The sequence below is a fragment of the Thermaerobacter sp. FW80 genome (assembly GCF_004634385.1).
Classification (GTDB): domain Bacteria; phylum Bacillota; class Sulfobacillia; order Thermaerobacterales; family Thermaerobacteraceae; genus Thermaerobacter; species Thermaerobacter composti.
This window is the reverse complement of the sequence record NZ_CP037895.1, coordinates 2,074,101-2,131,771: the sequence shown is the minus strand read 5'-3', so window position 1 is coordinate 2,131,771 and position 57,671 is coordinate 2,074,101. Positions and strand designations below refer to the sequence as shown.

52 protein-coding genes and 2 pseudogenes (1 of these 54 only partly in view) are annotated in these 57,671 nt (G+C 76.0%); all 54 read right to left on the bottom strand.

From position 1 onward, the window contains the following. Positions 1-456: 456 nt before the first annotated feature. Positions 457-1,107: pseudogene (locus E1B22_RS13405) on the bottom strand (ClpP family protease); the annotation flags it as partial. Between the two features lie 287 nt (positions 1,108-1,394). Continuing rightward, entirely contained in the window at positions 1,395-3,035 is a 1,641-nt protein-coding gene (locus tag E1B22_RS08855; RefSeq protein WP_135226060.1) for a ribonuclease J, read from the bottom strand. Positions 3,036-3,608: 573 nt separating this feature from the next. Beyond that, positions 3,609-4,499 carry a 4-hydroxy-tetrahydrodipicolinate synthase gene (gene dapA, locus E1B22_RS08850; protein WP_135225356.1) on the bottom strand — a complete coding sequence of 297 codons (891 nt, stop codon included), beginning with the start codon at positions 4,497-4,499 and terminating at the stop codon, positions 3,609-3,611. 111 nt (positions 4,500-4,610) lie between these two features. Continuing rightward, positions 4,611-5,954, bottom strand: a complete 1,344-nt coding sequence (dapG, locus tag E1B22_RS08845; RefSeq protein ID WP_135225355.1) for an aspartate kinase — start codon at positions 5,952-5,954, stop codon at positions 4,611-4,613. A 196-nt stretch (positions 5,955-6,150) separates the two neighbouring features. Beyond that, positions 6,151-7,167 carry an aspartate-semialdehyde dehydrogenase gene (locus tag E1B22_RS08840; RefSeq protein ID WP_135225354.1) on the bottom strand — a complete coding sequence of 339 codons (1,017 nt, stop codon included), beginning with the start codon at positions 7,165-7,167 and terminating at the stop codon, positions 6,151-6,153. A gap of 27 nt (positions 7,168-7,194) precedes the next feature. Further along, positions 7,195-7,776: a dipicolinate synthase subunit B gene (locus E1B22_RS08835; RefSeq protein WP_135225353.1), complete on the bottom strand. Its 582-nt coding sequence runs from the start codon at positions 7,774-7,776 to the stop codon at positions 7,195-7,197. Between the two features lie 308 nt (positions 7,777-8,084). After that, a complete protein-coding gene (locus E1B22_RS13935; RefSeq protein ID WP_305791193.1) occupies positions 8,085-9,077 on the bottom strand; it encodes an NAD(P)-dependent oxidoreductase in 993 nt (330 codons plus the stop codon). A gap of 5 nt (positions 9,078-9,082) precedes the next feature. Continuing rightward, positions 9,083-9,874 carry a 4-hydroxy-tetrahydrodipicolinate reductase gene (gene dapB / locus E1B22_RS08825; protein WP_135225352.1) on the bottom strand — a complete coding sequence of 264 codons (792 nt, stop codon included), beginning with the start codon at positions 9,872-9,874 and terminating at the stop codon, positions 9,083-9,085. 239 nt (positions 9,875-10,113) lie between these two features. Next, a complete protein-coding gene (locus E1B22_RS08820) occupies positions 10,114-10,608 on the bottom strand; it encodes a DUF1269 domain-containing protein (RefSeq protein WP_135225351.1) in 495 nt (164 codons plus the stop codon). 66 nt (positions 10,609-10,674) lie between these two features. Next, positions 10,675-10,950 carry a YlmC/YmxH family sporulation protein gene (locus tag E1B22_RS08815; RefSeq protein ID WP_135225350.1) on the bottom strand — a complete coding sequence of 92 codons (276 nt, stop codon included), beginning with the start codon at positions 10,948-10,950 and terminating at the stop codon, positions 10,675-10,677. 242 nt (positions 10,951-11,192) lie between these two features. After that, positions 11,193-11,825, bottom strand: coding sequence for a dUTP diphosphatase (gene dut / locus E1B22_RS08810; RefSeq protein ID WP_371413462.1), 633 nt, complete (start codon positions 11,823-11,825; stop codon positions 11,193-11,195). Then, the gene (locus tag E1B22_RS08805; protein WP_135225349.1) at positions 11,822-13,114 is read right to left on the bottom strand and encodes a pitrilysin family protein; all 1,293 of its coding nucleotides are present in this window, start codon (positions 13,112-13,114) and stop codon (positions 11,822-11,824) included. Before E1B22_RS08805 ends, dut begins: the two co-directional genes overlap by 4 nt. A gap of 151 nt (positions 13,115-13,265) precedes the next feature. Next, positions 13,266-15,515 carry a polyribonucleotide nucleotidyltransferase gene (locus E1B22_RS08800; protein WP_135225348.1) on the bottom strand — a complete coding sequence of 750 codons (2,250 nt, stop codon included), beginning with the start codon at positions 15,513-15,515 and terminating at the stop codon, positions 13,266-13,268. 69 nt (positions 15,516-15,584) lie between these two features. Further along, positions 15,585-15,854 carry a 30S ribosomal protein S15 gene (gene rpsO / locus E1B22_RS08795; protein ID WP_135225347.1) on the bottom strand — a complete coding sequence of 90 codons (270 nt, stop codon included), beginning with the start codon at positions 15,852-15,854 and terminating at the stop codon, positions 15,585-15,587. Positions 15,855-16,200: 346 nt separating this feature from the next. Beyond that, positions 16,201-17,169: a bifunctional riboflavin kinase/FAD synthetase gene (locus E1B22_RS08790; protein WP_135225346.1), complete on the bottom strand. Its 969-nt coding sequence runs from the start codon at positions 17,167-17,169 to the stop codon at positions 16,201-16,203. 10 nt (positions 17,170-17,179) lie between these two features. After that, positions 17,180-18,253, bottom strand: a complete 1,074-nt coding sequence (gene truB, locus E1B22_RS08785) for a tRNA pseudouridine(55) synthase TruB (protein WP_243123282.1) — start codon at positions 18,251-18,253, stop codon at positions 17,180-17,182. Next, on the bottom strand, positions 18,250-19,548 hold the full coding sequence (locus E1B22_RS08780; protein WP_243123281.1) for a bifunctional oligoribonuclease/PAP phosphatase NrnA: 1,299 nt from the start codon (positions 19,546-19,548) through the stop codon (positions 18,250-18,252). The genes truB and E1B22_RS08780 overlap by 4 nt, the downstream gene beginning before the upstream one ends. Continuing rightward, positions 19,538-20,056 (bottom strand): 30S ribosome-binding factor RbfA, encoded by a 519-nt coding sequence (gene rbfA / locus E1B22_RS08775; RefSeq protein ID WP_243123280.1) that lies wholly within the window; start codon positions 20,054-20,056, stop codon positions 19,538-19,540. Before rbfA ends, E1B22_RS08780 begins: the two co-directional genes overlap by 11 nt. 313 nt (positions 20,057-20,369) lie before the next feature. Next, positions 20,370-20,657: a DUF503 domain-containing protein gene (locus E1B22_RS08770; RefSeq protein ID WP_135225345.1), complete on the bottom strand. Its 288-nt coding sequence runs from the start codon at positions 20,655-20,657 to the stop codon at positions 20,370-20,372. 490 nt (positions 20,658-21,147) lie between these two features. After that, on the bottom strand, positions 21,148-23,118 hold the full coding sequence (gene infB, locus E1B22_RS13930) for a translation initiation factor IF-2 (protein WP_305791224.1): 1,971 nt from the start codon (positions 23,116-23,118) through the stop codon (positions 21,148-21,150). Between the two features lie 1,101 nt (positions 23,119-24,219). After that, a pseudogene (locus E1B22_RS13925) lies at positions 24,220-24,264 on the bottom strand (hypothetical protein); the annotation flags it as partial. Between the two features lie 19 nt (positions 24,265-24,283). Then, positions 24,284-24,661, bottom strand: coding sequence for a ribosomal L7Ae/L30e/S12e/Gadd45 family protein (locus tag E1B22_RS08760; RefSeq protein ID WP_243123278.1), 378 nt, complete (start codon positions 24,659-24,661; stop codon positions 24,284-24,286). Continuing rightward, positions 24,645-24,935 (bottom strand): RNase P modulator RnpM, encoded by a 291-nt coding sequence (gene rnpM / locus E1B22_RS08755; protein WP_135225343.1) that lies wholly within the window; start codon positions 24,933-24,935, stop codon positions 24,645-24,647. The genes E1B22_RS08760 and rnpM overlap by 17 nt, the downstream gene beginning before the upstream one ends. 6 nt (positions 24,936-24,941) lie before the next feature. Further along, positions 24,942-26,405, bottom strand: a complete 1,464-nt coding sequence (gene nusA / locus E1B22_RS08750; protein WP_135225342.1) for a transcription termination factor NusA — start codon at positions 26,403-26,405, stop codon at positions 24,942-24,944. Between the two features lie 269 nt (positions 26,406-26,674). Further along, positions 26,675-27,136, bottom strand: coding sequence for a ribosome maturation factor RimP (gene rimP, locus E1B22_RS08745; protein WP_135225341.1), 462 nt, complete (start codon positions 27,134-27,136; stop codon positions 26,675-26,677). Between the two features lie 597 nt (positions 27,137-27,733). Continuing rightward, complete coding sequence (locus E1B22_RS08740) at positions 27,734-29,005, bottom strand: DUF4010 domain-containing protein (RefSeq protein WP_135225340.1); 1,272 nt, start codon at positions 29,003-29,005, stop codon at positions 27,734-27,736. 177 nt (positions 29,006-29,182) lie between these two features. Next, positions 29,183-30,943: a proline--tRNA ligase gene (locus tag E1B22_RS08735; RefSeq protein ID WP_135225339.1), complete on the bottom strand. Its 1,761-nt coding sequence runs from the start codon at positions 30,941-30,943 to the stop codon at positions 29,183-29,185. A gap of 615 nt (positions 30,944-31,558) precedes the next feature. Further along, positions 31,559-32,818: a flavodoxin-dependent (E)-4-hydroxy-3-methylbut-2-enyl-diphosphate synthase gene (ispG, locus tag E1B22_RS08730; protein WP_135225338.1), complete on the bottom strand. Its 1,260-nt coding sequence runs from the start codon at positions 32,816-32,818 to the stop codon at positions 31,559-31,561. Between the two features lie 201 nt (positions 32,819-33,019). Beyond that, on the bottom strand, positions 33,020-34,057 hold the full coding sequence (gene rseP, locus E1B22_RS08725; protein ID WP_135225337.1) for an RIP metalloprotease RseP: 1,038 nt from the start codon (positions 34,055-34,057) through the stop codon (positions 33,020-33,022). A gap of 500 nt (positions 34,058-34,557) precedes the next feature. After that, on the bottom strand, positions 34,558-35,769 hold the full coding sequence (locus E1B22_RS08720) for a 1-deoxy-D-xylulose-5-phosphate reductoisomerase (protein WP_135225336.1): 1,212 nt from the start codon (positions 35,767-35,769) through the stop codon (positions 34,558-34,560). Positions 35,770-36,452: 683 nt separating this feature from the next. Continuing rightward, on the bottom strand, positions 36,453-37,316 hold the full coding sequence (locus E1B22_RS08715) for a phosphatidate cytidylyltransferase (protein ID WP_135225335.1): 864 nt from the start codon (positions 37,314-37,316) through the stop codon (positions 36,453-36,455). Beyond that, on the bottom strand, positions 37,310-38,470 hold the full coding sequence (locus tag E1B22_RS08710) for an isoprenyl transferase (protein ID WP_243123864.1): 1,161 nt from the start codon (positions 38,468-38,470) through the stop codon (positions 37,310-37,312). The genes E1B22_RS08715 and E1B22_RS08710 overlap by 7 nt, the downstream gene beginning before the upstream one ends. Positions 38,471-38,592: 122 nt before the next feature. After that, positions 38,593-39,159, bottom strand: coding sequence for a PASTA domain-containing protein (locus tag E1B22_RS08705; RefSeq protein ID WP_135225333.1), 567 nt, complete (start codon positions 39,157-39,159; stop codon positions 38,593-38,595). Beyond that, positions 39,156-39,710, bottom strand: coding sequence for a ribosome recycling factor (frr, locus tag E1B22_RS08700; RefSeq protein ID WP_135225332.1), 555 nt, complete (start codon positions 39,708-39,710; stop codon positions 39,156-39,158). Before frr ends, E1B22_RS08705 begins: the two co-directional genes overlap by 4 nt. After that, positions 39,707-40,429 (bottom strand): UMP kinase, encoded by a 723-nt coding sequence (gene pyrH, locus E1B22_RS08695; protein WP_135225331.1) that lies wholly within the window; start codon positions 40,427-40,429, stop codon positions 39,707-39,709. Before pyrH ends, frr begins: the two co-directional genes overlap by 4 nt. A gap of 303 nt (positions 40,430-40,732) precedes the next feature. Then, complete coding sequence (tsf, locus tag E1B22_RS08690) at positions 40,733-41,329, bottom strand: translation elongation factor Ts (RefSeq protein WP_135225330.1); 597 nt, start codon at positions 41,327-41,329, stop codon at positions 40,733-40,735. A gap of 116 nt (positions 41,330-41,445) precedes the next feature. After that, entirely contained in the window at positions 41,446-42,147 is a 702-nt protein-coding gene (rpsB, locus tag E1B22_RS08685; protein WP_135225329.1) for a 30S ribosomal protein S2, read from the bottom strand. A 276-nt stretch (positions 42,148-42,423) separates the two neighbouring features. Next, complete coding sequence (locus E1B22_RS08680; RefSeq protein WP_135225328.1) at positions 42,424-43,854, bottom strand: ISLre2 family transposase; 1,431 nt, start codon at positions 43,852-43,854, stop codon at positions 42,424-42,426. 182 nt (positions 43,855-44,036) lie between these two features. Next, positions 44,037-44,702, bottom strand: a complete 666-nt coding sequence (locus tag E1B22_RS08675; protein ID WP_243123277.1) for a hypothetical protein — start codon at positions 44,700-44,702, stop codon at positions 44,037-44,039. Between the two features lie 279 nt (positions 44,703-44,981). After that, complete coding sequence (locus E1B22_RS08670) at positions 44,982-45,479, bottom strand: hypothetical protein (protein WP_135225327.1); 498 nt, start codon at positions 45,477-45,479, stop codon at positions 44,982-44,984. Further along, positions 45,476-46,261 (bottom strand): FliA/WhiG family RNA polymerase sigma factor, encoded by a 786-nt coding sequence (locus E1B22_RS08665; protein ID WP_135225326.1) that lies wholly within the window; start codon positions 46,259-46,261, stop codon positions 45,476-45,478. Before E1B22_RS08665 ends, E1B22_RS08670 begins: the two co-directional genes overlap by 4 nt. Positions 46,262-46,333: 72 nt before the next feature. Further along, positions 46,334-46,996: a flagellar brake protein gene (locus E1B22_RS08660; protein WP_135225325.1), complete on the bottom strand. Its 663-nt coding sequence runs from the start codon at positions 46,994-46,996 to the stop codon at positions 46,334-46,336. A 45-nt stretch (positions 46,997-47,041) separates the two neighbouring features. Continuing rightward, the gene (locus E1B22_RS08655) at positions 47,042-47,896 is read right to left on the bottom strand and encodes a P-loop NTPase (protein WP_135225324.1); all 855 of its coding nucleotides are present in this window, start codon (positions 47,894-47,896) and stop codon (positions 47,042-47,044) included. Next, on the bottom strand, positions 47,868-49,181 hold the full coding sequence (locus E1B22_RS13920) for a hypothetical protein (protein ID WP_135225323.1): 1,314 nt from the start codon (positions 49,179-49,181) through the stop codon (positions 47,868-47,870). The genes E1B22_RS08655 and E1B22_RS13920 overlap by 29 nt, the downstream gene beginning before the upstream one ends. After that, positions 49,178-51,265, bottom strand: a complete 2,088-nt coding sequence (gene flhA / locus E1B22_RS08645; RefSeq protein WP_135225322.1) for a flagellar biosynthesis protein FlhA — start codon at positions 51,263-51,265, stop codon at positions 49,178-49,180. The genes E1B22_RS13920 and flhA overlap by 4 nt, the downstream gene beginning before the upstream one ends. Before the next feature lies 1 nt (position 51,266). Further along, positions 51,267-52,547 carry a flagellar biosynthesis protein FlhB gene (locus E1B22_RS08640; protein WP_243123276.1) on the bottom strand — a complete coding sequence of 427 codons (1,281 nt, stop codon included), beginning with the start codon at positions 52,545-52,547 and terminating at the stop codon, positions 51,267-51,269. A 107-nt stretch (positions 52,548-52,654) separates the two neighbouring features. Further along, complete coding sequence (fliR, locus tag E1B22_RS08635) at positions 52,655-53,452, bottom strand: flagellar biosynthetic protein FliR (RefSeq protein WP_243123275.1); 798 nt, start codon at positions 53,450-53,452, stop codon at positions 52,655-52,657. Between the two features lie 172 nt (positions 53,453-53,624). Then, positions 53,625-53,894: a flagellar biosynthesis protein FliQ gene (gene fliQ, locus E1B22_RS08630; RefSeq protein ID WP_135225321.1), complete on the bottom strand. Its 270-nt coding sequence runs from the start codon at positions 53,892-53,894 to the stop codon at positions 53,625-53,627. A gap of 58 nt (positions 53,895-53,952) precedes the next feature. Then, the gene (gene fliP, locus E1B22_RS08625; RefSeq protein ID WP_135225320.1) at positions 53,953-54,636 is read right to left on the bottom strand and encodes a flagellar type III secretion system pore protein FliP; all 684 of its coding nucleotides are present in this window, start codon (positions 54,634-54,636) and stop codon (positions 53,953-53,955) included. After that, positions 54,633-54,893 (bottom strand): flagellar biosynthetic protein FliO, encoded by a 261-nt coding sequence (locus E1B22_RS12720; RefSeq protein ID WP_167758901.1) that lies wholly within the window; start codon positions 54,891-54,893, stop codon positions 54,633-54,635. The genes fliP and E1B22_RS12720 overlap by 4 nt, the downstream gene beginning before the upstream one ends. Next, on the bottom strand, positions 54,826-55,383 hold the full coding sequence (locus tag E1B22_RS12905; RefSeq protein WP_207669857.1) for a response regulator: 558 nt from the start codon (positions 55,381-55,383) through the stop codon (positions 54,826-54,828). Before E1B22_RS12905 ends, E1B22_RS12720 begins: the two co-directional genes overlap by 68 nt. Positions 55,384-55,432: 49 nt before the next feature. Next, the gene (gene fliN, locus E1B22_RS14110; RefSeq protein ID WP_371413460.1) at positions 55,433-56,326 is read right to left on the bottom strand and encodes a flagellar motor switch protein FliN; all 894 of its coding nucleotides are present in this window, start codon (positions 56,324-56,326) and stop codon (positions 55,433-55,435) included. After that, entirely contained in the window at positions 56,283-57,254 is a 972-nt protein-coding gene (fliM, locus tag E1B22_RS08605) for a flagellar motor switch protein FliM (protein ID WP_135225318.1), read from the bottom strand. The genes fliN and fliM overlap by 44 nt, the downstream gene beginning before the upstream one ends. Positions 57,255-57,274: 20 nt before the next feature. Next, a protein-coding gene (gene fliL / locus E1B22_RS08600; protein ID WP_135225317.1) for a flagellar basal body-associated protein FliL crosses the window boundary here: on the bottom strand, positions 57,275-57,671 show its 3' portion. The gene runs 161 nt beyond the window's last position; the window shows 397 of its 558 coding nt (coding positions 162-558); its start codon lies off the right edge, out of view; it ends in the stop codon at positions 57,275-57,277.

Here is a 57,671-nt window from a genome sequence, read left to right as displayed (position 1 = left end):
GGCGTCGTTGCCGGGGCCCGGGCCCGCGGTCCGGCCCGCTGGGGCCGCCGCGGGCCCACCCCTTGCGGCCGATGCGCGGCGCCGCGCGGTGGAGGACCCCCGGATGCCTGGGTCCCGGCCGCGGTCGCCGCCGCGGCGCCCTCAGCGGACGCCGCGGGGATCGCCGGCCGAGCCCTCCGCCGGGCCGATCGTGGACCCGCGGGGTCCGGCCGCGGGGAGGCGCCCGCCGGTGCCACCGGCGGCAACGCCCGGCGCCCCCGGCACCGGCCCTCCTCGCCCCCAGCCGGCCGGAGGCGCCGCGGGGACCGTCCCCGGCGGCACCGGATCGGGCACCCCCAGACCGGGTGCACCCCCCGCTCCCGGGGCGGGGGCCGCACCGGCCCCGAGGCCCGCCGCGGGCGGCGCGCCCGCGGTCCACGGCGCCCCCGGGCCGTCGGCCGTGGTCATCCGGTGCGCCTGGTGCTCCGCGATCAGCCGGTTCAGGCGCTGAACGGCCTGCGCCAGGCCGCCCACCTCGTCGATCAGCCCCTCGCGCACCGCGTCCTCCCCGACCAGCACGGTGCCGATGTCCCGCGCCAGCTCCCCGGTGCGGAACATCAGCTCGCGAAACCGGTCGCGGCTGATGCGGGAGTTCTCGACGACGAAGCGGATGATGCGCTCCTGCATCTTGTCCAGGTACTCGTAGCTCTGGGGCACGCCGATGACGAGGCCGGTCAGCCGGATCGGGTGGATGGTCATCGTGGCCGTCGGCGCGATGAAGCTGACGTCCGCCGCCACCGCGATGGGGACGCCGATGGAGTGGCCGCCGCCCAGGACGATGGAGACCTTGGGCTTCGACAGCGAGCGGATCAACTCGGCCAGGGCGAGGCCGGCCTCCACGTCGCCGCCCACGGTGTTGAGGATCACCAGCAGCCCCTTGATGGCGGGATTCTGCTCCACCGCCACCAGCTGGGGGATGATGTGCTCGTACTTGGTGGTCTTGTTCTGGGCGGGCAGCTGGAGGTGGCCCTCCACCTGGCCGACGATGGTGAGGACGTGGATGTCGGGGGGCGACTGGGGCACGCGGTCCGTCCCCATCTCCTTGATGTTGGCCGCCGCCTGCGCCATGGCGGGCGGGCTCGGGGCGCGCGCCCCGTCGCCCTCGGGTCGTTCCGGACGAACCGGCGCCGGCGTCGGCGTGTACGGCACGGTGGTGGGCGGCCCCGGCTGGGTCGCCCGGCTCTGCGGGTCCCGTGCGGGCAAGGGTATCCCTCCCTCCTCGCGCCTAGTATGGCCGCCCCGACGGGCGCGCCAACGCCGCGGGCCCGGCGCCGCTGCGCCGCCACCGCCGCGGCGGGCCGTCGGCGCGAGGGGGAGGGACGAGGGCGGCAGGCCTTCCGGCCTGCCGCCCGTCGCTACACCTCCAACACGATGGGCAGGATCACCGGACGTCGGCCCGTGCGCTCGTAGAGGAACTTGCCCAGGGCGTCGCGCACCGCCGCCTTGATGTTCGACCACTCGGTGATGTCCTGCTCGTCGATCCCGTTCAGCGCCTTGACCGCCCGCTCCCGGGCCTCGGCCAGCAGGTCCTCCGACTCGCGCATGTACACGAAGCCGCGGGTGATCAGGTCGGGGCCCGAGATCACCTTGCGCTGCTCGCGGTGCAGCACCATGGCGACGATCAGCACGCCGTCCTGGGCCAGCTGCCGCCGGTCGCGCAGGACCACGTTGCCGACGTCGCCGACCCCCAGGCCGTCGACCATCACCGCGCCGGCCGCCACCCGACCGCGGATGCGCGCGCTCGCGGCCGTGACCTCGAAGACCGTGCCGTTCTCGCCGATGAGGATGTTCCCATCGGGGATCCCCACGGACCGGGCCAGCTCGGCGTTGTGCAGGAGGTGCCGGTACTCGCCGTGGACCGGGATGAAGAACCGCGGCCGCGTCAGGTTGAGCATCAGCCGCAGCTCCTCCCGCGACCCGTGGCCCGAGACGTGCACACCGGCGTGGGGGCCGTAGATCACGTGGCAGCCGCGCCGGAACAGGTTGTCGATGGTGCGCTGCACCAGCTTCTCGTTGCCCGGGATCGGGTTGGCGGCGATGACCACCGTGTCCCCCTGCATCAGCTCCAGGCGGCGCAGCTCGCCCGTCGCCGCCCGGGCCAGGGCCGACAGGGGCTCGCCCTGGCTGCCGGTCATCAGCACCACGACCCGCTCGGGCGCGAGGTCGCCGATCTTGTCCGCCGGGGTCAGGACGCCGCCGCTGTCCCGCAGGTACCCCAGCTTCATCGCCACCTCGACGGCGTTCTCCATGCTGCGCCCGATGACCGCCAGGCGCCGCTTGAACTGGGCCGCCAGGTCGAACACCTGCTGCAGCCGGTGCAGGTGGCTGGCGAAGCTGGCGATCAGGATGCGCCCCCGCGCCTGGCGGAACACGTCGGCCAGCGCCTCGCCCACCTGGCGCTCCGACCCCGTCACCCCGGGCCGCTCGGCGTTGGTGCTGTCCATCATCAGCACGTGGACGCCCTCGGCGCCGTAGGCCGCCAGCCGGTGGTAGTCCGCCGCCCGCCCGTCGATGGGCGTCTGGTCGAACTTGAAGTCGCCGGTGTGGATGAACAGGCCCACCGGCGTGCGGATGGCGAACCCGACGGAGTCCGGGATGCTGTGGTTGACCAGGAACGGCTCCACCGTGAAGGCGCCGGCCTTGACCCGCTCCCCGGGGCGGATGGCCCGCGACCGGGGCGGCAGCGCTCGCTTCTCCTCCTCGAGCTTGCGCTCCACCAGGCCCAGGGTGAGGCGCGTGGCGTAGATGGGCGCCTGGACCTCCTTGAGCAGGTAGGGGATCCCGCCGATGTGGTCCTCGTGCCCGTGGGTCAGGAAGATGCCGCGAAGCTTCTGGCGTCGCTCGACGAGATAGGTGTAGTCCGGGATCACGACGTCCACGCCGGGCATGTCGTCGCCGGGGAAGGCCAGTCCCGCGTCGATGACGATCAGGTCCTGCTCCGTCTCCAAGACCAGCATGTTCTTGCCGATCTCGCCCAGGCCGCCCAGCGGCACGATCGTGACCGCGGATCCCTTACCCTGTGCCGCGATCCCCGTCCACCTCCTTCTCCTTCGGGGGCGGGGGCACGCGCGTCCCAGGACGGCCGGCCGGGGCGATGCAGGCCGCTCCGCCTGGGAGGAGGAACCCGGCGCCCGCCGGCGGGCGCCGGTTCGCGACGCGAGGCCGCCGGCCTCGCGTCCGCCCGCCCCCATGCCCCGCCCCCGCCTGCGCGGCGGCCCGCAGGACGGGCGGCGGGGCGCCTTCGGCACACAAAGAAATGCCCCCGCGCCACGGCGCGGTGGCATCCCGAACCCGAATCCGCTGCCGCTATTATATCCGTTACCTGAAACATCGTCATCTGTTTCAGGCAGCCGATCCTTGCGGATCGGCGGTGCCGGTCTTACCCAGCGATGAGCCGGTGCCGGCTTCCCGCCAGCGCCCCGGGGTGAGGCGCGCCGCGGCCCTTCCGCCACCCCCGCGCCCCCTGCACCCCGGATGGCACCGGCCGCCCTCGGCGCCGCCAGGCCCCGACGCCCGCGAGGCCGGCGGCGCGGATCGGCCGCGCCGGGTCCACCGCCACCAGGCGGGCATCAGGCGGACACCAGCTCCAGCTCGGCCAGCAGGGCCCGCAGCCGCTGGGCCATCTCCTCCGGCATCGCCACCAGGGGCGGCCGGAAGCCGCCGGCGTCGAAGCCCACCCACCGCAGGGCGGTCTTCACGGGGATCGGGTTGGCCGTCCAGAAGAGCGCCTTGAACAGCGGCAGCAGCCGCAGGTGGATCTGCGCCGCCTCCTCGACCCGGCCGGCCCGGAAGGCGTCCACCAGGCGGCGCAGCTCCCCCGCCACCAGGTGGGAGGCGACGCTGACCACGCCATCGCCGCCCACGGCCAGCACCGGGAGCAGCAGGCTGTCATCGCCCGCGTAGACCCGGAAGGGACGGGGCAGCAGCCTGCGCACCTCGCCCACCTGATCCAGGTCGCCGCTGGCCTCCTTGACGGCCACCACGTTGGGCGCCTGCTCCACCAGCCGGGCCAGGGTGGCGGGTTCGAGGTTGCACGCCGTCCGGCCCGGCACGTTGTAGATCATCACCGGCAGGGTGGTCGCCTCCGCCACCGCCCGGAAGTGGGCCAGCAGGCCCGCCTGGGGCGGCTTGTTGTAGTACGGCGTGACCAGCATCACCCCGTGGGCGCCCTGGGCCTCCGCCGCGCGGGTCAGGCGGATCGACGCGGCCGTGTCGTTGGTGCCCGCCCCCATCCAGACGAACACCCGGTCCCCCACCGCATCCAGCACCGCCGCCAGCAGGGCCGCCCGCTCGTCGTCGGTCAAGGTCGGCGACTCCCCGGTGGTGCCCGCCACGACGATGCCGTCCGAGCCCGCCTCCACCAGCCGTCGCGCCAGCTCCCCCGCCCGCGCGGCATCCAGGCGACCGTCGTCGTCGAAGGGCGTCACCATGGCGGTGATCACCGAGCCGTAGTCGGGCATCGCGGATCCCCCCTCCTCCGTCCGCCCCGTCCGTCGCACAGCTGCCCCCGGCCACGCCCACGGCGCGGCCGACCGCCCGCCATCCCCGTCCCGCTTCCCACCGCCGGCGCCTCACGGGGCGCCGGGCCGGTTCGTCCCCGCCAGGCGGGCCGAGCCCTCGGTCGCGCCCGCCGGTGCGCCGACCCCGGCATCCCGGGGCGCCCGCTCGGGCCCGTCGAGCACCGGCGCCAGCTGGCCGAGGCCGAAGTGCTGGTGCAGGGCCCGCACGGCGCGGCCCAGGTCGTCCCCGTCCACCAGGCAGGAGATGGTCATGTGGGAGTCCACCGTCAGCAGGATCGACACCCCCGCCGCCTTGAGGGCCTCCACCACCCGCGCCATGACGCCCGGGACGCCGTGCATGCCGGCCCCCACCACCGTCACCTTGGCGCAACCGCGGCGCAGCTCCGGCTTCAAGCCCAGGGCCTCCAGCGCCTCCCGCGCCTCGTCGGCGCGGTCGTCCCGGACCACGAACGCCTTCCGCCGGGGGGAGACGTTGATCATGTCGACGCTGATGCCGCGGTCCGCCAGGGCGCGGAACAGCCGCACGTTGAGGGACTGGTCGTCGTCCGCCGCCGTATCGAGGGTGATCTGGGTCAGGCCGGGGATGTGGGTGATGCCGGTGACGGCTCGCGGCTGGCGCAGGTCGGGCCAGACCTGGTCCACCTCCCAGTGCCGCGTGACCAGCGTGCCCGGGTCGTCGGTGAAGGTGTTGCGGATCCGCAAGGGCACGTTGCCCCGCATCGCCAGCTCCACGGCCCGCGGGTGGACGACCCGGGCGCCCTCGTGGGCCATCTGGACGATCTCGTCGTAGGTGGCGGTGCTCAGGGTGCGCGCCTCGGGCACCAGGCGGGGGTCGGCGGTCTTGACGCCGTCCACGTCGGTGTAGATCTCCACCACCTCGGCCCGCAGGGCGACGCCCAGCGCCGCGGCGGTGGTGTCGCTGCCGCCGCGGCCCAGGGTGGTGATGTCGCGGCCGTCTTCCGTCACCCCCTGGAACCCCGCCACCACCGGCACCTGGCCGCGCTCCAGCTGCCGCCGCAGGGGCGCGGGATCGACCCGCAGGATGCGGGCATCGCCGAACTGGGCATCGGTGACGATCCCGGCCTGGCCCCCGGTCAGCGCGACCGCCTGGACCCCCCGGGCGCGCAGCTCCTGGGCGAAGACCACCGCCGCGATGATCTCCCCGCAGGCCATCAACAGGTCCTGCTCGCGGGCCGGGATCCGCGGGTGCACGGCCCGCGCCAGGTCCACCAGGGTGTCCGTGGCGTACGGGTCCCCCCGCCGCCCCATGGCCGAGACCACCACCACCGGGTGCATCCCGTCCTGGACGGCGGCGATCACGTGGCGCGCGGCCGCCGCTCGCTCCCGGCTCCCGCGCAGCGAGGTGCCGCCGAACTTCTGCACGACGATGCGCACGGTCTCCTCGTCCTCCGAATCGTCCCCCGAAGGCGTCCCGCGGGGTCGATCCACCCCGCGGCCGGCCCGTCGCCCGGCCGGCCGCCCGCCACGCCGCCCCTCGGCGACGGCACGGGAGCGGCCCGCGCCGCGGCCCGGCGACCGGTGCCGGCCCGGCCACGGCCGGTTCGACCGACCGGATCCTGCGGCGCCCGCCTCAGCGGGCGCGGGCCTTCGCGCCCACCAGCGCCTCGGCGATCTGCACCGCGTTGGTGGCCGCGCCCTTGCGCAGGTTGTCGGCCACGATCCACAACCAGAAGGCCCGGGGCGTGGTGGGGTCGCGGCGGATGCGACCGACGAACACCTCGTCCCGACCCGCCACCGCCAAGGGCGTCGGGTACGCCCCCGCCTGCGGATCGTCCTCCACCACCACGCCCGGGGCCGCGGCCAGGACGCGACGCAGCTCCTCCACCGTCGCCTCGTCCCGGGTCTGGATCCACACCGCCTCGCTGTGGCCGACCCGTACGGGGACCCGGACGGCGGTGGCCGTCACCGGCAGGTCGTCCCGCTCCAGGATCTTGCGGGTCTCCCGCATCAGCTTCCATTCCTCCAGCGTGAAGCCCTCCGCCTCGAACCGGTCGCAGTGGGGCAGGACGTTGAAGGCGATGGGCTTGGGGTAGACCTGCGGCGGGTGGGTGCGGCCCTCGACGCCGGCCCGCACCTCGGCCTCCAGCTCGTCCAGCGCCGCCGCTCCCGTCCCCGAGACGGCCTGGTAGGTGGCGACCACGACCCGCTCCAGGCCGAAGCGGTCCAAGATGGGCTTCAGCGCGACCACCAGCTGGATGGTCGAGCAGTTGGGGCTCGCGATCAGGTTGCGGTGGTGCGCCAGGGCGTGCCCGTTGACCTCCGGCACCACCAGCGGCACCGCCGGGTCCATGCGGAAGGCGTTGGACTTGTCGATCACCACGGTGCCCGCCCGCGCCGCCTCGGGTGCCAGCTGGCGGCTGACCTCGCCGCTGGCGGCGAAGAAGGCGATGTCCACCCCCGCAAGGGCCGCCACCGAGGCCTCGCCCACCGCCCAGGACGAACCGGCGAAGCGCACGCGCCGGCCCGCCGACCGGGAGGTGGCCAGCGGCCGCAACTCGTCCACCGGGAAGCGGCGTTCTTCCAGGACCTGCAGCAACCGTTGCCCCACCAGCCCCGTGGCCCCCACCACGGCAACGCGGTAACCCATCGCCCGTCCCGACCTCCTGTCCGTGCCTCAAGGTGTGACAAGCAGCGGTTGCAGCTGCCGCCCCTCCAGGGCGGCCGCCACCGCCTGGGGCAGCAGATCGAAGCGCGCCGTCAGAGAGTTCGGCTTCTCGTCCGGATTATCCTGGCCGAAGGGGACGAAGTAGACGTGCTTCGCGTTCAGCAGCGTGGCCAGGTTCCGGGCGTTGAGCCCGAGGCCGTCGTTGGTCGAGATGGCGAGCACCACCGGCCGCTGGTTGCGCAGCTGCGCCTTGGCCGCCATGAGGACCGCCGAGTCGCTGAACCCGTTGGCCAGCTTGGCCAGCGTGGTCCCCGTGCAGGGCGCGACGACCAGCACGTCCAGCAGCCGCTTGGGACCGATGGGTTCGACCTCGGGGATCGTCCGCCACGGCGCGCGGCCGGTGATGGCCTCCAGCCGCCGGATCCACCCCTCCGGCGTCCCGTGGCGCGTGGCCACGGTGGCCACGGAGTGGGAGACGATGGGGTAGACGTCGGCCCCTGCGGCCACGAAGCGCTCCACCCACCCGAGGACGGTGTCCAGGTTGTGGTGGGACGCGCACAGCGCGAAACCCACGCGCCGCCCCCTCAGCACCGCCGATCCCTCCCGCCGCCTGGCCGCGGGGCCCTTGCCGGGCGGGCGTCCGGCCCGCCCGCAGGGCGCCCGGCCGCTCATCGGCACAATATGGCGCCGGCCCCCGGCGGGTCACCGGGAGGGGGCGGATTCGGGCGCGTCCGCGTCAGGTTTCCTGACGGCGCGGATCCGCGCCCACGGCTCGGACCGCGACCGGCGCCGGCGGGCGCGCGGGCGTCGGCCGGAGGGGTGCGCGGACGTGGATCGGCGTCCAGATGCGCGGGCATGGACCGGCATCGGGGGCCCGGCGGCGGGCCGAGGCCACGGGCTCACGCGGGGCGCGGGCTCCCGCCGGCGGTCCCGCCGGGGATGCCCTGCGCGAGCCGCTCCACGCAGTCGGCCAGGATGCGACCCGCCGTTACGGGGAAGAACCGGGCCGGCAGGCCGAGCTCCAGGTGGGCCCGGACCCCCCGGCGGCGCGCCGCGGCCCAGTCCACGCCGCCGGGATGGGAGGCGATGTCGACGACCAGCGCCCCCGGCCGCAGGGCGGCCAGCTCCGCGTCGCCCAAGAGGAGGGCCGGCACGGTGTTGAAGACCAGCTCGACCGCCGCCAGCACCTCCACCAGGCGCGCGGGCGGCACCGCCACCGCGCCGGTCGCCGCCGCCTCCCGGCGCGCCTCCTCGCGGCGGGCGACCACCGTCACCGGGCAGCCGAAGCCCTGGAGCAGCCGCACCAGGGCGCGACCGCAGCGGCCGTAGCCCAGGACCGCCGCCGGCCGCCCGCCCACCACCTGGCGGTCCAGCTGCTGGGCCCGCAGGACGGCGCCCTCCGCCGTCGGCCAGGCGTTGGCCTCGGCGAAGGCGGCGTCGGCCAGGATGTCGTAGCACCGGCCGCCGGCCGCGGCCACCGCCGCCTGGATCGCCGGTCCCGGCCGGCCGCCGACGTAGAGCACGCCCCGCGCCAGCGGCCAGGCGCCGGGCTCGAGCCAGCGGGCGCCCGCCGTCGCCAGCTGGCCGGCGGTGGGCGGGCCCGTCACCGGCCCCACCACCACCGCCGCGCCGTCCAGGGCGGCGGGGTCGGCCCCACCCGGCAGCCCGTCTACCGGCTGTCCCCAGACCCGCACGGGCCAGCCGCGTTGGGCCAGGTGGCGGGCACAGGCCACCTGCCGCTCGTCGGTGGTGACCACCGCGACGACCCTGCGCTCCGCCGCGTCGGCCGCCCTGCCGGGGTGGGCGGCCGGCGCCGGGCCGCCCACCCCGGCCCCGCGGGTCGCCGGGCCGCCGGCGAGCCCGCCCGGGCTCGCCGGCGGCCCACCGGCCACCGGCCTCACCCCCGCCGGCGGCGAGCCGGGGCCGTCCGCCCCGGCTCGCCGCCGCCCTCCGCGGACAACGCCACCAGCTCCTCCAGGTCGTAGACCACGCGCCCGGCCAGCTCGCGCACGTGCCGGACGGCCAGGAGCACGCCCGGCACGAAGGACTCCCGGCTCAAGCTGTCGTGGGCCAGGGTGAGCACCTCGCCACGCCCGCCGAAGACCACCCGATGGTGGGCCACCAGCCCGGGCAGCCGCACGCTGTGGATGGGCACCTCCCGACCGGTCACCGCCGCGAGCCGCTGGCGGAGGCGCAGGGCGGTGCCCGACGGCCGGTCGCGCTTGCGATCGTGGTGCAGTTCGACGATCTCGGCGTCGGGCAGGAGCTCCGCCGCCAGGGCGGCGAACTGGGCGAGGAGCATCGCGCCGATGGAGAAGTTGGCGATCACGGCGGCCCCCAGCCGCCGTTGGCGGCAGGCGTCCTCCAGGGCGACCAGCGCCTCCTGGGAGAGCCCGGTGGTGCCCACCACGGGGGCGATGCCGTGTTCGACCGCGATGCGCAGGTGGCGCTCCGCCACGGGAGCGACCGTGAAGTCGACCAGCACGTCGGCGGCCGTCCGCTCCAGCACGGCCGCCAGGTCGGTGTCCAGCGGCACCCCCGTCGGGCCGGACCCCACCTCCACGCCCACGTCGGGCGCCGCGTGGGCGGCCACCGCGCCCACCACCTGGATGTCGGCCTCGGCCAGGAGCCCCCGGGTGATGGCGCTGCCCGTCTTGCCGGTGGCGCCGCACACGATGACGCGGACCATGCCCCATCCCTCCGCGGCCGCCGACCCGTCCGGCCGGCGGCGGGAGGCACGCCGCGCCTCCCCGCCAGGGGCGCCGCGACGCCGGGCCGGTGCGGCGGCTCGGGTCCCAATCTCTTCGATTATAACGCCTGCGACGCCCCGCAAAGGCCCCGCGGCGCTCCGGGCGGGACCCGGAGCGCCGCGGGCGAGCCGGCGGCCCCCGCCGCTGCGGCGACGGGGCGGAGGGGGCGATGGTCGGTTCAGCGCGTCGCGGGATGGGTCTTGACGTCGGCCGCCCCGTGCTGGCGCAGCACCTGGGCGACCTCGTTGACCTGGGCGTCCTGGCAGCGCACGGCGCACAGGGTCCGGCCCTGGCGGACCTTGTTCTCGAACTCGCGCGCGTCCGCCTCCGGGATGCCCCAGTCCATCAGGCCGCCGGCCAGGCCGCCCGCCGCAGCGCCCGACAGGGTCGCCGCCAGCGGGCCGGCCGCCACCAGGGGACCGATCCCGGGGATGGCCAGGGCACCGGCCGACGCCAACAGGCCCGCCCCGGCGCCGATGCCCGCACCCCAGGCGGTGCCCTCGCTCAGCGACTGGTTGGTGAAGGACGCCTCGCCCTGGCGGGCGCCCTCACCGCCCTCGCGCCGGGAGACCAGGGAGACCTCCTGCTCCTCGACCCCCCGCGCCTTGAGGGCCTCCACCGCCGCCTCGGCCTGCTGCCGGGTGGCGAAGGACCCGATGACCGTCTTGGCCAAGCGTGCTACCCCCTTCCGGTGCCCGCTGCCGGGCACCCGGTGGTAGCCTGCACCCGGCCTGCGGCCCTAATGCGCCCCCGCGCCGCCCGCCCCGCCGGAGGGCGGGGCGGGCGGCAGTTCGACCAGGACCAGGTCGTCCCCGATGCGGCGGATGGCCGACCAGGGCACCGCCAGGATCCGCCGGCCGCCGCGCCAGAAGGGGCGGGGCGGCCCGGCCAGCCGCAGTTCCAGCACCTGGCCCGTCGCCGGGTCGAAGACCAGGTCGGCATCGGCCACGCGACCCAGCCGGCGGGCGTGGGTGATGTCGATGATCTCCTTGCCGGCCAGCTGGCTCCAGCGCATGCCGATCCCGTCCCCGTCGCCCGCCCGGCCCGGCGCGGCCCGCCGCCTACCGCCGCCGGCACCCCGCCGACGACGGCCGCGCCGCCCCGGAGCGGACGCCCGCGGAGCCGCGCGCGACCGCCGCCGGCTCGACGGCCGGCCGCACGGGCCCGCGGGGTGCGGACGCGCGTCCCGCCGGCCGCCGCGCCGCCCTGCGGCGCCCGCGCCACCGGGCGCCGGCGCCGACGCGGCCGCGGCGGCGACTACCGGCCGGTGCTGCCGAAGCCGCCCTCACCGCGGGCGGTCGGCGGCAGCGCCGAGACCTCGACGAACCGGGCCCGGGCCACCGGCGCCACCACCAGCTGGGCGATGCGGTCGCCGGGCTCCACCCGCACCGTCTCCCTGCCCAGGTTGACCAGCAGCACCTGGATCTCCCCGCGGTAGTCGGCGTCGATGGTGCCCGGCGCGTTGAGCACCGTCAGCCCGTGGCGCGCCGCCAGCCCGCTGCGCGGCCGCACCTGGGCCTCGAAGCCCGGCGGCAGGGCGATGGCGATCCCGGTGGGGATCCGGCAGGTCCCTCCTGGGGGGACCTCCACCGGCGCATCCAGCGCGGCCGCGAGATCGCACCCGGCGGCCAGCTCGGTGGCGTAGACCGGCAGTCGCGCCCGCGGGTGGAGCCGCCGCACGGCCACCGTCACGGCAGCACCACCTGTCGGGGCGTCCGCGGCGCCGGCCGCGGACGCCACGCCGGCCGCCTCCCGGCCCGCCGGCGGTACCCCGCCGGCCGTCATGGGAGCCGGCGCGGCCCCCGGGGGCGGGCCCGCCGCCCGGGGGCCGCCCTCCCCGTCGACGCCGCCCGGCGCCGCGCCTCGGGGCCGCCCCTCGCGTCGGCTCATGCCAGCCCCTCCCTCAGGGCCATGGATGGGGCCGGCCCGGTCCCCGCCACAGCCCATCGCTCGGGGTCCAGCAGGCGCTCCGCCGCCGCCACCACCTGGTCGGCGGTCACCGCCTCGATGCGCGCCACCACTTCCTCCACCGTCACCACGCGGCCCAACATCAACAGGGTGCGGCCGAGCCGGTTCATCCGCTGGCCCGTGCTCTCCAGCCCCATGAGCAGGTTCGCCTTGATCTGATCCCGCGTCCGGGCCAGTTCGTCCGCCGTCACCCCTTCCCGCCGCACCTTGCGGCACTCCTGCCCGATCAGCTCCAGGACGCGCGCGGCCGTCTCCGGGCTGGTGGCGGCGTAGATGCCGAAGAGCCCCGTGTCGGAGTAGCCGCCGTGGAAGGTGTAGACCGAATAGGCCAGGCCGTGGTCCTCCCGGATCACCTGGAAGAGCCGCGAGCTGGACGTCCCGCCCAGGATGTTGGTCAACACCAGTTCGGGGTAGAGGTCGTCGCTGCCGTAGGCGGCGGCGGGCGCCGCGACGCACAGGTGGACCTGTTCGATGGGCTTCTGGCGCCACGCCTCGGCGCGCTGCGGCGCCGGGGGCCGCAGGCGGGTGGGCGCACCGGTCCGCCGCCAGCCCGCGAACCAGCGCTCCACCTCCTCCAGCACCCGCCCGTGCTCGACGTGGCCGGCCACGGCGATCACCGTGCGACCCGGCTCGTAGTGCTGACGCCAGAAGTCCACCAGCGCCGCGCGGTCGACGGCGCCCACGGTCGACTCCCAGCCGATCACCGGCCGACCCAGGGGGTGGCCCGGCCACAGGGTCTGGACCACCAGGTCCTGGACCACGTCCTCGGGATCGTCCTCGTACATCTTGATCTCTTCCAGGATCACCCGCTTCTCCCGCTCCAGGTCCGCGGGGTCGAACCGGGAGCGGAGGAGCATGTCGGCCAGCACCTCCATGGCCAGGCCGAAGTGCTCGTCGAGCACGCGGATGTAGAAGGAGGTGTCCTCCTTGGAGGTATATGCGTTGATCTGACCGCCCACCCGGTCGACCACCTCGGCCAGCTCCCGGGCGGTGCGGGTCTCGGTGCCCTTGAAGGTCATGTGTTCCAGCAGGTGGGCGATGCCCGCCCGCTCGTCCGGTTCGTCCCGGGAACCGGTGCGGAACCACACGCCCACGGTGACGGAGCGGACGCCCGGCACCGTCTCGCTCACCACCCGCAGCCCGCTGGGCAGCGTGGTGACGCGGTACTGCGTGGACGCCGTGCCCGCCGTCATCCCTCGCGCCCCCTCCATGCCAAGCCCTCCTCGCCGCGTGGCCGTGTCCGGCAACGAAAAAGCTTCCCGTCAAGGGAAGCTTCACCCATCGCCCCGAGAGGCCTCCCGCCGCCGGGCCACCGCGCCCGCCGCGTCCCGCCGGCGGCGCCGGGCCCGGCCCATCCCGTGCCTAGCGGCGCCGTCGCCCGCGGGGACCCGGCCCGCCGGGTCGCCCGTTGTGGCCCGCGGCACCGCGGCGGCCACCGCCCACCGGCACGGGCTGGTCGAAGTCGTGGGCCCGGGGTCCGCTCAACTGCTCCATGTGCCGCTTCTCCGGCTGCTCCGCCAGCGCGTCCTTGCGGGAGAGGTTGACCCGCCCGAGGTCGTCGATCTCGACGACCTTGACCAGGACGGTGTCCCCGGGGCGCACCATGTCCTCCACCCTGGGCACCCGCTGCGGCGCCAGCCGGGACACGTGCACGAGCCCTTCCTTCCCCGGCAGGATCTCGACGAAGGCGCCGAAGCTCATGAGCCGCGTCACCTTGCCCAGGTAGACGCTGCCCACCTCCACGTCGGCGACGATCTGCTCGATCCACTCCTTGGCCTTCTGGCCGCCCTGCTGGGTCTGGGCGGAGATGTAGACCTTGCCGTCGTCCTCGATGTCGATCTTGACGCCGCACTCGTCGGCGATGCGGTTGACGATGCGGCCGCCGGGCCCGATGACCTCGCGGATCTTCTCCACCGGGATCTGCATGATGATGATCCGCGGCGCGTAGGGCGACAGCTCGGGCCGCGGCTTGTCGATGACCGCCAGCATCTTCTCCAGGATGTGGAGCCGCCCGACCCGCGCCTGCTCCAGGGCCTTCTCCAGCACCGCGCGGTCGACGCCGGCGATCTTGATGTCCATCTGGATCGCCGTGACGCCCTCGCGGGTGCCGGCGACCTTGAAGTCCATGTCGCCCAGCTGGTCCTCGATGCCCTGGATGTCCGTCAGCACGACGAAGCGGTCGCCTTCCTTGATCAGGCCCATGGCCACGCCGGCCACCGGCGCCTTGATCGGCACGCCGGCGTCCATCAGCGCCAGGGTGCTGCCGCAGGTGCTGGCCATGGAGGTGGAGCCGTTGGAGCTGAGCACCTCGGAGACCAGCCGGATGGTGTAGGGGAACTCCAACTCGTCGGGAAGAACCGGCACCAGTGCCCGCTCCGCCAACGCGCCGTGGCCGATCTCCCGCCGGCTCGGGGCCCGCAGCGGCGCCACCTCGCCGGTGCTGTAGGGCGGGAAGTTGTAGTGGTGCATGTATCGCTTGAACTCCTCGATCTGGCCCAGGGTGTCCAGCATCTGCCGGTCCCCGGGGGCGCCCAGGGAGGCGACGGTCAGCACCTGGGTCTGCCCGCGCTGGAAGAGGCCCGAGCCGTGGGCCCGCGGCAACAGGCCGACCTCCACGTGGATGGGTCGGATCTCATCAGGCCGGCGGCCGTCGGGGCGGATCCCCTCCTCCAGGATCTGCCGCCGCACGATCTCCTTGAGCACATCGTCCAGCACGTGCTTGATGTCCATCTCGCCCTCGGGAAACTCGGCCAGCAGCTCCTCCAGGGCGGCCTTCTTGACCTCCTCCACCGCCTGCTCGCGGGCCTGCTTGTCCGGGTGGTTGATGGCCGCCCGCAGGCGCTCGGCGTACCGCGTGCGCACCGCCACGGCGATGGCCGGATCGGGCTCGTAGAGCGGCGGCTGCGCCTTGGGCTTGCCGCACTGGGCGATGATGGCCTCCTGGAACGCCACCAGGCGCTGGATCTCCTCGTGGCCGCGGAAGATGGCGTCGAGGATGGTGGCCTCCGGCACCTGGTGGGCGCCGGCCTCCACCATGTTGATGGCGTCCCGGGTCCCGGCCACCGTCAGGTCCAGCCGGCTGTGCTCCCGCTGGGCGGCGGTGGGATTGATCACCAGCTCCCCGTCCAGCAGCCCGACCTCCACGGCCCCCACGGGGCCGTTCCAGGGGATGTCGGAGATGCCCAGCGCCACCGACGCGCCGATGATGCCGGCGATCTCCGGCGAGCAGTCGTCGTCGTAGGACAGGGTGGTGACGATGATCTGCACCTCGTTGCGGTACCCCTTGGGGAACAGGGGCCGCAGCGGCCGGTCCGTCAGCCGCCCCGAGAGGATGGCGCGCTCGCTGGGCTTGCCCTCGCGGCGGAAGAAGGAGCCCGGGATGCGTCCGGCCGCGTACAGCCGCTCCTCCCAGTCCACCCGCGGCGGGAAGAAGTCGATGCCCTGGCGCGGCTCCTTGGAGGCCGTCGCCGTGGCCAGGATCACCGTATCGCCGTAGCGCACCAGGGCGCTGCCGTTGGCCTGCTGGGCCAGCTGCCCGATCTCCACCACCAGCGGGCGGCCGGCCAGCTCGGTGCGGAAGACCTTCTTGACCTCCGTTGCGTGGCTCTCCATCGCCTGCCTTCTGGCCCTCCCTCCCGACAAAGGCGAGAGCGGGCGGCGCGCCCGCTCTCGCCGACGAACTCAGCGCCGCAGGCCCAGGCGTGTGATCAGGGCCTGGTACCGCTCGGCGTCGCGACGCTTCAGGTACTGCAGCAGGCGACGCCGCTTCCCCACCATCTTGAGCAGGCCGCGGCGCGAGTGGTGGTCCTTCTTGTGGCGGCGCAGGTGCTCGGTCAGCTCGTTGATCCGCTCGGTCAGGATCGCCACCTGGACCTCCGGCGAGCCGGTGTCCTGCTCGTGCTGCGCGAACTCCCTGATCAGCTGCTGCTTGCGCTCCTGGCTCAGCGCCATCGCGGCTCCTCCTTCAAAGGGCCCCGGCATCCCCGCCCGGCCACGCCGCCGCCGGAGGAACGGCCGGCCTCGCCGGGGGATCGCCGCCGCAGGCCCGATCCGGGTCGGACCGCCCCGCCCAGGGCCGCAGGACGGTCGCACCCGCCTCCAGGTCGAAACGATTGTAACAGCGGTCCGGCGCCGTTGGCAAACGGGGCCGGCACCCACGGGCGCGCCCGCCCATCCGCCGCCCGCTGACCGGGATCGCGGGGCCGCGCCGGTCCCGCCACGGACCGGGGTCGCGGGGGCGCGCCGGCCCGCCCGCCGCCCACCGGGACCGCGGGACGCGCCGCCCGGCGCGGGCCCGCTAGTCGCCCGGCGTCGCCGCGCCCAGCAGCGGGTCCGCCGTCGGCGGCTCCTGCAGGATCTGGCGGGCGGCGGCCACGTCGCGACGGATCTGCTCCGCCAGCTGTGCAGGCCCCGCGAAGCGCCGCTCCTCCCGCAGCCGGCGCACGAAGCCCACCCGGATCCGCTGCCCGTAGAGCGGGACGGCCACGTCCAGCAGGTGGACCTCCAGGCGCAGCTCGCCGCCGCCGAAGGTCGGCCGGCGCCCCAAGTTGGCCACCCCGCGATGCAGCGCCCCGCCCACCCGCACCCACACGGCGTAGACCCCCGGGGCCGGCAGGGCCAGCCCCGCCGGCACCTCCAGGTTCGCCGTGGGGAATCCCAGGCTGGCGCCGCGCCCCGCGCCCCGGATCACCCGGCCCGTCACCGAGTAGAGGCGGTCCAGCCCCTGGGCGGCGGCCTCCACCTCGCCCATCTCCAGGGCGCCGCGGATCCAGCTGCTGGAGACGGCCTGACGGCCGATGCGCACCGGCGGCACCACATGGGTCCAGAAGCCCCACCGCCGGCCCCACCGCTCCAGGTCGGCGGGGGTGCCGGCGCCGTCGCGGCCGAAGCGGAAGTTGTACCCGACGAACACCGCCCGCGCCTGGAGGCGGCCCGCCAGCACGTCGCGGGTGAACGCCTCGGCGGTGGTGCGCGCCAGGTTCCGGTCGAACCGCGCCACCAGGGCGCGATCCACGCCCAGGGCCGCGAACAGGGCCAGCCGGTCCTCCAGCGTGCCGAGGAGCGGCGGCAGGCGCTGGGGGGCCAGGACGGCCAGCGGGTGCGGGTCGAAGGTCAGCGCCACCGCCACGGCGTGCTGAGCGCGGGCGGCGGCGACGGCACCGCGCAGCAGGGCCTGGTGACCCCGGTGCACGCCGTCGAAGGTGCCGATGGCGACGCACGTCGGCCCCGACGGCGACCAGTTCTCGATGCCGTGGACGATCTCCATGCCCTCTCCCCTAGTCTCGTCGCGCGGACGAACCGGCCCCGCCGCCCAGCACCCGCTCGGGGATCGCCCGCCAGCCGGCGTCCTCGCGCTCCAGCCGGGCCACGGCCAGCAAGCGGCCGCCCTCGTCCAGCAAGCGCACCCGCCCGCCCGGCGCCCCTGCCCTGGCGGCCGGGGCCCCGGCGTCGCCCGCCGCCACGGCCTCCAGGACGGACCGGTCGGCCGGTTCGTCCCAGGGGTGGGGGCGGGGCCGCGGCCGGCCGCCGTGGGCCACCCGCCGGGCGTCGGCGTCGTCCAGCACCCAGGCGGGCAGGAAGGCCAGGGCTCGCGCGGGCGGCACCACGAGGCGGCGTCCCTCGCCCGCCGCCAGGGCCCGGCCCAGGTCCTCCAGGGTGACGGCGTCCGCCAGCGCGAAGGGCCCCTGGGCGGTCCGGATCAGAGCCGCCAGCGTGGCCGGCCGGCCCAGGTCGGCACCCAGGTCCCGGGCCAGGGCGCGCACGTAGGTGCCCTTGCTGCAGACCACATCCACCAGCAGGCGCGGGAAGGGGCCCGGCCACCAGGCCCGGAGCTCCAGGCGGTGGATGGTCACCGGTCGGGGCGGGAGCGCCACCGACCGGCCCTGGCGATGGCGCCGGTAGGCCCGCTCCCCCTGCTGGTGGACCGCCGACACCGCCGGCGGCACCTGCAGCTGCGGTCCCCGGCGGCGGTCCAGCGCCGCCCGCAGGCGGCCCTCGTCGAGGCCCGGGTCCGCAGCCGGCGCCGGCCGCCGGTCCGTCAGCCGTCCCTCGCTGTCGTGGCTGTCCGTGCCCACGCCGAGCCAGATCTCGGCGCGGTACGCCTTGACGGCGTCGCTCAGGTACTCGGCGAGCCGCGTGGCCGTCCCCAGGCACACCACCAGCACGCCGGCGGCGGCGGGGTCCAGGGTCCCCGCGTGGCCGACGCGGCGGATCCCGAAGAGCCGCCGGCACGCGTCCACCACGTCGTGGGAGGTCATGCCCGGCGGCTTGAGCACCGGGACGATCCCCTCGATCGGCGTCGCGGCACGGGGGCGCCGGACGCCGCCCGCCGCTCCGCGCCCGGCGGTCACGGCCGCTCCTCCCGCCCGGCGACCCCGCCGCGGCCGGCGTCGGGCGCCGGACCGCCGGATGCGGCCCGTTCCTCCAGATGGCGCACCACGTCCCGCAGCACCTGCACCCGCACCTTGTCCAGGGGACCCGGCAGGGTGCACCCCGCCGCCCGGGCGTGCCCCCCGCCGCCGAAGCGGGCGGCCAGCTGGCTGACGTCCACCTCGTGGTTCGAGCGCCAGCTGACGCGCACCCGCCCGTCGGGCTCCTCGACGAAGAGCAGGGCGACCTCCACGCCGGCCAGGGAACGCGGGTAGTTGACGAAGCCCTCGGTGTCGCCGCGCTGGGCGCCGACCCTGTCCATCATGGCGCGGGAGACGGTCATCCAGGCCAGGCGACCCCCGGCCCCCACCTCCAGCGTCCCCAGCGCCTCCCGCAGCAGCCGCAGCACCCGCAGCGGCCGCTGCTCGAAGACCGACTGGGCCACCCGCTGGGGCTCGACGCCCAGCTCCAGCAGCCGCGCCGCCAGCCGCAGCGTCTCGGGCCGGGTGTTCTCGTACTGGAACGAGCCGGTGTCCGTCAGGATCGCCGTGTAGATCCCGTACGCCATGGCGGCGTCCAGGGGCACCCCCAGCGCGTCGATCAGGCGCGCGGTGATCTCCCCCACCGCGGCCGCCGAGGGTTCGATGTAGTTGACGTCGCCGTACCGGCGGTTGGAGGGGTGGTGGTCCACGTTGATGATCCGGCCGATGCGCTCGATGGCCGACCGCGCCGGGCCGACGCGGTCCAGGTCGGCACAGTCGAGGAGGATGGCCGCGTCGTACTGCGACCAGTCCTCCTCCACCTCGTTCCACAGGCGGAAGCGGTCGCCGCCGGGCAGGAATCGGTAGGCCTCCCCGGGCAGGTCCGCCCCCACCCAGATCGTCCGCTTGCCCAGCCGCTCCAGGGCGAGTCCCAGGGCGAGGGTGGAACCGATGCTGTCGCCGTCGGGCGAGAGGTGGAGGAAGAGGGCGAACCGGCGCCCGGCCCGGAGGGCCGCCACCACCTGGGCGAACCCGCCGTCCCCCGGCGGGACGTCGGCACCGCCCCCGCCCTCGCCAGCCGCGGCCGCGGCGCCCGCCCCGGCCGCCGTCACCGGCCGCTCCCCTGGAGGGGGCACGGCAGCCGGCGACGGGGTGTGGGGATCAGGGCGGCCGCCGACCGGGTGGCGCCCGACGACCGCCTCCGGGCCGCCCTCGCCGGCCGGGCCGGCCGACCCGCCCGCCGCCGTCCCGCGAGCCCCCTCCGGTCCCATGGCGCCTCCCCGGTCACCGACCATCCGCCTGCCCCCTCGGTCCCTCGCCACCGCCGTCCGCCCCACCGGCCCCGGCGCCGGACCCCGCCGACGTCGCCTCGCGGTCCCCTTCCGCCCCGCCCGCACCGCCCGCGGGACCCGCCGGGGCCGTTCCGGCCTCCTGGGCCCGAATCTGGCGCAGGAGCTGGGCGATGCGCACGCTGTAGGCGGCCGACTCGTCGAGGCGGAAGTCCAGCTCGGGCACGTGGCGCAGCCGGACGGCGCGGCCCAACTCCGAGCGGATGAACCCGCGCGCCCGCTCGAGGCCCTCCATGGCCCGCTGGCGGGCCGCATCGTCGCCGATGACGCTGATGCGGACCTTGGCGTGACGGAGGTCGGGGGAGAGCTCGACGCCGGTCACGCCCACCATGCCCACCCGCGGATCCTTGACGCGACGCAGGATCTCCGCCAGCGCCTCCTGGATGGCATCGGCGATCCGTTCGCGGCGCTTCACCGACACGCCCATCACCTGCCCCCGCATGGTCCGCCGCACCCCACCGCCGCCCTCCCCGGGGCCGCGTCCCAGGATGCGGCCGGGACGCGGCAGCCCGGATGACCGTGCGGGCATCGCGGCCACGGACCCCTCCCGCCCCGGGCGACAAGGCCGCGCCCGCCGGCCGCGGGAGGGGACGGCTCGCCCGCGCCGGGGGGCGCTGCGCCGGCCCCGGAGCCCCCCGCGGCCAGAGCCTCCCCGGCCGCGCCGCGTGCCCGGCGCCTCCCGCGGCCGGTCCCCCGCGCCCCAGCCCTCCCCCGCGGCCGGCGCGGGATCGACATCCCGCGGGGCGAGAGGGTCCCGCGGCACCCCGTCAGAGGATCTCCCTGTCGACCTCCAGCAGCTCGATGTCCGATCGGGTCTCCAGCCAGCGGAGGCACTCCTCCAGGATGGCCTCACAGCGGCGGGCCTCGCTGCTGACGCAGGCGAAGGCGACCTCCGCCCGTTGCCACGCCTCCTGGGCGCCGACCTCCGCCACCGCCAGGGCGTACCGCTGGCGCAGCCTGTCCAGGATGCTGCGGAGCACCCGCCGCTTGTCCTTCAGGGAGGTGCTGCCGGGAACCGCCAGCGTCACCCGGCAGAGTCCAACGAAGGCTGGCATGCCGCCACCTCCCGGCCCGCCGTCTCGGCGGGGTCACGCGCCGGTCGACCGGGGCCATGGCGGGCGCCGCGCGCCGGCCATCGGGGGGGCCCCGCGTGCCGCGGCCGCGGCACGCGGGGTGCCGCGACCCGTGGGCCGGGCGCGCGCCCGAGGGCGTCGGGCCCCCCTGGGCTGGGCTCCCGGGCGTCCCCCCATCGGCTGGGCTCCGGGGCGTCGCGCGGCCACGCCCCCCTGACCCCGGTCACTCCAGGGCACCCCGCCCCGGCGGCCCAGGGGCGCCCGCGCACCCTGCGGCCCGGGCCCGGGCGCTCGCGGGGCGCCACCAGTACGCCTTGGTCGTCTCGGCGCCGGGGCGGCGCCCCGCGCCGGCGCCGCCCCGGCCGGCCCCGGGGCACCGGGCCGCCGGGGCGGGCGGCCCGTCCCGGCGCCGCGCCTTCCGGTGGCATCCCGGGAAGCAGACCCGTGTTCTCGCCGCCCGCCCGGGCGCGCCTCAGAGGGCGCGGGCCACCTCCTGCTCCTGGAAGACCTCCAGCACGTCGCCCTCCTTGATGTCGTTGAACCGCTCGATGCCGACGCCGCACTCGTACCCCTGGGCGACCTCGCGCACGTCGTCCTTGAACCGCTTCAGGGAGGCGATGCGCCCCTCGTAGATCACGGTGCCGTCGCGGATGACCCGCACCCGCGCGTTGCGGGCGATCTTGCCGTCGGTGACGTAGCACCCCGCCACCGTGCCCACGCCCGGCACCTTGAAGGTGGCCCGCACCTCCGCCTGGCCGACGACGACCTCGCGCACCTCGGGCTTGAGCAGGCCCTGCAACGCCTTCTTCACGTCGTCCAGGAGCTCGTAGATCACCCGGTACGTCCGGATCTCCACGTTCTCCCGGTCCGCCGCCCGCCGCGCGTTGGCGTCGGGGCGCACGTTGAACCCGATGACGATCGCCCGCGAGGCCGCCGCCAGCATCACGTCGGACTCGCTGATGGCGCCGAGGCCCGTGTGCAGCACCCGCACGTAGGCCTCGTCGGTGGAGAGGCGCTCCAGGGCGGGCACCAGGGCGTCCAGCGACCCCTGCACGTCGGCCTTGACCACCAACCGCAGCTCCCGCTCGCCCGCCTCCCCGGCCGCCTGCTGGGCGAACTGCTCCAGGGTCAGGCCGCGGGCCACCCGCAACTCCTCCTGCCGCCGCTCCTCCTGGCGCCGTTCGGCGATCTCCCGGGCCTCGCGCTCGTCGGCCACCACCTCCAGGCGGTCGCCGGCCTCGGGCACCTCGGAGGCGCCCAGCACCTCGACGGGCGTGGAGGGGCCGGCCTCCTGGAGCGGGCGGCCGCGGTCGTCGAACAGGGCGCGCACCCGGCCGTAGGTCGTCCCGCAGACGAAGGCGTCCCCCACCCGCAGGGTCCCGTTCTGCACCAGGACCGTGGCCACCGGCCCCCGGCCGCGCTCCAGCTTGGCCTCGATCACCGTGCCGCGCGCGGGTCGGTTGGGGTTGGCCTTCAGCTCCTGCAGCTCCGCCACCAGCAGGATCATCTCCAGCAGCTCCTGGATCCCCTGGCCGGTGTGGGCGGAGACCTCGACCATGACGGTGTCGCCGCCCCACTCCTCCGGCACCAGGTTGAACTCCGTCAGCTGCTGGCGCACGCGCTCGGGGTTGGCCTCCGGCTTGTCGACCTTGGTGATGGCCACCACGATGGGCACGCCCGCCGCCCGGGCGTGGTTGATGGCCTCCACCGTCTGGGGCATGACGCCGTCGTCCGCCGCCACCACCAGCACCGCGATGTCCGTCACCTGGGCGCCCCGGGCGCGCAGGGCGGTGAACGCCTCGTGGCCCGGCGTGTCGAGGAAGACGATCTTCTTGTCGCCGACCTCCACCACCGAGGCGCCGATGTGCTGGGTGATGCCGCCCGCCTCCTGGTCGGTGACCCGCGTCTGGCGGATCCGGTCGAGCAACGAGGTCTTGCCGTGGTCGACGTGGCCCAGCACCGTGACCACCGGCCAGCGCGGCTGGAGCTGGGACGCGTCGTCCTCCTCCGCCGCCGGCTCGGGCTTCTTGACCAGCTCGGGCTCGGGCTCCTGGATCTTGACGGTGAAGCCGAACTTCTCCGCCACCTTGGCCGCCACCGAGGCGTCGATCTCCTGGTTGATCGCGGCCATGACCCCCATGCCGATCAGGGTCTGGATCACCTGGGCCGGGGTGACGCCCAGGAGTTCGGCGAAGGCCCCCACGGTGACGGCGCCGGTCAGCGTGACCTCACCGCCCACCCGCGAGCCGTGCCGGATCTCGTGGGTGGCCTGCTCCTGGGCGCGACGGCGCCGACGCTCCTCCTTGCGGCCGCCGAAGAGCTTGCCCTCGTCGTCCTCGTCCAGGAAGTCCCGCTCGTCGCGGACGTACTCCTTCTCCTTGCGCTTGCCGCCCCGCCGGGCCGGACCCCCGCCGGGACGGCCGGCCCCGGGCCGCCCTGCCATGCCGGGACGCCCCGCAGGCCGCGGCGGGGCGAAGCCCCCACCGGGCCGCCCGCCCCCCGGCCGCGGCCCGCCGGGGCGTCCAGCCCCCGGCCGCGGGCCCGCCCCGGCGCGGCCGGCGCCGGGGCGGGCCCCCGCGCCGCCGGCCGGGCGGGGCCCCCCGGCCCCGCCCGGCCGGCCCTGGCCCTGTCCCGCGGGCCGGCCCTGCCCCTGGGGCTGGCCGGCGCCCCGGCTGTCCGGCCGGCCGCCGCCGGCCGGACGGCCGTCCCCGGGGCGACCGGGCCGCGGGGCGGCCCGGTCGCCCCGGCGCTCCTCACGCCGCGGCGTGCCGGACGCCCCCGCACCGCCACCACCGGCCGCAGCCGGCCCGCCACGGCCCGCCGGCGCCGGGGCACCCTGGCCGCCCCGGGCGCCGGCCCCGGCCGGGGCGCTCCGCCCGGGCGCGCCGGGCGCCGGCGCGCCCGGGCGCGCGCCACCCGCCGCCCCCGGGGCCTGGGGTCCCTGGGGGGCGGGGGCGCCTCCCGGCCGCGCCCCCGCCGCCCCCGGCGCCGGGCGCGGGGCGGCGCCGGCCTCGCCGGTGCGGCCGGCCTGCTTCCCCGTACCCGCACCGTTGGCCGCCGTCGCGGGGCCCCCGGCGGGACCGCGGCGGGCACCATCGCCCGCGCCCATCGCGGGGCGGGCCGCCGATCCGCCCGGGCGGTCCGCCGCCGCGGACCGCCCGGGGGCCCCGTTGGTTGGCGCCGCCGCTCGTGGGCTCTCGGCGCCGGCGGCCCCGGCCTTCGGTCCTTGGCCGGCGCGGGCGCCGGCCGCCGCCGACCCGCCGGCCGCGGGCCGGCCGGTCGCCGCCGCTCCCGGGCCGCCAGACGCCCCGGCGCGCCCCGGCTCCCGTCCACCGCCCGACGGCGCGGTCCGGGCGCCCGCGACGTCGGCGCCCCCGCGGGCGCCGTCCCGTCCCCCCGCGCCACCGGCCGACCGCGAGGCGGCGCCGCCGGTCGGACCCGATCCACCCGACTGCCCCGCGGGCCCGGAGTCGCCGCGCAGAATCTGGGTGATCCGGCGCGCCACCTGGTCGTTGATCGTGCTCATGTGGTTCTGGATGTCGATGTTCAGCTCGTCGTGCAGGATGCGCAGGATCTCCTTGCTCTGCACACCCAGCTTGCGAGCCAGCTCATAGATGCGGATGCTTCGCGACAAACGGCTCACCCCCCGATTCTGCGCCCGTTCCTCCGGTCCCCGCGGGCAGCCGCTCCCGCAGGGCGGCGGCCAGCCCCTTGTCCGTCACCGCCAGCACGGCGCACTGGGAGCGCCCCAGCGCCGCACCGAGCTCGGCCTTGCGGCCCCAGACGACCATCGGCACCGCCTCCCGGCTGGTGAGGTGGGCGAACCGCCGTCGGCAGGCGGCGCCGGCGTCCTCCGCCACCAGCACCAGGGCCGCCCGGCCGCGCTGCAGGGCGAAGCGCACGGCGTGGTCGCCGGCGGCCAGCTGCCCCGCCCGCCGGGCGAGGCCCAGCAGCCCCATGGGGTCGCCCTTAACCGCCACCGGCATCCGCCTCCGCCACCAGCGCCGCGAGCTGGCGCCGCAACGCCTCCACCGTGGCCGGGTCCACCTCGGTCTTGAGGGCGCGGCCCAGCTCCCGCGCCTTCAGGGCGCGTTCGAGGCACCGAGGATCGGGACACAGGTAGGCGCCGCGGCCCGCCTTGCGCCCGGTTGGGTCGAAGAGCACCTCCCCCTCGGGGGTGCGCACCACCCGCAGGAGCTCGCGCTTGGGCCGGATCGTCCGGCAGCCGATGCAGGTCCGCTGCGGCACGTGTCGGGGCACGGCGCCTCACCTCGCTCCTCGCTGGTCGGCCTCGGCGTCCCCGTCCGCGTCCTCGCCGGGTTCGTCGGCGCCGCCCTCGCCGGCGGCGTCCCCCTCCCCCGACTCATCCTCCGCGGCCGGCGCCCGGCCTGCGGCGTCGCCGCCGCGGGCCGCCTCCTCCTCGGTCGCCGTCGCCTCGGCGTCCTCCCCGGCGCCGTCCTCGTCCTCGGCGGTCCCATCCCGAGCCGCGTCCTCAGCCGCGCCGGCCGGTTTGTCCGCCCACGGATCCCAGGCGTCGGCCGCGGCCTCGGCCTCCTCCCGCGCGCGGTCCAGGGCGCCGGGAGCGAACAGGTCGTCCAGGTCGTCGCCGGCGTCCCCGGCGGCATCGCCGCCCTCATCCCGCCCGACGCCGGCCAACACCGCGTCGATGTCCCACTCGTCGGCCCGGGCCAGCAGCTCCTGCGCCTGGGACTCGGCATGGATGTCGATCTTCCAGCCCGTCAGCCGGGCCGCGAGGCGCGCGTTCTGCCCCTCCTTGCCGATGGCCAGGGACAGCTGGTGGTCGGGCACGATGACCCGCGCCACCCGGGTCTCCGGCTCCAGGATCACCCGCGTCACCTTGGCCGGCGAGAGGGCGTTGGCCACGAACTGCTCCGGCTCCTCCGCCCAGCGGATCACGTCGATGCGCTCGCCCCGAAGCTCCGCCACCACCGCCTGGACGCGGATGCCGCGCGGGCCGACGCAGGCGCCCACCGGGTCCACCCGCTCGTCGCGGGTGTCGACGGCCACCTTGGCCCGCACGCCGGGCTCCCGCACCGCCTCCTTGATCTCGACGATGCCGTCGTGGATCTCCGGCACCTCCAGCTCGAACAGCCGCTTGAGCAGGTTGGGGTGGGTGCGGGAGATCAGGATCTGCGGGCCCTTGGGCGTCTTCCGCACCTCGACGATGTAGACCTTGATGCGGTCGCCGGGGCGATACCGCTCGCCGGGGATCTGCTCCGACGGGAACAGGACCGTCTCCGTGCGCCCCAGGTCGACCAGCACGTTGCGCCCCTGCACCCGCTGGACCACGCCGGTGACGATGTCACCCTCGCGGGCGATGAACTCCTCGTAGATCAGGTCGCGCTCGGCCTCCCGGATGCGCTGGAGGACCACCTGCTTGGCGGTCTGGGCGGCGATGCGCCCGAACGCCCGCGGCGTCACCTCCTGCTCCACCACGTCGCCCACCTGGTACCGCGGGTCGATCTCCCGGGCTTCGGCCAGGCTGATCTGGGTCGCGGGGTCCTCCACCTGCTCCACCACCTCGCGGCGCGCCACCACCCGGATCTCGCCCGTCTCCCGGTCGATGCGCACCGCCACGTTCTGGGCGGTGCCGAAGTGGCGACGAAAGGCGGCCACCAGCGCCGCTTCGATGGCCTCGAGCAGCGTGTCCTTGTCGATGCCCCGCTGTCGCTCCAGATCCTCCAGCGCCTCGATGAACTCCACATTCATGGGCGGCCAGGCGCCTCCTTTCCCCTGACACCGGACCCCCTGCCCTGGCGAGGGACCCCCGCCGAGACCCCACCCGGTGGGACGAACCGGCCGCGCTCGGGCCCAGGCCCCCGGGGCGCCGCTGGTCAACCCGCCGAGAGCCCACGCGGCGGGACGAACCGGCCACGCCGTGCGGGTCACCGCCCCGCGGCCGAGCCCTGCCGCGCCACCGCGGCCACAGCCCGTGGGCGGCCGCCGCGGGTTCGTCCGCCGCCACCGTCCGGTGCCCGTCAGATCCGGACGTGCAGGCGGGCCTTGGCGACCGCGTCCCGGGGGATGCGGTGGGAGCCCTCCGCGTCGGTGACCACGACGGCGCCGTCCTCCAACCCCTCCAGCCGGCCCAGGAAGTGGCGCCGGCCCTCCACCGGCCGGTAGGTGGTCACCTCCACCTCCCGGCCGCGGAACCAGGCGAACTCCCGGTCGTTGCGCAGCGTGCGGTCGAGGCCGGGGGACATGACCTCCACGACCACGTCCTCGTCGAGCCCTGCCACACCCTCCAGCACCGGGTCGAGGGCCTCGCTGAAGGCGGCGCACTCGTCCATGGTCACGCCACCCGGACGATCCACCACACACCGCAGGAACCAGCGGCGCCCCTCGCGCTGGTACTCCACGTCCAGGAGCACCAGCCCCCGGGCCTCCGCCAGGGGCGCGGCCACGGCCTCCACGGCCGCCTCGACCTTGCGATTGCTCACCGTGTCGCCTCCCCGGGGGCATCGTCCCTGGCGCGCCGACGCGACATCGCCCCCAAACGATCGAAAAGAGTGGGCGCGGGACCCACTCTTCCGGGACCATCGCTGGTTGGCGGCATCGCCCGGCGGGGCGCCCCGCCGGGTCCCCAACGGCCGCCCGGCCACCGCGGCCGGGCACACCTGCCCAGAAGCAAGACCAGCGCCCCGGGGGCGCTACCTTGTCCTGAGTATAGCACAGCGCCCAGGACCCGGCAAGGAACCGTCGGTCGCCGCGCGATGGGCGGGGACGGGCCCCCCGCGGGCTGGGCCCCGTCGCCATCCGCTCCGCCCCGCGTCGCTCGGCATCCGCCCCCCGCGCCGCCCGGCGTCCGCTCCGGCGCCGACGACCGCCATCGCTCTCCCACGCCCGTTCGCCCCATGGGCTGTGGCCGCGGCGTCCACTGGCCCCGGCGCGGTCAGCCATCGGACTGCGGGACCGCGCGGGTCGCCGCCGACCGAACCGCCGCCCCGGCCCCCGCCGACGGCGCAGGACGCGAGCCCCCCTCCCGCGGCACCGGGCGCGGGGTCGGATCCCCCGCTGCGCCCACCGCCGGCGGACGCCTAGCGGCCGAGGCCGCTGCTTTGGAGGAACAGCGGGTTGAGGGCCAGGCCCACCCCGCCCGCCACCGCCATCCAGGCGATGGTGTAGAGGATCCGTCGGCCGAGCGCCGTTCCCCGCGCCCCCCGGTGGACGATGGGCACGAGGATCACGGCGCTGGCCAGGGAGGCCAGCACCGTGCCGTAGGCGGCCTGGACCGGGTCGATCCGCCCCTGCGCGGCCAGGTTGGCGGCGGTGGCCGCGCTGGAGGCGCTGGAGACCAGCCCGCCGAGGAAGCTCACCACGTAGAAGCCCGCACTGCCCAGGTGGCGCTGGCCCAGGGTGGCGACGACGTTGAGGACCAGGAACACCATGCCGAACTCCAGCGCCGCCCGCAGCGAAAAGGGGGACGAGAGGCGCACCGCCGGGACCCCTTCGCCGGCCGCGACCCGGGCGCGCCACGCCAGGGCGAGGGCCACCAGCAGCATCAGCCCCACCGGCAACAGGCCGTAGGGCAGCGCCATCGGCGCGAAGAGCCCGAGGATCAGGCCGTTGCGGACGAACATCGCCGCCTTGGCCAGCATCACCCCCCGGAAGGCGAAGGGCTCCAGGGCGGGGCTCTCCCCCACCTTGATCGCCATCTCGGCCACCGTGGCGGTGCTGTTGACCAGGCCGCCGAGGAAGCCCGTGTAGCTGACCCCCCGGGCCCCGTAGACGCGGAGCAGCACGTAGTTGGCGAAGCCGATGGCGGAGATCAGCACCACCATCAGCCACACCCGGCGCAGGTCGAACAGACCCCATGGGTCCACGGGCTCCCGCGGCAACACGGGCAGGATGACGAAGGTGATCACGCCCAGGTAGATGGCGGCGTGGAGCTCGTCCCGGGAGATCAGCTCGGTCCAGCCCACCAGCTCCTCCTTCCACGCCAGCAGCAACAGCATCAGGATGGTGGCCGCCACCGGGGTGAAGATCTGCCCCCGCCCGACCAGGATGCCGTTGAGGGCGGTGAGCAGCAGGGCCACCGAGGTGGTGATCTCCACGCTCTCCTGCGCCCGCAGGTTCTGCCAGCTGTTGATCAGCACCAGCAGGGCGGTGAACCCCAGCACCGCCAGCATGAAGGGCAGCCGGTACGGTGGATCCGCCGAGGCGGCCAGCGTCCCCGCCAGCGCGGTGAAGGCAAAGGTGCGCATGCCCAGCTCCTTGCCCGCCCGGTGCCGCTCGAGGCCCACCAGCAGGCCCAGGGCCAGGGACAGCGCCAGGTTCTGCAGATCCAGCAGCGTCGCCTCCGGCCGCATCGGCCGCCCCTCCTCCCCGGGGAACCCGGTGCGCCCCGCTGGCCGTCGGCCCCGGTGCCGGGCGCCACGGATCGACCGCCCGCCCCCGGGGCGTGCCGGGCGCGGCCCCTCGGGCACCCCGGACCGGTGGACGGGCGAGGGCCGGCTGGCCGGCGCGGGATCCCGCGGTGGCGAGGCTCAGCGCTTGCCCAGGGAGCCGTCGCGCCGGTTCAACTCGTCCAGGGCCGCCCGGACGCGCCGCGCCACCTCAGCGGCCGCCTGCTCCACCGGCACCGGGTCGGCCTGGCCGGTGGCCCGGTCGACGATCTCCACCTTGCCCTCGGCCAGGCTGCGCGGCCCCACCGTCACCCGCAGGGGGAACCCAACCAGGTCGGCATCGTTGAACTTCACGCCGGGCCGCTCGTCCCGGTCGTCCAGCACGGCCTCCACGCCGGCCTCCTGCAGCGCGCTGTAGATGCGCTCGGCCGCCTCGCGCTGGTCGGCTTCGGCATAGTTGACCGGCACCACCACCGCGTGGAAGGGGGCGACGGACATGGGCCAGATGATCCCCCTCTCGTCGTGGTGCTGCTCGATCACCGCCGCCACCGTACGGGTGACGCCGATGCCGTAGCAGCCCATCACCATCGGCCGCTCCCGGCCCTCGGCGTCCTTGAAGGTGCAGTGTAGCGCCTCGCTGTACTTCGTCCACAGCTTGAAGATCTGGCCCACCTCGATGCCCCGGGCGGAGGCCATCGGCGCGCCGCACTCGGGGCAGGCGTCGCCCGGCCCGACCAGCCGCAGGTCCGTCACGCGGTCCGGGGTGAAATCCCGCCCCGGGTTGACGTTGAAGTAGTGGTAGCCCTCTTCGTTGGCGCCGCAGACGGTGTTGCGCAGCGCCATGACCTCCTCGTCGGCCAGGACGGGCACCCCCTCGAGCCCCACGGGACCCGCCGAGCCCGTGGGCACGCCCGCCACCTCCAAGACCTCGGCGCGGTCGGCCATCCGCACCGCCAGCGCCCCCATGGCGTTCTTCAGCTTGACCTCGTTGAGCTCGCGGTCGCCGCGCACCAGCGCCGCCACCAGCTGGGGCTCGCGTCCCTCGTAGATCGCCCAGTAGAAGAGGATCTTGATCTGCCGCGCGGGCGGGATGCCCTCCGCCTCGGCCAGCTGGGCGATGGTGCGCACCCCAGGCGTCGGCCGCTTCTCCAGGGGCCGCGGCGGCTCCTCGGCCGGCGGGGCCAGCCGGTTCGTCGCCTTCTCCACGTTGGCGGCGTAGCCGCACGCATCGCAGTATACGATCAGCGCCTCGCCGTAGTCCGCCAGGGCCATGAACTCGTGGGTGCCCGAGCCGCCGATGGCGCCCGGGTCGGCCGCCACCACCCGGAAGACCAGGCCGCAGCGACTGAAGATGCGCCGGTAGGCGTCGTCCATGGCCCGATAGCTGCGTTCCAACCCCTCGGCGTCGACGTCAAAGGAGTAGGCATCCTTCATCACGAACTCCCGGGCCCGCATGACGCCGAAGCGCGGCCGGATCTCGTCCCGGTACTTGTTCTGGATCTGGTAGAGCAGCAGGGGCAGCTGCCGGTAGGAGCTCACCGTGGCCCGCACGAGGTCGGTGATGATCTCCTCGTGGGTCGGGCCGAGGCAGTACTCCCGGCCGTGGCGGTCCTTGAGCCGCCACATCTCCTCGCCGTACTCCGCCCACCGCCCCGTCTCGCGCCACAGCTCGGCCGGCTGGACGATGGGCAGCCCCACCTCGAGCCCACCCTTGCGGTCCATCTCCTCCCGCACGATGGCCTCCACCTTGGCCACCGCCCGTCGCCCGAGGGGCAGCCACTCGTAGATGCCCGCCGTCACCCTGCGGATCAGCCCCGCCCGCAGCATCAGGCGGTGGCTGGCGATCTCCGCCTCCGCCGGGTCGTCCCGCAGGGTCGGGATCAGCAGCCGGCTCCACCGCATGGCTTCCGCCTCCCGTCGCACCCGTGGGCTGATGGAAAGCGTGAAAAAAGCCTTTCGCCCGCTGCGGACGAAAGGCTGGCCCGCGCCGCCCCCCGGGCGGGCGCCCGCCGCCGGTACCGGGCGACGGTGCGCGGCCCCGCGCCAGGGGGCGTGTCCTGCCACCTTTCTCCTCTTATTCCTACCATGTCCCGGGGGGCGGAACAAGATGCGCCGCCCCTGGGCCATGCCGCCCTGGGCCATGCCGCCCCGTCCCCCGCGGCCCCCGTCGCGGGGCCGACAGCCCGGTGGACGCCCCCGGCGCCCGCGCCGGCGCTCCGCCGTCCCTCGCTCCGACCTCCCTCGGCCCGGGCGGCCTGGGCCACCCGCAGCGTAGCGTCCGCGCCCGGTCGCATGACGGGAGGCCTCCCGGGCCGGCTCGCATGGCGGTTGGCCGTGGGCCCTGGCTCGTTCGGCGGGCGCCCTCTCGAGCTGGCTCGCATGGCGGCCCGCCCCGGTCCTGGGCCCCGGCTCGCCCGGCGAGCGCCCTCCCGGACCCGCGCGCCCGCCCCCCGGTTGGCCCTGCACACCGGCTTCCCCGGCGGGCGACCGCCCGCACCCGCCGACCCTTGGGGCGCCCTACGCGCCGGTGCGGCGTCCTGCCCCGGCCCCGCCCCGCCCGCCGAAGCGGCGGGCCACGTAGTCCTCGAGGATCTCCAGGAAGCGGGGCACCACGTCGTCGCCGCGCAGGGTGGTGTACTTCTCGCCGTCGACGTAGACCGGGGCGGTGGGCTCCTCGAAGGTGCCGGGCAGGGAGATGCCGATGTCGGCGTGCCGGCTCTCGCCCGGTCCGTTGACGACGCAGCCCATCACGGCCACCTTGAGCTCCTCCACGCCGGGGTACCGCTGGCGCCACTCGGGCATGCGCCGCTGGATGTAGGCCTGCACCTCCCGCGCCATCGCCTGGAAGAAGGTGCTGGCGGTGCGGCCGCACCCGGGACAGGAGCTGACCTGGGGCATGAAGGAGCGGAGCCCCAGGGACTGGAGGATCTGCTGGGCGACCCGCACCTCCTCCGCCCGATCGCCGCCGGGCGTGGGCGTCAGCGACACCCGGATCGTGTCGCCGATCCCCTCCTGCAGGAGCACCGCGAGCCCGGCCGTGCTGGCGACGATGCCCTTCATCCCCATGCCGGCCTCGGTCAGGCCGAGGTGCAGCGGGTAGTCGCACCGCGCCGCCAGCTCGCGGTACACGGCGATCAGGTCCTGGACCTCGGAGACCTTGGCGCTGAGGACGATGCGGTCGTGGGGCATGCCCAGCTCCTCCGCCAGCCGCGCCGACCGCAGGGCGCTCTCCACCATGGCCTCGAGGACCACCTCCCGGGCGCTGCGCGGCTGGGGCCGGCGGGCGTTGGCGTCCATCAGCTCGGTGAGCAGCTGCTGGTCCAATGAACCCCAGTTCACACCGATGCGAACCGGCTTGTCGTACTTCAGCGCCACCTCGATGATCTGGGCGAAGTTGCGGTCCCGCTGGCGGGTGCCCACGTTGCCCGGGTTGATGCGGTACTTGTCCAGGGCCCGGGCGCACTCGGGGAAGCGGGTCAGGAGCACGTGGCCATTGTAGTGGAAGTCGCCCACCAGCGGGGTCGAGAACCCGGCGGCCCGCACCCGCTCGACGATGCGGGGCACCGCCGCCGCGGCCTCCTCGTGGTTGACGGTGATCCGCACGATCTCGCTGCCCGCCCGCGCCAGCTCGATCACCTGGTTCGCCGTGGCCTCCACGTCGGCGGTGTCCGTGTTGGTCATCGACTGGACCACCACGGGATGGTCGCCACCGATGGGCACGGGCCCCACCCACACGGTGGGCGTCTTGCGGCGTGGCTTGGGGCCGATCTGCATCATGGGCTCCTTCCTCCGCCCCGGCGGCGCCGCACCGGAATCCACCCCGTCCCCCTGCCGGCTTCCCCCGCAACCTCTTCGCTGCCGGCGGATGCCGGGCCCGGGCGGCGCCGGGCCCACCCCGCGGCCCGATGCGCCCGGTCGGGAGTCGCCGCACCCCCCGACGCGCACGCGCCGGCGCGTCGCCGGCCGTCCCCGCCCCGGTCACGACGCCCCCAGGCGCACCAGGTCGCGGTACGTGATCACGATGGCCAGGAGCATCAGGAGCGCGAAGCCCAGGAAGTGGATCAGGTTCTCCTGTTCCGGGTCCACCGGCCGCCCCCGCACCGCCTCGACGGCCAGGAACAGCAGGCGACCGCCGTCCAGGGCGGGGACGGGCAGGAGGTTGACCAGGGCCAGGTTGGCGGACAGCACCGCGGCCAGCAGCACCACCTGGCTCAGCCCCACCTGGGCGGCTTCGCCGATCTGCTGCCCGATGCCCACGGGCCCGATGACGTCGAACCCGCCCCGGCCGGTGGCCATGTGCACCAGGGCGAGGACGAACCCGGCCGCCACGCGGTACGTCGCCTCGGCCCCCTGGACCAGGGCCTGCAGGACCCCCGTCCGCATGGTCTCCAGTTGGGGCCGGATCCCCACGACGCCGACCCCCGGGCGCTGGGGATCGGGTCGGGGGGTGACGCGCACGGTGAGCACGCGGTCGCCCCGCTGGACGGTGAGCTCCACGGCGCGGCCCCCCGCCGCCTGGATGGCCGCCACCACCTGTTCCCAGGACGCGATGCGGCGACCGTCGATGGTGAGGATCCGGTCCCCCGGCTGCAGCCCGGCCTCGGCGGCGGGGTATCCGGCCACCACCTCGCCGACCACGGGTCGGGCGACGGGCACGCCGATGACCGCGAAGACCAGGGTGAAGAGCACCACCGCCAGGACCACGTTCATGACCGGTCCCGCGGCGATGATCCGAAACCGATCGCCCAGGGGGCGCCCGAGGAACCGGCGTTCCGGAGGGACCCGCTCGAGCCCCTCCTCCTCGGGCTGCATCCCCGCCATGCGGACGAACCCGCCCAGCGGCAGCAGCCGCAGGCTGTACTCCGTCTCGCCGCGCCGGACGAAGGCCAGCCGGGGACCGAAGCCCAGGGAGAACTCGTGCACCAGCACGCCGCTGCGCTTGGCCGCCCAGAAGTGGCCGAGCTCGTGGATCACGATGAGCAGCGCGAAGACGGCCACCGTCCAAAGGAGCGCCACCGACCCACCACCTGCCTGGTCTGCCGGCCCCGCCACGGCGGCCGCCTCAGGCACCGCCTGCGGCGTCCGGTCCCGCGCGGCCTCGCGGCCCGGCCCGAAGCCGTCCCCACCGGCCCGGGCGCGGGGCGCCACACCTTGCCGCGGGATCCGCCCGGATGCCCGCGGATCGCCCGCTGCGGCCGGACGGACCCCGGACCGTGTTCCCCGGCGGATGCCCGCTGCGGCCGGCCGGGCCCCGGACCCTGTTCCCGGCGGATCGCCCGGGGCGGCGGGCGGGCGCCGTCCGGCTCCCACCGGCTCGCCCCGCGGGGCGGACCGGCCACCGCCCCGGTTCCCGCGCGGTCGCCCGCTGGACGGCCGCCCCCGGCCCACGGCCCCTGCGCGGCGGGCGGGCCGCCGCGCCGCCGCCCGCTGGCGCACCTCGAACCGCCCCGCGGCTCCGCCGGCTCGCACCGACGCCGTCGGGTCCGCGGGCGTCCCGCACCCCCGACGCCGCGCCGTCACGCCGGCGGCGATGCCGCGCCCCCGGGTCCCACGGCCGTTCGCGGCGGCCCCGCCATCTGGGCTCGAGCTTCCTCCCGCGCCCAGGCGTCGGCCTCCAGCACGTCGTCGAGACCCGTCACCGGTCGCGCCCGGTGCCGGTCCAGCACCGCCGCGACGGTCTCCGCGATCCCCGGGAAGGGCAGCCGGCCGGCCAGGAAGGCCGCGACGGCCTCCTCGTTGGCGGCGTTGAGCACGGCCGGCGCCGTCCCCCCGGTCTCCAGGGCGCGGTACGCCAGCGCGAGGCACGGGAAGGTGCGGGTGTCGGGTTCCTCAAAGGTCAGCTTGCCCACGGCGGCCAGATCCAAGCGATCCACCAGCCGGGGCCCACGTTCAGGATAGCACAGGGCGTACTGGATCGGCTGGCGCATGTCCGGCCGCGCCAGCACCGCCACCATGGCGCCGTCCCGCAGCTCCACCAGCCCGTGGACCACGCTCTGGGGATGGACCACCACCCCGATGCGGGACGCGGGCAGGCCGAAGAGCCAGTGCGCCTCGATGACCTCCAGCCCCTTGTTCATCAGGGTGGCGCAGTCGACGCTGATCTTGGCGCCCATGGACCAGTTGGGGTGGCGCACGGCCTGCTCGGGGGTCACGTCCCGCAGGGCCTCGGGGCGCCAGCCGCGGAAGGGACCGCCCGAGGCCGTCAGGATCAGGCGCTCCACCTCCGCGGGTGACCGCCCCGCGAGGCACTGGAACAGGGCGGAGTGCTCGCTGTCCACCGGCAACAGGCGAACACCGGCGGCCGCCGCCTGGGCCGTCACCAGGGCACCCGCGGCCACCAGGGACTCCTTGTTGGCCAGGGCGACGTCCCGCCCGGCCCGCAGGGCGGCCAGGGTGGGGCGCAGGCCCGCGGCCCCGGTGATGGCCACCAGCACCCGCTCGGCACCGGGCCACGTGGCCAGTTCCTCCGCGGAGCCCGGGCCCACCAGGACCCGGACGCCCTCCCGCTCCAGGGCCGGCCGCCAGGCCCGGCCGGCGTCGGGATCCTCCAGGGCCACGGCCTCCGGCCGCAGCCGTCGCACCTGCTCCAGCAGCCGCCGGCCGTCCCGGGCGGCACCCAGGGCCACCGCCCGCAGCCGCTCCGGCATGTGGGCGATGACCTCCACGGCCTGCTGTCCGATGGACCCCGTACTGCCCAGGATGACGACCCCCATCGGTCCCTCGCCCATCGCCGTCCTCCGCCTCCTTCGGGGCGCCCGCGGAGGCGCCCGCCCCGACCCCCCGCGCGGCACCGCCCGGGGCCCGGATGTCGCCGGCCGGTCGCGCCGGCGGCGCGATGACGGCCCATCCGCACGGCATCGCCCGGTGCCGCGATGCCGTGCCGGGGCCTGGACGCACCGGCGGAACGCCAGTGCCTCGTCCGTACGGCCGCGGCCACGGCCTCCGGCCGCAGCCGGCGCACTGGCACGGCCTGCCGCCGTCCTAGGCGTCCGCTCCAGGGCGGGTCCCGAGGCCCGCTCGGCGTCGGGATCCTCGTCCCAACGGACACCCCGGACGCCCCGACGGTACCCCGAGCGGCCGCCGGGCCGCCGGGGTCCCCTGGACCGTAGGAAGGCCACGGCGTGGCTCGCACCCCACCCCGAGCGCCCCGTGTACCGCCCCAGCCATCCCGGCCGCTACGGCCGCCACGCCCCACCGTCGCGTCCACGGTATCCCGCGCACCCTTTGCCGCCCCGGCCATCCCGGCACGCCATCACGTCCACGGCGCCCCCGGCGCCCCATGTGCCGCCCCGCCCGCCACGACGCGGCGCCGCCCCCTGGATCAGGGCCCCAGGATCGGCAATCCGGACCGCCCGGCCCCGCCCATCCCCCCGCCGCCGGCCTCCGCCCGCGTCCGCCGCCCCCGCCGGCCCTAGCGCCACGGCCGCATCCAGGCGGCGAACAGCACCAGCGCCGGCAGCAGGCTGTCGATCCGATCCAGCATGCCGCCGTGCCCGGGCAAGAGGGAGCCGGAGTCCTTGCGGCCTGCGCGCCGCTTCCACCACGACTCCCAGAGGTCGCCCAGCTGTCCCGCCACCGCCGTCCCGGCCGCCGCCGGCAGCAGCTCCAAGGCGGAGCGGTCGAGCAGGCCTGCCAGAAGGGCCGCCGCCACCAGGGCGCCGGCCAGGCCGCCCGCTGCGCCCTCCCAGGTCTTCCCCGGGGAGATCCGCGGCGCCAGCGGCCGCCGTCCCCATGCCCGTCCGACGAAGAAGGCCGCGGTGTCCTGGACCCACAGGATGACCAGCGGCACCAGCAGCCACGCCGGCCCGGCCTGCCGGAGCCAGAGGGCGCACGCCAGGGGGATCCCGACCCACGCGGCCACCCCCGCCGCCACCACCCCGCCTCGCAGCGGGCCCGCCGCCCCGCCTCCCAGCGGGCCCGCCGACGAGCCCGCCCCGGCGGCGGTGGTGGGGGCGGCGGCCGCCGCCCCCACCACCGCCGCGGCCAGCGGCGCTGCTGCCATGGCCGCCGCGGGCGGCCATGGCAGCAGCGCCAGGGCGCCCATCGGCAGGATCCCCGCCACAGCGCCCACCGCCCGCAGCCGGCGCCACCCGGCCCGGCTGGCCTTCGCCCCGCCCGCCCAAGCCATGGCCTCCGCCAGCAGCCCGGCGGCCTCCCAGCCGGCCAGCAGGCCCACCGCCGCGAGGACCGACGCCAGGGCGCCACCGCCCCACCAGACGGCGGCGAGGACCGGCGGGAGCAGGACGGCGGCGGTAGCCAGACGCGCCGTCAGCATCGTCCCTCGGCTCCGGCCTCGCCGCCGGGGCGGCGACCCCCGCCCGGCGCGGCCGGGGGCTGGCCGCCGCCCGTCGTCACCGGGGCACGGGTTGCGCCGCGTCCCGCCGGGGTTCCCGCCCCGTCACCCGGGGCACCGTCGGCCCACGGCCAGCCGCCGGTGTCGCCCCCCGGCGACACCGCCTGGGGCGGGGCGGCGCCGACCCCGGCGCCGCCCCGCCCCAGGAGCCGCCCCGGGGCGTCCGCGGGCCCGCATCCTGCAGGGTCCTCGCGTCCGCCGTCGGTCCCTCCCGCGCCCTGCCCGGCGTCGGCGGGCGGCCGGAGCCGGGGTGGGCCTGGAGGCGAGGATCCCGGCACCTCCCCCGGCGCCATGGCACCCCCCGGGCGGCCGGCACCCGGCCCCAGCCCCCCGAAGCGGCGCTCCCGGTGGGCATAGGCCTCGATGGCCTCCACCAGGTGGACGGGGCGGAAGTCGGGCCAGGCAATGGGGGTGAACCAGAGCTCGCTGTAGGCGATCTGCCAGAGCAGGAAGTTGGAGATCCGCCACTCACCGCTGGGGCGGATCACCAGGTCGGGGTCCGGCAGGTCGGCGGTCTGCAGGTGGGCGGCCAGCATCGCCTCGTCGATGGCCTGGGGGTCGATCTCCCCGCGCGCCGCCTTGGCGGCCAGCAGCCGCGCCGCTCGCGCCAGCTCCCAGCGCGCCCCGTAGTTCAGGGCCAGGACCAGGATCATGCGGCCATTGGACCGGGTGGTCTCGACGGCGCGGAGCACCTCCCGCCGCGGCGTCGGCGGCAGCCCCTCGGGGTCGCCGATGACCCGGATCTGCACGCCGTTGCGGTCGAGCTCGTCGAGGTCCCGGCGGATGTGCTCCACCAGCAGGCCCATCAGGGCCCGGACCTCCGCGGGCGGCCGCCGCCAGTTCTCGGTGGAGAAGGCGTAGAGGGTCAGCACCTCGAGCCCGATGTCGCCGGCGAAGCGCACGATCGCCCGCACGCTCTCGACCCCGGCCCGGTGCCCGGCCACCCGCGGCCAGCCCCGGCGCTGGGCCCACCGCCCGTTGCCGTCCATGATGATGGCCACATGCCGGGGCATCCGCCCCATGGCCCGGACCCGCTCGACGCGGCGCAGCAGCTCCGCCTCTTCCGGTGGCGGCACGGACGGGCCTCGCTGCGTGACGGGATCGGTCACCGGCTTCCTCCCCTTCACCCGACGGTCGACCCGGCGGCCCCCGACCCCCGGACCCGCCGCCCGGTCGCCTCCCGGCCCGCCGGGACGCCTCACGGCCCCTCGGACCCGCCGCCCTCTCCGGCGGTGGGCGGCCCCCAGCTGGCCCGCGCCGCCTCCCCCAGGGCCCCCTCCAGGTCGGCCCGCGGCAGCGGCGGCAGGGGGAAGGCGGCCACCACGAGCCGCACCGTCCGCGGTCCCTCGGCGTTCCCGCCGTCCGTCCCCTCCGCGGGCGCCCCGTCGTCCGCCTCCCCGCCGCAGGGCACCGCTCCGCCGCCCCCGACCGCCGCGGCGCCGGCCCCCTCGCCCCCCATGGTGGCCGGGCGCCCCGCGCCGACGGCGCCGGCGATCCTGGAGGGAGCACCACCGTGCCGCCGGCCGGATCCGGCCCGACCGTCCGCACCGGGCGATCCCGCGTCGGGATCGCCGGCCCCAGCCCGCGCCCACTCCGCCCGCACCACCCGCCAGAGGGTGGCGCGCGGCCCGACCTGGCGGGCTCGGCGCCGGGCCGGTTCGTCCGGGGCGGCGGTGACCGTCACCTGGACGACGAGGCCTGCCCCCTCCAGGCGCCGGCGCGCCTCCGCCAGGGGCAGGCCGACCAGCTCGCCGAGCTCCCTCACACCTCGCGGATCTCCTTCTCCTTGCCGGCCAGGAGCTCGTCGATGCGGGCGATGGTCCGGTCCGTCAGCTCCTGGACCCGCTCCTGGGCCCGCCGGATCTCGTCCTCGGAGAACCCCTCGTCCTCCAGCTCCTCCAGGTCCTCGTTGGCCTGACGGCGGATGTTGCGGACGGCCACGCGCTCCTCCTCGGCCATCTTGCGCACCCGCTTGACCAGCTCGTTGCGGGTCTCCTCCGTCAGGGGCGGCAGCACGATGCGGATCACCTGGCCGTCGCTGGAGGGGTTGACGCCGAGGTCCGACTTGGCGATGGCCTTCTCGATCTCCCCCATCACGCTCTTGTCCCAGGGCTGCACCACCAGCATCCGCGGCTCCGGCGCGGTGATGGTCGCCAGCTGTTGCAGGGGCGTCGGCGTGCCGTAGTAGTCCACGCGGATCTTCTCCAGCAGCGCAGGCGTGGCGCGACCCGCACGGACCGTGGCCAGCTCCCGCCGGAAGTTCTCCACCCGGGCCTCCATGCGTTCCCGGGCCTCGCGGAGGATGTCCTCGATCACCGGGGATCCCCCCTGACGTAGGTGCCGATGTTCTCGCCCAGCACGGCCCGCCGGATGTTCCCGGGGACGCTGAGGTCGAACACCCGGATGGGGATGTTGTTCTCCATGCAGAGCGACGTGGCCGTGGAGTCCATGACCCGCAGACCGCGGTTGAGCATCTCCAGGTAGTCGATCTCGTCGATCTTCCGGGCGTTGGGGTCGAGGCGCGGATCGGCGTCGTAGACGCCGTCCTCCTTGGTCGCCTTGAAGAAGATCTCCGCCTCGATCTCCGCCGCCCGCAGCGCCGCCGTGGTGTCGGTGGAGAAGTACGGATTGCCGGTGCCGGCGGCGAAGATCACCACCCGCCCCTTCTCCAGGTGGCGGATCGCCCGTCGCCGGATGTACGGCTCGGCCACCTCCTTCATCTCGATGGCCGTCTGCACCCGGGTGTCGACGCCGTGCTTCTCCAGCGCGTCCTGCAGCGCCAGGGCGTTGATCACCGTCGCCAACATGCCCATGTAGTCCGACGTCGCCCGGTCGATGCCCTTGGCGCTGCCCTGCACGCCGCGCCAGATGTTGCCGCCGCCGACGACGATGGCCACCTGGACGCCCAGGTCGACCACCTCCCGCACCTGGCGGGCGATGGAGTCGACCACCTCGGGGTCGATGCCGTACCCGCCGCCGGCCAGCATCTCCCCCGAGAGCTTCAGCATGATCCGCCGGTAGCGGGGCCGCGGCATCCCGTTGTCGCCCCGGCCGGCGGCCTCGGCCGGGGCCGGACCGGCCCCCACCGCCCCGCGAGCGGGCGTCCCCACCGCGGCCGGGCGCCCGGCGCCGCAGCCGCCGGCTACCCCCCCGACCGGTGCACCCGCGGGGGCCGGCACCTCGCCCGACGGAGGCGCGCCGCGGCCTCCTCCGCGACCCGCCGTCCGGGCTTCCGCCGCCGGCCCGGGACCGCCTCGGCTGCGGGCTCGACCTCCCTCGGTCCCGCCATGCTCCACGCTCCCCGCCCCCCGTGCCACGGCCCAGCCTGGGGCGGCCCCTCAGGCGCCGCCCAGCTCGAAGCGCGCGAAGCGCCGCACGCGGATGTTCTCGCCCAGCTTGGCGATGGCCTGCTTGATCAGGTCGCCCACGGTGATCGAGTCGTCGCGGATGTAGGGCTGCTCCTCCAGGCAGACCTGGCTGAAGAACTTGTCCAGGCGCCCCTCGACGATGCGATCGACGATGTGGGCGGGCTTGCCCTCGGCCTCCGCCTGGCGCCGCAACAGCTCACGCTCCCGCTCCACCACCTCGGCGGGCACGTCCTCCCGCCGGACGTACTGCGGCGCCGTGGCCGCCACCTGCATGGCCAGCTCGTGGACCAGCTGCCGGAAGTCGTCGGTGGCGGCGACGAAGTCCGTCTCGCAGTTCACCTCGATGAGGACGCCGATGCGGCCCTGGCCGTGGATGTAGGCGTGGACCAGACCCTCCGCCGTGGCGCGACCGGCCTTCTTGGCGGCGGCCGCCATGCCCCACTCGCGCAGCAACAGTGCGGCCTTCTCCATGTCGCCGCCGGCCTCTTCGAGGGCCCGCTTGCAGTCCATCATGCCGGCGCCGGTGCGCGCCCGCAGCTCCGCGACCTGTTTCGCGCTGACCGCCATGGATGGCCTCCTTCCTCGCTCCCTTCCCGTCGCCCCCTCGGGCCGGGGTCGCGGCGCCCGCCCTGGGCGGCCGCGGCCGCTCCACCGCGCCGTGCCCCAGCCGGCGCCGGTGCGGCTCAGGCCTCCACCACCTGCACGCCCTGCTTGCCCTCCAGCACGGCGTCGGCGATCTTGCTGGTGATCAGCCGCACGGCGCGGATGGCGTCGTCGTTGCCGGGAATCACGTAGTCGATCTCCTCGGGGTCGCAGTTGGTGTCGACGATGGCCACCACGGGGATGCCCAGCTTGCGCGCCTCGGTGACGGCGATCTTCTCCTTGCGGGGGTCGACTACGTAGATGGCGTCGGGCAGGTCCTTCATGCCCTTGATGCCGCCCAGGTACTTCTGGAGCTTGGCCTTCTCCCGCAGCAGCCGCGCCACTTCCTTCTTGGGCAGCCGCTCGAAGTGGCCCTCCGCCTCCATCTGCTCCAGTTCCACCAGGCGGTCGATGCGCTTGCGGATGGTGACGAAGTTGGTCAGGGTGCCGCCCAGCCAGCGTTCGTTGATGTAGAACTCCCCGCAGCGGGTGGCCTCCTCGGCGATGGCGTCGCGCGCCTGCTTCTTGGTGCCCACGAACAGGATGCGGCCGCCCTGGGCGACCAGCTCCCGCACGAAGTTGTACGCCTCGTCCAGCAGGCGCACGGTCTTCTGCAGGTCGATGATGTAGATCCCGTTGCGCTCCATGAAGATGTAGGGGCGCATCTTGGGATTCCACCGGCGGGTCTGATGGCCGAAGTGCACGCCAGCCTCCAGCAGCTGCTTCATGGCCACGACCGGCACCGGCCCCACCTCCTTCGGTTGCTCCTCCGCCCCCTTCACCGGGCCGCGGGACCGGCGCGCCCGCTGCCCCGCGTCCGGCACCGCCGCGGCCCCTCCGGAGGCGTGCGACGTACCCGCCGCCCACGGGCGAGGGACCCGGCCGCTGTGGGCCGCCTCCGCCCGTTTCCGGGCGCGAGCCGTTCGGTAGTATATCACAGGGCTTCCGGGGCGCCAACGCGAGGCGCCCGCGGGGTCCGTGTCACGTTCCGGTGGGTGCCCCCAGCGGTGAATCGGCTGTCAAGCCACCGGTGCGTGGACATGGGCCAGGTCGCGCAGCACCTGAACCCAGGGTTTGGTCGCATGCGGCCCGGTGAGCGCTGGGATGCGGGCACGCAGCCAACGGGCTGGGTCCTCCTCGAGCTGGCGCATCACGCGCTGAACGGCCTGGCGTGTCGCCTGCCGCACGCCGGGCGAAATCTGCAGGGGCCGGCCGCCGAGGACCGCGCGCCAGTGGGGGTCCACGCGTTCGCTCAAGAGCCGCGCCAAGTGGTCGGCGCCGCGTTCACTCCAACGCGCCCCATGCCGTTTCATCCGTCGTGCAAGGACGTGAAAGACTTCTGCTTCGATCGCCCCCAGCCGCGGCGCTTCCCCAGAAGCCACAATCCCGTCCCAGTGCTCCCGCAAGTAGCCGCGCAGCCGCAACAAGCGCTCCCGCGCCGGACCACGCCGCCCCCGTAGCGCCTGGCGAAGCGCCGACTCCACGCCCGCCCAATCCCCCGCTTCGATGGCCCGGCACACCTGGGCGTACGTCTCCTCGGAAGGCGATAACGCCTCCCGCAGGGCTCGCCGCAGGTGGAACGGATCCAGCCGGTAACACGCGCGGGGGAAGTACTGCAACCCCTGCTTGACCCAATGCGCCCCATCGCCTCCGAGGTAACAAGCCTGGACCGCGCTCAGATCCCGGTGCGTCCCCCAATAGGCGCTCGCCTGCTCCCAAAAGGCCGTCCCCGGCATCACCCCCGCCACGACCCGCCGCTCCCGCAGCGCTTGCCGGTTCGAACCCACGGCTTGCTTGCCTTCGTACGCGACCCCCAGCTTCAACACCACCGGTTGCCCTCGACCCCGCAGATAAACCTCGTCCGCTTCGGCATGCAGCTGCGCACTCCGGCGCCGGCCTTCCGGCACCTGGCCCTCCACGAACACCGACCGCCGTAGCCGCTCCGCCGCCTCCTTCAACCGGCGCCCCGCCCGTTGGGACGCCCGCCACACCGTCATCGCCCGCGCCGGTGCCTGCCCCGCCGTCAACTCCCGCAGGACCGCCGTCGCTCGGTGATACGGCATCTCCGTCGCGAGCCGCCGGCACAGCGCTTCCAGCCGCGGCGACAGTCGCCGCCGCGATTCCAAGCCCAGTGCTTCATCCAGCAAGAACACACCCTGGCCCGTCGCCCGGTCCCGGTAGTAACGTCGCTTCACCTGCAACTCGCCCAGCGGCGTGTCCAGGACCCGCTCCCGCGTATCCAGGCACTCATATCGGCTCGGGTCCCGCTCCTGCATCAGTCGCTCATCGATCCCGGCCAACACCCACTCCAGCAGCCGCAGTGTCAGCCGGCCGCTGAGCCGCTGAACGGCTTCCTCCAGTTCGCCAAACGATCGGTCCTCCGTCACCAGCTCCGCCAGTTCCCGCAATGTCTGGAGGAAAAGTTCGCGCACAGCGTGTATGCTGAGCATGGGGCCTCACCCTCCGACTGCCGCTGGGGAAGCCGTCCCGATGCAGGGACAGCCTCCGGGTGAGGCCTTTTCTATTTGCCTCGACCCTCACCTACCGAAACGTTACACGGACGCCCGCGGGCGGCGCGGGCGCCCGGGTCGAGGACGGCCCGGGGCGCCGCCGCTCCGCGACGCCCGCGGTCTCACCGCAGGTGGGGCGCGACGAGGCGCTGGGGATCCCAAGGATGGGATGTCGCGGCGGGTTGGGGTGCGCCGCCCGCACCGGACCCCGCCGGGGCGGGGCGCGACAGGGCGGCGCCGAAGGCGGGTTGCGTGCCGGTCTCGAGGCGGATGTAGACGGGGATCGCCAGGGGCAGGCGGTCCACCGGTCGGACGGGCACCGGCTGGAGGGCGAGCCGCGCAGCCAGCCCGTCCACCAGGTCGCGGCCCAGCCGCCGGCTCCACGGCGCGGACCAGGTGGCCAGCTGCCCGGGGTCCAGCTGGGCCTCCAGCTGGCGGGCCAGTTCGTCCCGGAGGTGACCCTCTAGGGCGGCGGCCGCATCGGGGGGGAGTTCGAGGCGAACGCCGTACACCGTGATGCCGGCCTCCCGCAGGCGGGCGGCCAGCTCGGCGGCGACGGCGGCCGGCAGCCGCTGCTGCAGCGCGGCGATCACCGCGGGCAGCTGCTGGCGCAGGGTCTCCTCCACCGCGGCCTCGGCGGCCGCCGCCAGGGGAGCGGCTGCGACCTCCACGGTCACGCCGCGGTGCACCAGCCGCTGCACCCCCGCGCCGGCCAACAGGGCCGCCACCAGCAGCCCGCAGGCGAACCCGAGCCAGAAGCCCCGCACCGCCTCACCCCCGTCTGGCATAGTATGCCAGCCTCGTCCCGCCCTATGCGGCGACGTCCAAGCCGGGAGCGCCGTGGGGCGGAAGGCGGTCGTTCGGGCGCCGCAGACGGGGGTGCCGGGGCGCGGGACGCCGACGGGCGGGGCCCTGGCGGGCAGGGCGCCGACGGGCGGGGGACGGGCGGGCGGAGCGTCGGCGGGCGCGGTGCCGGCGGGTCGGGCGTCGGTGCTAGTACCGGTGCGGCGCGCCCAGGCGTACATGACCAGGGTGCGGGTGCGGCACCGGCGGGTCGGGCGTCGGCGCTAGACCGTCCGATCCAGTCGCTGGCCCTTGAGGGCGATCCCCTCCGGAACCAGCCGGGAGCCTGCCCAACCTCCGCGGGGGTCGGGCCCGGATGCGGGGGTGCGCCCGGGCGCCGGGGAGACCGTCTCGCCGGCTGGCCCGGTCCGACCGCCGCCTCGGGGTGGGGGTGGCTGCCGACGGCGGCGCCCGCGCGGGTCCTCCGGGTCGGGGTGCGAGCCGCCGCGCCGGTGGCCCCGGCGATCCCGCCGGGAGGACGGCACCTCGGCGCCCTCCTCCCCCTGGCCAGGGTCGTTCCCCGCCCGCCGGCCGGTGCGGCCGCCGGGCGAAGCCGCCGTCAGGTCGCCCACCCGCTGCTGGCGCCGGGCTTCCCCGAGCAGGGCCGCGAAGCGCTGGGCCTGTTCCTCCCCGCGGACCGTCTCCGCCCCCAGGCGCTGGAGTCGCTGGGCCGCCGTCGCCGACTGCAGGAGGTGGGGTCCGTCGACGCCGCCGACGCTCATGGACCGCGTCCCTCCTCGACCCGCAGCCGCGCCCGCAGGCGCAGGATCGCCCGGGTGTGCAGCTGGGAGACCCGCGAGGGGCTGACCCCCATCACCGCGGCGATCTCCTTGACCGTCAAGCCTTCATAATAATACAGCGTCACCACCAGCCGCTCCCGCTCGGGGAGCCCCCTCAGGGCGTCGGCCAGGCGCCGGCGCAGGTCGGTCAGCGTGGCCGCCTCCAGGGGGTCCGCGGCGTCCGGATCCGCCAGCCGGTCCAGCACCGCCGCGGGGTCGTCGGCGTCGCTGGGCAGCACGTCGTCCAGCGACACCACCGTGGTCCGGGCCAGGTCCTGGAGCAGGTCCGCGAACTCCTCCGTCGTCAGGCCCAGCTCCGCCGCCACCTCGGCGTCCTCCGCGGGCCGCCCCAGCCGGCTCTCGAGGCGGCGGTAGCACGCCTCGACCTCCCGGGCCCGGCGGCGCAGACCCTGGGGGACCCAGTCCATGGCCCGCAGCCCGTCCAGCATCGCACCGCGGATGCGCGTGTAGGCGTAGGTCTCGAACTTCACCCCGCGGGCGGGGTCGTACCGCTGGATCGCCTCGATCAGGCCGAAGACGCCGTACCCGATCAGGTCGTCCATCTCCACCTGCGGCGGCAGGTGGACGATCATCCGCCCGGCCAGGTACTTGACCAGCGGCAGGTGCTCCCGGATCAGCGCCTCCCAGCTCTCCGGATCCGCCGTCGCCCGGTAGCGGCGCCACAGCTCCGCCCGATCAGGCCGCTGCTTCAGCTCTGCGGACACCCTCCGTCCCCCCTCCGCCTCTCGCCTCTCGCCCGATCCGGCCCTCCTCCCCGGCCCGTCCCGCCGCCGGTGCTACCCCAGCAGGCGGCGGCGCCGCGCCTGCTCGTTGAGGATGAAGCCGGCGATGCGGTCCTGCAGGCGTCCGTCGATCTCGACGAAGGCCAGCCCGACGGCCGGCGGGGCACCCGGTTCGACCCGCACCACCCGGGCCGTGGCCCGCACCACCCAGCCGGGGAACCCCATCTCGACCCGGAGATGCTCCCCCACCGCCGGGGCCTTGGGCACCGCCACCCGCGCGCCGCCGCCGCTGACGTCCAGGGTGTGCCCGCTCAGGACCTCCGGCGGGTCGCCCTCCCGCTCCAGGCGCACCGGCAGGCGCACGTCGAGACGCACCCAGTGGCGACGTTGCACCCGTTCGACCCGCGCTGGCGGGGCCAGGTGCAGCTCGGGCTCGGGCTCCACGCGAGCCTCCACCACCACGGTGACGAACCCGTACACCCCGCGATCCGACCCGCGATCCCGCGGATCCCGGTAGACCACCTTCACCGCCTGGCCCGGCCGCGGGACCACCCAGCGATGGCGGGCCATGGGCAGCGCCAGGACGATCCCGCTGGGCCCCGACGCCAGCACGTGGGTCCGGTAGGGACCCGCCCCGACGCCCGCAGGCGGCTCGTCCACGAAGGCGATCTCCACCGGCTGGTTGACCTCCAAGGGCAACGGCTCCACGTCCCCCATCCCCCCGTCCCCCTCCCGGCCGCGCGGCGCCGACGGCGGTCGGCGCTACTCGCCCGGCGCCGAGGCCGCCCGCAGCGGGCGCCGGGGCCACAGGCGGGTCAGGTACGCCAAGAGGCCGCCCGTCGCCGGCGCCGGGGCCCCCAGGAGGCGCCGCGCCATGGCGGCGACGGCCCGGGCGGCCGGGCTGTGGGGTGCGGCCAGCAGCAGCGGGACCTGCCGCTGGACCGCCCGGCGCAACTGGGGATCGAAGGGCACCGTGCCCAGGCACCGGGGCTCGACCCCCAGGAACCGTCGGCAGACCGCGGCCAGCCGCGCGAAGGCCCGCTCGCCCTCGGCGGCCCCCTGCACCTGGTTGACCGCCACCCACACCTGGGGAGCCTGGGCCGGGTCCCGGCCCGCCACCAGCTTGATCACCGCATAGGCGTCGGCCAGGGCCGTGGGCTCGGGCGTGGTGACCACCAGCACCTCCCGCGCCGCCAGCAGCTGGGGCCGCACCGCGCCCCCCACGCCCGCCCCGCCGTCGATCACCACCAGATCCCACCCGTAGCGGGCCACCTGGGCAAGCACGTGACGCCAGCGCAGGCCGTCGATGGGGGGCAGTTCGAGCATGCCGTGGCCGCCGGCGAGCAGGTCGACGCCGCCCGGGCCGGGCACCACCGCCTCGGCCAGGCTCGCCCGACCCGCCAGGACGTCGCCCAGGTGCCGGGGGGCGCTGACACCGGCCAGGATCTCGGCGTTCCCCAGCCCCACGTCGGCGTCCAGCAGCAGCACCCGCCGCTCCAGCTGCCGGGCGGCGATGGCCAGGTTCAGGCTCAGGTTGCTCTTCCCGACCCCGCCCTTGCCGCTGGCCACCAGGAGCGTGCGCGATCGCTCAGCCAACCCGGTCGGCGTCGTGACCATGCAGGCCCCCTCCTCCTCGGTGCCGGCGCCGGGCGTGGGCCAGCCACGGCCCCAGCGCCTCTGGGGTGCCCGGCACCAGGTCCTCGGGCACGCGCTGGCCCAGTCCCACCCGGGCCAGGGGCAATCCCCACCCCGCGGCTCGGGCCAGGGCGGCCGCGGGATCCAGGCACTCGTCCAGCTTGGTGAGCACCAGGTCCGTCGCCCCCAGCCGGCGCCCGGCGGCGATCACCGCCGCCGCCTCCGCCGGCGCCAGGGTCGCCGGGACCACCAGCAGCACCCGGTCGGGCCGGGCCGCGGCGACCACGGCGGCCAGCTCGGCGGCCACCTCCGGCAGCAGCAGGTTGCGGCCCGCGGTGTCCACCAGGGCGCGCACCCCGCCCTCGCCCCCCGCCACCTGGGCGTCGTCCTGCGCGCCCTCCGCGGCACCGCCGTGCTCGCCTTGCCGGTTCGCCCAGGCGGCCACCTCGCCGGGGGCGTACGCCACCTCCAGCGGCAGGCCGAGCAGCTCGGCGTAGGACGCCAGCGCCCGGGTGGCGCCCAGCCGATAGGTGTCCGCCGCCAGCAGGGCGACCTCGCGCCCCTCGTCCAGCACCGCCCGGGCCGCCAGGTTCGCCACCACCGTGGTCTTGCCCGCGCCCGTGGGCCCGACCACCACCACCGTCCCGGCCAGCGGCGGGGCGGGCGGCGGCAGGACCGGCGACGCGGCCCTCGTCCCTGCCGGGGCCGGGGCCTGCCCGTGAGGGCCGGCGGCTCGCCCCGCGGCCGCCGGCGACGGGAGCAGGGGACCGTCGCCCACCGTCACATCCAGCCGCCGCGCCCGGCCGTCCGGCAGCGCAGTAGGCAGGGAACCCTGCGGCGACGAGGCCGGGACCGCCGCTCGGGCCCCGGCCGCCGCCGGCCGGGCCGGTGGCGCCCCCGCCGCCCCTCCGCGCCCTCGGTCTCCCCCTTCGCCGGACGGCACCGCCGCGGCCGGTTCGTCCCAACCGCCGGCGTCCCCGCCGGCGGCGACGTTGGGCGGCCGCCCCACCCCACCGGCGGCCGGACGGCCCGCACCGAACCCGGCGGCGGCAGCCCGATCCCACCCGGCGGAGAGTCCGGCCCGGGGCCCGTCCCCGTCCCAGGCCGCCGTCACCTCGACCCACCGGCGGCCGCGCCCCAGCCATCCCAGGAGCCCCCGACCGCGCACCGCCCGGGACTGCAGGATCACCGCGTCGCGCCCCATCTCCGCCCGTACCAGTTCGAGGGCCGTGCGCATGTCCGGCGCCCGGAAGCGCTTGATCCTCACGGGCGGATCACCCCCACGGTCTCCACCTGGAGGTGGGGCACCAGCTCGTTATAGGAGACGACCACCAGCTGCGGCACCGCCGCCTCCAGCAGCCGGTAGAGGTGGAGCCGGATCACCGGGGCACAGAGCACCACCGGCTCGACCCCCTGCGCGGCCACCCGCCGGACCTCCGCCTGGGCGGCCCGCAGCAGGCGGCCGAGCCAGTCGGCGGGCACGGCCGGCGGGCCGCCGGCGGGGGTCTGCTGCAGGGCGTCGCGGATCACCTGCTCGGCCGCGGGGTCCAGGGCCAGCACCCGCAGCCGGCCGTCCCGCACGGGCAGCGACTCGGAGATCTGGGCCGCCAGCCGGTGCCGGACGAACTCGGTCAAGAGGTCGGTGTCGCGGGTGACGGGGGCCTGGTCCGCCAAGGCCTCGCCGATGGTCACCAGGTCGCGGATGGCCACGCCCTCCCGCAGCAGGTTCTGCAGCACCTTCTGGATCTCGCTCAGGCCCAGGTGCTGCTGCAGCTCGTCCACCAGGGCCGGCGCCACCTGGCGCAGCCCGTCCAGGAGCTGGCGCACGTCCTGACGGGTCAGCAGCCGGTGGGCGTTCTGGCGCAGCAACTCGGACAGGTGGGTCGCCAGCACCGAGGCCGGGTCGACCACGGTGTAGCCCGCCAGCTCGGCCCGCTCCCGGCTGTCGGCGGGGATCCACAGGGCCGGCAGGCCGAAGGCCGGTTCCGTCGTCTCGATCCCCTCCACGGTCTCCGTCTCCACGCCCGTGGCCATGGCCAGGTAGTGGTCGGGGAGCAGCCGGCCGCGCCCCGCCTCGGCACCGCGCAGGCGGATCACGTAGGTGTGGCTGTCCAGCATCACGTTGTCCCGCACCCGGACCAGCGGGATCACCACCCCCAGGTCCTGCGCCATCTGCCGCCGGATGGCGGCGATGCGCGCCAGCAGATCGCCGCCCCGCGACTCGTCGGCCAGCCCCAGCAACCCGTAGCCCAGCTCGATCTCGATGGGGTCGACAGGCGCGGCGGTCACCGGCTCCGGCTCGCTGCGGGCCGCGGCCGCCTCCTGGCGGGCGCGCGCGGCCTCCTCCTCGGCCCGGCGTCGCGCCTGAAGCTGCAGGCCCCGGGCTCCCGCCGCCGCCACCGCGGCCAGGACGAAGAAGGGCACCTTGGGCAGGCCCGGCACCAGGGCGAGGAGCACCAAGAAGATCGCGGCGACCCCCAGCACCCGCGGGTTGGAGAACACCTGCCGGCGCAGGTCGCCGCCCAGGTGGTCCTCGCCGGCCGCCCGCGTCACCACGATGCCCGTGGCGGTGGCGAGGAGCAGGGCGGGGATCTGGGAGACCAGCCCGTCGCCGACGGTGAGCAGCGCGTAGGTCTGGAGGGCCTCGGCCGCCGGCCTCCCGTCCCGCAGCACCCCGATCAGCACCCCGCCGATCAGGTTGATGGCGGTGATGACCAGGCCCGCGATGGCGTCCCCCTTGACGAACTTGCTGGCGCCGTCCATGGCGCCGTAGAAGTCCGCCTCGCGGGCCACCCGCTGCCTGCGGGCGCGGGCCTCCTGCTCGTCGATCAGCCCGGCCGACAGGTCGGCGTCGATGCTCATCTGCTTGCCGGGCAGCGCGTCCAGGGTGAAGCGGGCCGCCACCTCCGCCACCCGCTCCGCGCCGCGGGTGATGACGACGAACTGGATCACCACGAGGATCAGGAACACCACCAGGCCGACCACCAGGTCGCCGCCGACCACGAAGTGGCCGAACTGCCGGATGATCGCCCCCGCGTCGCCCTGGAGCAGGATGAGCCGGGTGGAGGAGACGTTGAGCGCCAGCCGGAACAGGGTGGCCAGCAGCAGGAGCGAGGGGAAGACGGCGATCTCCAGCGGCTCCTGGGTGTACATGGTCATCAGGAGCACGACCAGGGCGAAGGTCAGGTTGGCGGCGATCAGCACGTCCAGCAGGGCGGTGGGCAGCGGGACGACCATCATCACCACGATGATCACCACGAATGCCGCCACCACCGCGTCGGCCGACCCGGCCAGCCAGCGGCCCGCCGTCGCCAGGCCCGACGCCCTCCCCCCCGTCAGGGGACGCGCCATGCTACGTCACCTCCCCCGTACCGGGACGAACCGGCCCCGCCGGGGCGCCGGGACGCCCCGGCCCCGCGGGGGTCCCGCGGCCCCGGGCCCCGGCGCGGCCACCACCGCCGGGGGTGCCGGGCCGTCCCCCGTCTCCCCCGGCGCCGCGGGCCGCGCGGGGGGCTTCGGCCCGGGGGCCGGGGCCATGGGCCGGCGCCAGGTCCGCGGCGGAACGGCCCTTGAGCCGCCACACGAAGGCCAGCACCTCGGCCACCGCTACGTAGAGCGCCGGGGGGATCTCCCGGCCGACGTCGACGGACCGGTACAGGGCCCGGGCCAGGGCCGGTTCTTCCATCACGGGCACGTCGTGGGCCTCCGCCACCGCCCGGATGCGCAGGGCCAGGACGCCCAGGCCCTTGGCCACCACCACCGGCGCCCCCATGCGGGCCGGGTCGTATCGCAGCGCCACGGCCACGTGGGTCGGGTTGGTCACCACCACGTCCGCCCGGGGAACCTCTTGCAGCATCCGCCGCCGCGCCAGCTGGCGCTGCCGCTGCCGGATCCGCTGGCGCACCACCGGATCGCCCTCGGCCTCCTTCTGGTCCTGCTTCCACTCCTGGACCGTCATCCGCAGGGAGCGCTGGTGCTCCCACCACTGGTAGGCGTAGTCGGCCAGGGCCACCACCAGGTAGGCCAGGCTCCCCCGCCACAGCAGGTCGTGGATCGCCCGGGCGGCGGCGGGAACCAGGGTCTCGGCGGGGGCACCGGTGGCCACCAGCAGCGAGCCCGCGGTCCGGGCGAGGGCCGGGCCCAGGACCGCCGCGAGGACCACCAGCTTCAGGGGCGCCTTGGCCAGCTCCACCAGCGCCCGCCGGGAGAACATCCGCCCGAGGCCGGCCCACGGGCTCAGGCGCTCCCACCGCGGCGCCACCAGCGCCGGCTGGAAGAGGCCCTGGGCTTGGAGGAGCCCGGCCGCTGCGGCCGCCACCCAGGCGACCAGCAGCAGGGGGGCCGCGGCGCCCACCGTCGCCACCAGCGCCGTCCGCCCCAGGGCCACGGCGTCGGCCACCGTCCAGGCCTCGGCGGCGCCCACCGGCGGCGCGCCCCACAGCTGCCGGGCGAGGGCGGCCACGGACCGCGACGATGCGGGCACCAGGACACCGGTTAGGGCCGCCACCGCCACCAGCAGCAGCGCCGCCGTCAGGTCGGTGCTGCGGGCGCCCTCGCCCCGCCGTCGCGCCTCCCGCAGCCGCCGGGGTGAGGGGGGCAGCACCCGCTCTCCGGCGAACAGCTGGAGATCCATCGCCCGCCGCGGCGAAGCCGCCGGCGGCCGTCCTGACCTCCCGGGCCGCACGCCGGCGACCGGCCGGCGGTCCGTCGCGCGCATCGGCCGCGAGCCCTGTGTCGCCGTCACGGGCCCATCGCCTCCAACAGCCGTGCCAGGGCGTCGGCCATGGGGTGCACCAGGTCCGCCATCGCCCCGCCCAGCGCCGGCAGGCCCACCAGCAGGGCGACCAGCGCCACCGCCACCTGGACCGGCAACCCGGTGATGAACACGTTCAGCTGCGGCACCGCCCGGGACACCAGGCCCAGGGCCACCATCACCGCCACCAGCACCGCCAGCAGGGGCAGGCTGAGGGCCAGGCCCGTGGCGAACATCCACCCCGCCATCCCGATCAGCACCGGCGCCCCGCCGGCCAGCCCCACCCCGCCGGGGGGCACGTGCCGATAGCTCTCGGCCAGGGCGCGGATCACCACGTGGTGCCCCTCGGTGGCGAGGAGCAACACCCACATCAGCAGGTAGAGGAAGTGACCCAGGATCGGCAGGGACTGGCTGGAGACGGGGTCGAACACGCCGGAAACGCCGAAGCCGGTGACCAGGTCCAGCAGCTGACCGGCCAGCTGGACGGCGGCGAAGACCAGCGCCGTCACCAGCCCCAGGGCGAGGCCGACCGCCACCTCGGCCAGCAGGGCGCCGGCGTAGCCGAGCACCGAGGCGGGCGGCTCGGCCGGCGGCATGACGGGGTACACCACCAGGGCCAGCAGCACCGCCAGCAGCGCCCGGGCCGGCGCGGGGACGAGCCCGCCGCCGAAGGCGGGGGAGGCCACCACCAGGGCGCTGGTCCGCCCCAGGCAGAGGAGGAACCGATGGAGCTCGTTGGTGGCGATGCTGGCCAGGTCCACCTGGGCCACCTCCACGCCGAGCATCCTCCGACCCGCGGGCGGCCGCCCCGGGCGGGCGGCCGGCCCGGCCGACGCCAGGGTCCTGCGCGCGCCCGTCCCCAGGGCGTCGTCCGCGTCGAGATCGACCCCCGTTGGAGCCGACCCACCCCGTCGGCCGGGGCGGGGCGACCCGTCGGGGACGCCGGGGCGAGGGGCGCTATCCCAGCACCCCGGGGATGGACTGGTAGAGCTGGACCGTGTACCGCACCAGGGTGGTCAGCATCCACGGCCCGAACAGCAGCAGCGCTGCGGCCGCCGCCAGGATCTTGGGGACGAAGACCAGGGTCTGCTCGGTCACCTGGGTCGCCGCCTGGAGGATGCTGATGGCGACGCCGACCAGGACCGTCAGCCCGAGCACGGGAGCCGCCACCAGAAGGCCGGTCCACAGCGCTTCCCGTCCCACCGTCAGCACCGTCGCGTCCGTCATCGAACACCGCCTCCCGTCCGCACCGGGGCCCACCGGGCTCCGCCCCGCCCCGCGGCCCCTAGCCGCCCGCGCCGAAGGAGGCCAGCAGCGAGCGGACCACCAGGTTCCACCCGTCCACCAGGACGAAGAGCAGGATCTTGAACGGCAGGGAGACCAGCATGGGCGGGACCATCAGCATGCCCATGGACATCAGGGTGCTGGCGACCACCATGTCGATGACCAGGAACGGCACGTACAGCATGAACCCGATCTGAAAGGCCGTCTTCAGCTCGCTGATGGCGAAGGCCGGGATCAACACGTACGTCGGCACCTGGTCGCGGGAGGCCACCGGCCCCTGGCCCGAGAGCTCGAGGAACAGGGCCAGGTCCCGCTCCCGGGTGTAGCGGAACATGAACTCCCGCACCGGCTGCTGCGCTCGCTGCAGCGCCTCCACCTGGCCGATCTGCCCGTCCCGGTAGGGGATCCAGGCCTGCTGGTAGACCTCCTGCCACACCGGGGCCATGATGAACACCGTCAGGAACAACGCCAGCCCCACCAGCACCTGGTTGGGCGGCGCCTGGGGGGTGCCCAGCGCGCTGCGGAGGAAGGAGAGGGCGACCACGATGCGGGTGAAGCCCGTCATCAGGACCAGGATCGCCGGGGCCAGGGACAGCACGGTCAGCAGCAGCAGGATCTGGAGGGCGACCCCCAGCCCCTCGGGTCCGGCCGCCGGCTGCAGCGTGACGTCGATCCGGGGGATCATGCCGGCTCGTCCCCCCCGGCCGGGCGCCGGTCCAGCAGGCTCACGCCCCGATCGGTGACCCCCAGCAGCAGGTCGTCCCCGCGCCAGCGCACCACGCACAGGAGCCGACGCCCGCCTAGCGGCACCACCGCCCGGATCTCCAGGCCGTCCGGGCCCGGCCGCGGCCGCAGCCAGCGGCCCAGGGCGCGACTACCCCAGGCGGCCACCGCGATGACCAGCAGCGAGGCGAGAAGGAACTGGATCAGACTGGTCCACAAGGCTCCCCCGTCCCCCCGGTCTCCCCGCCGTCCCCGTCCCTTCGCCCTCGGCCGCGGGCCGCCGCCCGCGGCCGACGGCCGGCCCAGGCCCCGACCCGCCGCCGCAGGTGGGCGTCGGCCGCCCCGTGGCGCCCGCCTGCCCCAGGGCGGCCGCCACGGCCGCCTGCAACCGCTCTGGGCGCCAGGGCTTCGCCACCACGTCGACCGCCCCCGCCCCCCTGTAGGTGAGGACCGCGGCACGGGTGGTCAGGGCGCTGCAGACCACCAGCGCCGCCCCGGGATGGATCGCCCGTAGCCGCCGCAGCCAGGCCCCCGCCCGTGACCCGTGGGGCGCCGGTTCGACCACCACGACCCGGGCCCGGGCCAGCGCCTCGGAAAGCGCTTCCGGGTCCTCCTCGCCGGTGAGCTCGACCACCGCGCACCCCAGCGGGGCCAGCTGGTCCCGGACCTGACGTCGCGCGTAGGCCGCGGGATCGATGACGACCACCACCGGCCGGCGCGGCGGCCCGGCGGCCGCGGCCGGCGGCGAGGGGCGGCGGTCACCGCAGCCGGCGCAGGCGCTCCCCGGGGCTGACGATGTCGGTGATGCGGATGCCGAAGTTCTCATCGATCACCACCACCTCGCCCCGGGCGATCAGCCGGCCGTTGACCAGGAGATCCACGGGCTCGCCGGCCAGGCGATCCAGCTCGACCACGGTCCCGGGGGCCATCTCCAACAGTTCCCGCACGGTCCGCTGGGTCTGGCCGAGCTCCACCGTGATCTGCAGGGGCACGTCCAGCAGGAGGTCCAGCGTCCCCCGCGGCGCGGCCGAACGCCCCGCGCCACCGAGCCCCGCAGCCGCCTCGCCGGGGCCGGCGGCCGGCGAGAAGGGTTCGAAGGCCGCCTCCGCCGCCTCGCCCGCGCCCGCCTCCCAGGAGGTCGCCGCTGGCTCCGCGGCCGCGGCCGCGGCGTGGGACGGGCGACCGGCACCGGGCCCGGCGGCGGTCCCCGTCCCTCCTGCCGGACCCCCGCCCGGCCCGCCGGCGTCGGCCGGCGGGCCCTGGGATGCCCGGGCCTCAGCCCCCCCGGCGGCGGCGCCGGCTCGGCCGGCGCCGCCGCCGGAGCCCGCCTCCTCGCCGGTTGGGGCGTCGTCACCCCCCGACGCTGCGCCGCCCGCGGCGGTCCCCGGCGAAGGGTCGGCGTCCCCGGTCCCCGCCTCGACAAGGGCCCCGGCGCCCGGCCCAGACGGGGCTGGAGCCCCTGCGGCCGGCGCACCCTCGGCTGCACTGCCCGCTCCCGGGCGCGGCGCCTGCTGGCCGGGCCCGGGGTCGGTCCCGCCGGCCGGTCCGCTCGCAGCCGTCGTCGCGGCCTCCGGGCCGCCCTCCTCGGCCAGGCTGCGGAGCAAGGCGTCAATCTCCTCCTGCGACAACATCTCCCACTCGCCCGTGCCCATCGCCCTGTTGCGCCTCCTCTGCCACCCGTTCCACCACCCGGACGGCCAGCCTCGGGCCGGCCCGGCCCGGCAGGCCGCGGAACTTGGGCCGGCCGGCGACGACCACGTCGACGAGCCCGTCGGCCGGTGTGTCCAACCGGAGCACGTGCCCCGGCTCCAGGGCGAGCAGCTCCCGCACCGTCAACCGGGTCCGCCCCAGCACCACGCTGACCGGCAGCGGCACCTGCCGGAGCCCCTCGGCCCACCGGTCCCGGGAGGCGGCGTGGCTGCGCGTGCCCCTGGCGTAGTACTGGTGGACCGCCAACCGCGGCAGCACCGGCTCCAGCAGCGGATAGGGCAGGCACAGGCGCCAGGCGCCCTCCTGCTGGCCGAAGCGGACGGCCATCACCACCCGCACGGCGATCTCGTTGGGTGCCTGGATCTGGACGAACAGCGGGTTGGCCGCCACCGTCACCAGCTCGCCCTGGACCTGGGCCAGCTGCGCCCACCCCTCGGCCACCGCCTCCAGCAGCCCCTGCAGGATCATCCGCATGACCACCGTCTCGATCTCCGTCAGGCCGCGGCCCGTCGCGGTGCCGGTGCCGGGTCCGCCGAAGAGCCGGTCGACCATGGGGAAGGCGATGGACGGCTCGATGTCCATCACGGCGCTGCTCTCCAGGGGCGGCAGGCTGAACACCGCCAGCACCGTGGGGTTGGGGAGGTCCGCGATGAACTCGCCGTAGGTGGTCTCCTCGACCTCCAGCACGCGCACCTCGACCACCGTGCGCAGCTGGCCCGAGAGGAAGCCCGTGGCCAGGCGCGCCACGTTCTCGTGGACCATGGCCAGGGTGCGCAGCTGTTCCTTGGAGAACTTGTCGGGACGGCGGAAGTCGTAGATCCGGATCACCGGCGACCGCCGCCCGGCCCTCCGCCCCGTCCCCTGGGTCACCGCTGGCCCTCCTCCCCGCCTCACTGGACGATGAGATCGGTGATCAGGACCTCACGGATCGGCAGGCCCAGCCCTCCCACGCCGGCGCCCGGGCCGGCCGCCGCCCCGGCCTCGGCCCCCGGGGATCCGGCCGCGGCCGCCCCACGGCCGCCGGCAGGGGACGCCGCGGCCGACGTCCCGTCGGACGCCGGGGCCTGACCGTGGCCGGGCACGGCCCCGTCCGCCGGATCCGCCAGGGCGTGCCAGACGGCCTGCCGCAGGCGGTCCATGCCGGCCGTCCCCGCCAGGTCGGCGGCGGTCATCCCCCGCAGGACCCGATACACCTGGTGCCGGACGTCGGCCATCCGGCCGTGCTCCAGCTCGTCCGCCGCCTCCGGTCCGGCCACGCGGAGCACCAGGGTCACCTGGACCACCCGC

Coding starts and splice junctions, on each gene's coding strand:
- E1B22_RS08735 (WP_135225339.1), bottom strand. CDS start 30,943: ATGCGGTGGAGCCGGCTGCTGATCCCGACCCTGCGGGACGACCCGGCG.
- E1B22_RS08720 (WP_135225336.1), bottom strand. CDS start 35,769: ATGGGCGAGGGACCGATGGGGGTCGTCATCCTGGGCAGTACGGGGTCC.
- fliQ (WP_135225321.1), bottom strand. CDS start 53,894: ATGACGGACGCGACGGTGCTGACGGTGGGACGGGAAGCGCTGTGGACC.
- E1B22_RS08770 (WP_135225345.1), bottom strand. CDS start 20,657: ATGCCAGCCTTCGTTGGACTCTGCCGGGTGACGCTGGCGGTTCCCGGC.
- fliP (WP_135225320.1), bottom strand. CDS start 54,636: ATGATCCCCCGGATCGACGTCACGCTGCAGCCGGCGGCCGGACCCGAG.
- fliR (WP_243123275.1), bottom strand. CDS start 53,452: ATGCTCGGCGTGGAGGTGGCCCAGGTGGACCTGGCCAGCATCGCCACC.
- infB (WP_305791224.1), bottom strand. CDS start 23,118: ATGGCAGGGCGGCCCGGGGCCGGCCGTCCCGGCGGGGGTCCGGCCCGG.
- E1B22_RS08780 (WP_243123281.1), bottom strand. CDS start 19,548: ATGGTCGGTGACCGGGGAGGCGCCATGGGACCGGAGGGGGCTCGCGGG.
- rpsO (WP_135225347.1), bottom strand. CDS start 15,854: ATGGCGCTGAGCCAGGAGCGCAAGCAGCAGCTGATCAGGGAGTTCGCG.
- E1B22_RS08680 (WP_135225328.1), bottom strand. CDS start 43,854: ATGCTCAGCATACACGCTGTGCGCGAACTTTTCCTCCAGACATTGCGG.
- E1B22_RS08800 (WP_135225348.1), bottom strand. CDS start 15,515: ATGGAGAGCCACGCAACGGAGGTCAAGAAGGTCTTCCGCACCGAGCTG.
- E1B22_RS08675 (WP_243123277.1), bottom strand. CDS start 44,702: ATGCCAGACGGGGGTGAGGCGGTGCGGGGCTTCTGGCTCGGGTTCGCC.
- E1B22_RS08670 (WP_135225327.1), bottom strand. CDS start 45,479: ATGAGCGTCGGCGGCGTCGACGGACCCCACCTCCTGCAGTCGGCGACG.
- ispG (WP_135225338.1), bottom strand. CDS start 32,818: ATGATGCAGATCGGCCCCAAGCCACGCCGCAAGACGCCCACCGTGTGG.
- tsf (WP_135225330.1), bottom strand. CDS start 41,329: ATGGCGGTCAGCGCGAAACAGGTCGCGGAGCTGCGGGCGCGCACCGGC.
- E1B22_RS08660 (WP_135225325.1), bottom strand. CDS start 46,996: ATGGGGGACGTGGAGCCGTTGCCCTTGGAGGTCAACCAGCCGGTGGAG.
- E1B22_RS08840 (WP_135225354.1), bottom strand. CDS start 7,167: ATGGGTTACCGCGTTGCCGTGGTGGGGGCCACGGGGCTGGTGGGGCAA.
- fliN (WP_371413460.1), bottom strand. CDS start 56,326: ATGGGCACGGGCGAGTGGGAGATGTTGTCGCAGGAGGAGATTGACGCC.
- dapB (WP_135225352.1), bottom strand. CDS start 9,874: ATGGTCCGCGTCATCGTGTGCGGCGCCACCGGCAAGACGGGCAGCGCC.
- E1B22_RS08740 (WP_135225340.1), bottom strand. CDS start 29,005: ATGCGGCCGGAGGCGACGCTGCTGGATCTGCAGAACCTGGCGCTGTCC.
- E1B22_RS08805 (WP_135225349.1), bottom strand. CDS start 13,114: ATGGAGGGGGCGCGAGGGATGACGGCGGGCACGGCGTCCACGCAGTAC.
- nusA (WP_135225342.1), bottom strand. CDS start 26,405: ATGAATGTGGAGTTCATCGAGGCGCTGGAGGATCTGGAGCGACAGCGG.
- E1B22_RS08815 (WP_135225350.1), bottom strand. CDS start 10,950: ATGCGCTGGAGCCAGCTGGCCGGCAAGGAGATCATCGACATCACCCAC.
- E1B22_RS08655 (WP_135225324.1), bottom strand. CDS start 47,896: ATGGTCACGACGCCGACCGGGTTGGCTGAGCGATCGCGCACGCTCCTG.
- dut (WP_371413462.1), bottom strand. CDS start 11,825: ATGAGCCGACGCGAGGGGCGGCCCCGAGGCGCGGCGCCGGGCGGCGTC.
- flhA (WP_135225322.1), bottom strand. CDS start 51,265: ATGGCGCGTCCCCTGACGGGGGGGAGGGCGTCGGGCCTGGCGACGGCG.
- E1B22_RS08790 (WP_135225346.1), bottom strand. CDS start 17,169: ATGGAGATCGTCCACGGCATCGAGAACTGGTCGCCGTCGGGGCCGACG.
- E1B22_RS08715 (WP_135225335.1), bottom strand. CDS start 37,316: ATGCTGACGGCGCGTCTGGCTACCGCCGCCGTCCTGCTCCCGCCGGTC.
- E1B22_RS08760 (WP_243123278.1), bottom strand. CDS start 24,661: ATGCCGGTGGCGGTTAAGGGCGACCCCATGGGGCTGCTGGGCCTCGCC.
- dapA (WP_135225356.1), bottom strand. CDS start 4,499: ATGCCCGACTACGGCTCGGTGATCACCGCCATGGTGACGCCCTTCGAC.
- E1B22_RS08640 (WP_243123276.1), bottom strand. CDS start 52,547: ATGGATCTCCAGCTGTTCGCCGGAGAGCGGGTGCTGCCCCCCTCACCC.
- pyrH (WP_135225331.1), bottom strand. CDS start 40,429: ATGCCGCGGCCCCGCTACCGGCGGATCATGCTGAAGCTCTCGGGGGAG.